Consider the following 55,705-nt stretch of genomic DNA (forward strand, 5'->3'; position numbering starts at 1 on the left):
CCCGGGGGGCCCCCCCCCCCCGGGGGGGGGGGGGGGGGGGGGGGCCCCCCCCCGGGGGGGGGGGGGGTGGGGGGGGCGGGGCGCGGGGGGGGCCCCCGCCACGATCGCATGGCCGATCTCGTGCAGGGCCACGGAGACGACGAGGGAGACGCCGACGGCGAGGGAGAGCACGAGCACGCCGGCCGAGGTCATGCCGGGGATGATGCGGAAGCCCGGGGCGACGAGCAGGGTGATCACCGCGACCATCACCAGGGTCGCGCCGGAGATCCGGATCGGCGGCAGTCCGGGCAGGCGCAGGCTGGGCGCGGGCATCGATCCTCCGGCGTGGTCGCATTCGGGCGGCGGACGGGCCGCGCGGGCGACCGGCATCCGGGTGGCGTCGCAGGTGACGGCCACGTCACCGCACCCTACGCGGGCGACCTGGAGGGTCCTAGACTGCGGGGATGACCCGCATCGCGATCTGTGCCTTCAGCGGCTGGAACGACGCCGGCGAAGCGGCGACCGGGGCCATCGAGCACCTGCTGTCGGCCTGGCCCTCCCGCACCATCGCCCGGATCCCGGCCGAGGAGTACGTCGACTTCCAGGTGCACCGCCCCGAGCTGCGGCTGGACGCCGACGGCCGCAAGGTCATCGACTGGCCGGACACCCGGATCGAGTTGGTGACCCCTCCCCGCGGACCCGAGCTGCTGCTCGTCCACGGCGCCGAGCCGTCCATGCGCTGGGGAGCGTTCTGCCGCCAGGTGCTCGACCGCCTGCTGGGGGCCGACGCCACCCGGCTGATCTCCCTGGGCGCCCTCCTGGCCGACGCCCCGCACACGCGGCCGCTGCCGGTGAGCGACCAGATCGAGCCGGGCACCGCCGAGCAGGCCGACGCCGAGTCCTACGAGGGCCCGATCGGCATCCCCACCGTGCTCGCGCGCGCGGCCGTGAGCCTGGGCGTGCGGACCTCGAGCATCTGGGTGCAGGTCCCCCACTACGTCTCGCAGAACGCCTCGCCCAAGGCCGTGCTCGCCCTGGTGCGGGCGCTCCAGGACCATGTGAGCGCACCCGTACCGATGCAGGAGCTCGAGGAGGACGCCGAGGCCTGGGAGCGCGGGGTCGAGGAGCTCTCGCGCAACGACCCGGACATCTCCGAGTACGTCGCGCGGCTCGAGGAGGCGCAGGACGCCGAGGACCTCCCGGAGGCCTCGGGCGACGCGATCGCCAAGGAGTTCAAGCGCTTCCTTCGTCGCCGCGAGGGCGAGGACTGAGGGCTCCGGGAGATCAGTCCAGGACGATCCCGAACAGCGCGTCGAGCGCCGCGGGGACGTCGGACGGCTGCTCGGGTGCTGGTCCGCCCTGGTCCGCGGAGTGCGCCGGGGCGGCCTCGGCGTCCTCGGCCGGCGCGGTGAGGCGGGATGCGAGCGCGCGGTCCGCGGCCCAGTCGTCGAGCACCGAGAGCGCGGTCGGGGTGTCGAGGTCCTCGCGCAGCGCGCGGCGCAGCGCGGCGACGATCTCCGCACCGGTCGATCCGGCGGACCCGGCCCGGTCGGCGTCGCGGGTCGCGGCGGCGCGATAGGCGGCCAGGCGCTCCTCGGCCGCGGCCAGCTCGGCGTCGGTCCACTCCCAGTCGGAGCGGTAGTGGTGGGCCATGAGGACCAGGCGGATCGCCATCGGGTCCGTGCCCGCCTCGACGAGCTTGGAGACGAAGACGAGGTTGCCCAGCGACTTGCTCATCTTCTCGCCCTCGTAGGCGACCATCCCGGTGTGCGGGTAGACGCTCGCGAAGGGGCGGCCGAGCGCCGTGGCGTGGGCCGCGCACATGTCGTGGTGGGGGAAGACGAGATCGCGTCCGCCGGTCTGCACGTCGAAGGGCAGGCCCAGGGCGTCGCGGGAGATGCACACGCACTCCACGTGCCAGCCGGGCCGGCCGCGGCCCAGCTCGCCGGCGTCCCAGGCGGGCTCGCCCTCGCGCTCGGCGCGCCACAGCAGCGGGTCAAAGACGCCGCGCTTGCCGGGACGCTCGGGGTCTCCCCCGCGGTCGGCGAAGACCTCGAGCATCTGCTCCTCGCTCCAGCCGCTGACGGCGCCGAGGGAGCCGTCCATCGCCAGGTCGAGGTACCAGTCCTCGCCCTCGGCGTCGGGAGTGGGGACCTGGTAGGCGCGGCCGGCGCGCCGGATCTCGTCGACGAGGTCGATGATCCCGTCCATCGACTCGCTCACCGAGCGGTAGGTCTGCGGGGCGAGGATGCGCAGGTGCGCCATGTCCTCGCGGAAGAGGTCGGTCTCGCGCTGGGCGAGGTCGCGCCAGTCGATGCCGTCGCGGTCGGCGCGTTCGAGCAGCGGGTCGTCGACGTCGGTGACGTTCTGGGCGAGCTCGACCTCGAGGCCCTGGTCGAGGAAGGCGCGCCGCATGAGGTCGGCCGCGTGGTAGGTGGCGGCATGGCCCAGGTGGGTCGCGTCGTACGGGGTGATGCCGCAGACGTACAGCCGCGCGCGACCCGGCGTCAGCACGGGCACGGGCCCGACGCGACCAGTGCGGGAGTCGTGCAGCCGCGGCGGGAGCCCGGAGGCGGGAAGCGGGCTGATCAGGGGCGAGTTCCAGGAGCGCACCCGACGATCATACGGACCTGGTCCCCCGGCCCGGCGGGGCGGGAGGGATGGACCACACGGCGCGTCGGGGGCGCGGACGACGGCCGACGGGAGCCGCGGTGAGTCACGCGGTCGATCCCGCGAGCGGGTCGAGCACGCCCGTGGTCAGCAGCACCAGCAGCAGCACGCCAGCGGCGATGCGGTAGGCCACGAACGGCAGGTAGGAGCGGTTCTCGATGAGCTTCATGAACCAGACGATGACCGCGTAGCCGATGCCGAAGGCGACCACGGTGGCGATGATGATCGCGAGCAGCGAGGGCTGTCCCGCGGCGGCCGCTGCGGCGCGGCCGTCGGCGCTCAGCAGCGGCGGCACCTCCTTCGCGGCCTTGTAGAGGCCCGAGGCGAAGACCGCGGGCACCGCGAGCAGGAAGGCGTAGCGCGCGGAGGCCTTGCGGGTGTAGCCCATGGCGAGGCCCGCGGTGATGGTGCCGCCCGATCGGGAGACGCCGGGGATCAGCGCGAGCGCCTGGGCGAGGCCGAAGAGGATGCCGTCCCGCCAGCTGAGCTCGGTGAGCTGCTTGCGCTGGGGGCCGACGCGGTCCGCGGCGGCGAGGAGCACGCCGAACAGGATGAGCATCGCGGCGGTGATGTACAGGTTCCGCAGGCCGCTGTCGATCTGCTCCTCGAAGGCCAGGCCGAGCACGCCGATCGGGATCGAGCCGATGATCACCAGCCAGCCCATGCGCACGTCGGGGTCCGACTGCGGGAGCCGGCCGACCAGGGCGCGGAACCAGCGGCCGATGATCCGCGTGATGTCCTTCCAGAAGTACAGCAGGACGGCGGTCTCGGTGCCGAGCTGCACGATCGCGGTGAAGGCGGCACCGGGATCCTGGCCGGGCATGAGCAGCTCGCCGACCACGCGCAGGTGCGCGCTCGAGGAGACGGGCAGGAACTCGGTGAGCCCCTGGACGATGCCGAGGATGATCGCATCGAGGATGGACACGCGTTCTCCTGCAGTGCTCGGGGACGGAGGCCGGGCGCTCAGCGCCCCGCACACAGTACGCGGCGCCCGCCTCTGGGGCGGGCGCCGCGCGCCGTGGGTGGCGAAGGAGTAGGGAACGTCTCCCCGTCAGCCGGTGGGGGACGTGCTCTCAGCGCTCCAGATCCTGGGCGCCGTCGAACTCGCCCTCGCCGTCGGGACCCTCCTCGCCGTCCTCGTCGTCCTCGAAGCCGTCGTCGTCCAGATCGTCGTCATCGAGGTCGTCGTAGTCGTCGTCGTCCTCGTAGTCGTCGTCCTCGTCGTCCCCGTCGAAGACGATGAGCGGCGTCGCCACGTCGTAGGCGTCGAACAGGGCATCGTCGTACGCGTCGAAGGCCGTGGTCAGGCCCTCCGTTGCCGCCTCGAGGGCGGGGTCGTCGTCGCCGCGCGAGGAGGCGGCGGCCTCGTAGTGTCGTTCCAGAGCGGCGATGAGTGCGGCCAGGGCCGAACGCGGGTCCGTGTTCATGGTTGGACGGTACCCCGTCGCCGGGCAGAATGGACAGTCCCTCGTCGACACCGGACGGCGCTCGGACGCGACCTCGCGCCCCGTCGCTCGGCGCCGCACCGATCCGCATCCCGTGAGGAGAGTGCTCGTGCCCCGTCCGCAGGGTCCCCCGCCGTTCCGCCGCCTGCCCGCGCCCCCGCCGCGCGGCGCCCGCGATCTTCCCGTCGAGAAGGGCCGCTCCCCCGAGGACTACGAGTTCCAGGTGCTCGCCGTCCCGCGCGGGACCTCGATCCGGAGCGTGCGCACGGCGCTCGCGGCCGAGTCGGAGTACGGGCGCTGGGACCTCGTGCGCACGCGCCATTACTACGGCGGCGAGAAGCGGGTGTGGATGCGACGCCGCATCATCCGCGTCTCCTCGACGCTCCCCGCCGCCGCGGGCTGACGCCTCCTTCGGGAGGGGAGGGCGGGTCCTCCCCACGGGCGCTCCGTCCACAACGCGCCGGCGGGCCCGTGCCCGCGCACCGCGCATCTGCTGGAATGAGCGCGTGAGCCCCGTCCCCGAGATCCTCCTGGTCCCGCTGCTCGCGGTGTACCTCCCCCACGCCGTCGTGCTGAGCGCGATCGACGGCGCCCAGCACCGCCTGCCCAACCGCTGGGTCGCCTCGCTCACGCTCCTGCTCGCGCTCGTCCTGGGCGTGCTCGCGCTTCTCGAGCCGGCTCTGCGTCCCCTGCTCGGCGCGGCCGCGGTCCTCGCCCTCGTCGTGGCCGCGGCGGGGATCGGGGTCGCCCTTCTCGCACCGCAGCTGATCGGCATGGGCGACGCGAAGACCGCCCCGGCCGTCGTGCTCATGAGCACGGCGCTCGGACCCGACGTCCTCGTGGCGGGCGCGCTCGGCACCGCCCTGCTGGGCGGGATCATCGGGATCGCGGTGATGATCGCGACCGGTTCGGGCGGATCGCGCTTCGCCTTCGGCCCCGTGCTGCTCGCCGGCCCCTTCCTGGGACTGCTGGGCGCGCCGCTCGTGCGGTCCGCGCTCGGGGTGTGAGCCGCCTGCGACCGTGCGGATCAGGTGCCGCCGGGATACCCCTGCTGACGCCACGCCTCGTAGACCGCGATGGACGCGGCGGCGGCGAGGTTGAGCGAGCGCCGGGCGGGGAGCATGGGGATGCGCACCTGACTGGTGATGCGCGGATGGGCCAGGACCTCCTCGGGCAGGCCCGTCGGCTCCGCACCGAACAGCAGCACGTCCTCGTCCCGGTACTCGACGTCGGCGAAGGAATGCTCGGTATGGGAGGTGAAGGCGAAGACGCGCGACTCGGGGAGCGCGGCGAAAGCCTCCTCGATGTCCGGGTGCACCGTCGTCGTGGCGAGATCGTGATAGTCGAGGCCGGCGCGACGCAGCTTGGAGTCCTCGAGGTCGAAGCCGAGGGGCTCGATGAGATGCAGAGGGGCGCCGGTGACCGCGGAGAGCCGGATCGCGCTGCCCGTGTTGCCCGCGATGCGCGGCTCGTGGAAGAAGACATGGACCATGGGGAGGATCCTTCCACCCCTGCGCACCCGCCGCGGCCACGTGCCCGCCCCTCGTCCCGCACCGTGGCCCACTCATGGACTTCCCAGTAAAGGATGAGTAAAGTTCTGTCCTGGTGGCGATGCCCCGCATCCGCCGCAGCGGCCCGCACAGGGGCCGGCGGACAGCAGGCACACCGAGGACCCACATGGAGGTGGACATGTCCGCGATCGCGACGACCCACGAGGGCTCGTTCCGACCCGTCGCCCCTGCCCCCGCTGAGCACGACGTGCTCGACGACGGCGATCTGCTGCCCGGGGATCCGGGCATCGAGGCCCCTGAGCTCGCCGCGGTGCGCGGGATCTCCGCCACGCAGCCTTCGCCGCCCACCCCCGCCATCGCAGGCGCGGACGGCGCCGCAGGGGTCGAAGCCGCCTCCGTGCACGTCGCCCGGCCCCGCCCCGCGCGGTCCGATGAGCTGCTGCGCCGCTGCGCGTCGCTCGCGGCACGTGCCCGCGTCGACGCGATCACGGATCTCGAGGCGACGAGCCTGCACGAGCTGCGCGAGGTGCTCGCCGAGATCCATGTCGCCGTGGCCTCCGGGGAGACGCCTCCGCGCGCTCCGCTCCCCTGCCTGGCCGCGGCGGCGCTCGAGGACCTCCGGCACCAGCTCGACCAGCAGTCCGAGGACCCGTCGGCCGCGCGGGCGCTCGGCGAGATCGACCGCGCGCTCGGCCTTCTCCATGGCATCGGCACGGCTGCCGAGTGACTCTGTTCACGAACCGGCCGAATGGGCGTATGCGGAGGTGGCACGGCCCTTTCCCCGTGCTAGAGTCTTCATGTCGCCGACACGGTGACCACCTGTCCGGGTGGCGGAATTGGTAGACGCGCTAGCTTGAGGTGCTAGTGGCCGTATTAGGTCGTGGGGGTTCAAGTCCCCCCTCGGACACCCACCGAAGGCCCCTGATCTGCACTGCAGATCGGGGGCCTTCTCCGCGCGCGGGGTCGGATCCTCGAGGGCCGTCGAGCGTCCGCGGCGACCTGCGTCGGATCCGGACTGCTCAGGACTGCGCGGGACCGACCTGCTGTGCGAGCGCGTTCCGCGCGGCCTCGCGCATCGCCTCCAGAGGCGCTCCGGGGATCCCCAGCATCGAGCGCAGCTGCATGTCCGCCTGGTGCACGAGCATCTCGAGCCCGCTGGCGACCTCTCCCCCGTGCTCGGCCACGACCGCGGCGAGCGGAGCCGGCCAGGGATCGTAGAGCGCGTCGAGGAACACCGGCGGCACCGAGTCGACGCCCTGCCTCCGCCAGTCCTCGGCGACGCGCCGGGCGCCGTCGATCGCGAGGGCGCTGATCGCCGCATCGGCTCCGAGCACCTCCCGGCTGCGGGAGAAGGGCACCTCACGGCTGTCCATGCCGAGGTCGCGGGCGAGGGCGCGCAGCGGCGCGAGCTTCTCGGGGCTGCGGGCCGTGAGCAGCACCTCGGAGGCGCCGAGGCGGGAGGCCGCCGCGAGCGCCGAGACCGCCGTCGCCCCGGATCCCAGGACGCCCACCGAGCGGCAGGCGCTCAGGGAATGGTCGCCGAGGGCCGCGACGATCCCGTGGACGTCGTGGTTCTCCGCTCGCCACGCGCCGGCCGGGGTGCGCACGAGCGTGTTCGCGATCCCCAGCATCCGGGCCGTGGTGTCGCGCGAGGACGCGAGATCGTGCGCCTCGACCTTGCCGGGCATGGTCACGCTCAGCCCCTGCAGGCGCGCGCCCTCCTCGGTGCTCAGGAACGCCCGCAGCTGCCCGGAGGGGACCTCGAAGCGGCCGTACTGCGCGTCCTCGATGCCCAGCGCGCGGTAGGCGGCCGTGTGGAGCACCGGAGAGAGCGAGTGAGCGATCGGCGAGCCGATCACGGCGAAGCGTCGGGGCCCGTGCTCGGCCGCGCTCATCCGTCCGCGTCCTTCGTCGCCGCCCGCTTCTTCCACTCGGCCACGTTCTTCTCGTGCTCGGCGTAGGTGTCGGCGAACTTCGTCTCGCCCGTGCTGGTGTCGACGGTCACCCAGTACAGCCACTTGCCCTGGGGAGGATCGGCCGCCGCCTCGAGGGTCGCCTTCCCGGGGTTCGAGATCGGGCCGACCGGCAGCCCCTCGTGCAGGTAGGTGTTGTACGGACTGTCGGTCTCGCGCTGCTTCGGGGTCGTGGAGATCGAATCGCTGCCCGAGAAGTAGGCGACCGTCGAGTCGAGCTGCAGCTTCATGGGCTTGCCATGGGCATCGCCCGCCCCGTCGAGGCGGTTCTCGAGAGTGCGCACCACACGGCCGTAGTCGTCGGGGTCGCGCGCCTCCTTCTCGGCGATCGACGCGAGGGTGAGCACCTTCTCGCGGTCCTCGGGGGCGACGCCGAGGTCGTCGAGCTCGGTCTCCATCCGCTCCCACATCATGGTGAGGACGTCTCCCGCGGAGGCATCCTCGGGGATGTCGTAGCGACCCGGCCACAGGTATCCCTCGGGGCTGTTCGCCCTGTTCTTCGGGATCCCGTAATCGGTGTAGTTCTTGGCGGCCTTCTCGAAGTCCTTCTCCGGGATGCCGGTGGTCTTGGAGATCCGCTCGAAGATGTCCTTCATGCGCATCCCCTCGGGGATGGTGACGCGCAGGCCGGTCTGACTGGACGGGTCCAGGAGCGCCTCGAGCGCCGAGGCCGAGGACATCTTCGTGTTCACCCGGTACGAGCCCGGCTGGATCTTGCTGGCCTCCTGGCTGGTGCCGAACAGGCGCACGAAGGGCGGTGCGGACTTGATGACTCCCTTGTCCACGAGGGTCGAGGCGATGTCGGACCCGGTGTCGCCCTCGGCGATCTCGATGACGACCTCCTCGTCGCTGCCCGTGCCCGTGTAGTCGTCGTCCTGCGCCTGGTCCACGTTCACGTTCCCGCGCAGCCAGGAGTAGCCGTACACCGCGCCGGCTCCCACGGCCAGGACGACCACGAGCACCAGCAGGATCGGCAGGATGTGCAGGGGCGAGCGGCGCTTCTGCTCGTGCTCGAAGCCGGCGAAGGGGTGGGCATCGTCCTCGTCGTCGCGCTCGTCGTCGACGACCTCCTCGTCGTCCTCGCGGATGGCGTCGACGCGCTCGTGGTCGTCGAGGTCGTCGACCTCGTCGGGTCGCGCCCCGTGCACTGCGGGGTGGAAGGACCCGGGGTGGGGCTCGGTCTCGGCCTCGGCCTCGTGCCGGTGGTCGGCGCTCTCGTGCGCGTCCGCGGGCCCCAGCTCCTGCGGCTGCGGCGCGGGCGGCGGCTCGGGCGCGGGCTCGGATCCCGACCGGGGGGCGGCTGCGCGATGGGTGCGCGGGAGGTCTGCGTCGGCCGAGGTCGAGGACCCGGTCTCGGAGGGGGCGGCCGGGAAGGTGTCCTCGCCCCGGCGCACGCGGAGCGCGTGACGGGCCTCCTCGAGCGCGCGCCGCTGTTCGTCCGATCGCGCCGGGACGGCGCCGACACTCGGGGCGCCGGGCTCGGCGGCGGGATCCGCACCCGGCTCGGCGGCGGGATCGATCCGGCGGGCGCGCCGGCCATGAGGGCGCGGCCGACGCACGTGGCGTGAGCCCGAGGGCTGGTCCGGCGCCTCGCGGTCGTCCTCGCTCATCGGCCCTCTCCCTCGGTGTCCGGCGCGGTCTCGAGCAGCTCGCCGGGGGCGCGCCCCGTGCTGCGCTCGACCTCCAGCGCCTGCTGCAGGATCATCACCGCCGCCACCTGGTCCACGACGGACCTGTGCCGGCGGCCCTTCCGTCCGGAGCGATGGAGGGCCTGGTGCGCCGTGACCGTCGTCAGACGCTCGTCGACGAAGCGGATCTCGGCCTCGACGCCCTGCGCCTGCAGTGCATCGGCGAGCTCGTCCGCGAAAGCACGCGCCTTCGCGGCGGCCGGCCCCTCCTGCCCGCTCAGCGAGCGCGGAAGCCCGACCATGATGGCACGGGCCTCGAGCTCGCGGGCCTGCGACACGACGCCCGCGACCGCGCCGTCCCGCGGCAGGGTCTCGACGGGCGTGGCGAGCAGCCCGTCCAGATCGCTCCGGGCGAGGCCCACCCGCACGTCTCCGACGTCGACCCCGAGCCGGACGAACCGCCGGGGGGTCTCCTGCGGATCCTCGGGCATCAGGCGTCGGCGCCCAGCGCGGCGGCGATCGCGTCCAGGGCCTGCGAGGTGCGCTGCGGATCTCCGCCCCCGCCCTGGGCCATGTCGTCCTTGCCGCCGCCGCGGCCGCCCATCGCCTCCGCTCCGGCCTTCAGCAGCGCTCCGGCGCGTCGGCCGGCCTCGCGCGCGGCGGCGTTCGTCGCGACCACGAGCGCGGCCTTCGCCCCGTCGGCCCCGACGACCGCGACCACGGCCGGGGAGTCCTCGCCGAGGCGGTTGCGCAGATCCTGGACCAGGGTGCGCAGGTCGCCCGCGGCGATGCCCTCCCCCGCGTCGTGCAGGAGCACGCGGGTGCCGCCGATGGTGCGGGCGCTCTCCACGAGCCGCCCGGCCTCGGCCTGCAGCTGGGCGCCGCGCATGGCGGCGAGCTGCTTCTCGGTCTCCCGCAGGCGCTGGGTCAGCGAGCGGACGCGCTCGGGCAGATCGTCGGCGCCGACGTTCATGATCTCCGAGAGCTGGGAGACCAGCGCCTTCTCCTTGGCCTGGTGTCGGTAGGCGTTCAGGCCCACGAGCGCGTCCACGCGGCGCACGCCCGAGCCGATCGAGGACTCCCCGACCAGGTTCACGGAGCCCAGGGCACCGGTCGTGGGCACGTGCGTGCCGCCGCAGAGCTCTCGCGACCAGTCGCCGCCGATCGAGACCACGCGCACGATGTCGCCGTACTTCTCGCCGAACAGGGCCTGGGCGCCCAGCGCCTTCGCCTCGTCGATGGGCATCTGGGCGTCGGTGACCTCGAGCTCCTGCTGCAGCAGGGTGTTCACGCGGCCCTCGACCTCCTCGAGGCTGGACTTCGGCACGGCCTGGCCGAAGCGGAAGTCGAAGCGCATGCGCCCGGGCGAGTTCTCGGAGCCGGCCTGGGTCGCGCCCTCGCCGAGCTCCTCGCGCAGCGCCTGGTGGACCATGTGCGTCGCGGTGTGCGCGCGGGCGATCGCCCCGCGGCGCTCGAGGTCGATCGTCGCGATCGCGCTCTCCCCGGGGTGCGCCTCGCCCTCGACGAGCCGGCCGCGGTGCACGGGCAGGCCCTTGACGGGCGCCTGCACGTCGTCGACCTCGATGATGCCGCCGCCGGTGAGGGCGATGCGTCCCTGGTCGGCGAGCTGGCCGCCCATCTCCGCGTAGAACGGCGTGGAGGCGAGCACGACCTCGATGTCGGCCGGGGCCTGGACGGTGTCGACGAGCGCCCCGTCGACCAGGACGGACTCGAGGGTGGTCGCGACCGAGGACTCGGTGTACCCGAGGAAGGGCACGGCCTCGCCGCGCTGGCCGAGGATCCGGTTGTAGAGCGCGGTGTCGGTGTGGCCGGTCTTCTTCGCCGCGGCGTCGGCGCGGGCGCGCTCGCGCTGCTCGGACATGGCCGAGCGGAAGCCCTCCTCGTCCACGCTGAGGCCCACCTCCTGCGCCATCTCGAGCGTCAGGTCGATGGGGAAGCCGAAGGTGTCGTGCAGGCGGAAGGCGTCCTCGCCCGCGATGCTCCGGCCGCCCTGCTCGCGGACCCCGCCCGCCAGCTGATCGAAGATCGTGGTGCCCGAGGCGAGGGTGCGGCGGAACGCCTCCTCCTCCGCGTAGACGACGTCGCTGATGCGCGAGAAGTCGCTCTCCAGCTGCGAGTAGGACTCCTTCATGACGTCCTTGGAGACCGGCAGCAGAGCCGGCATCGAGGGATCGTCGTACCCGAGCAGGCGCATCGAGCGGACCGCGCGGCGGATGAGGCGGCGCAGCACGTAGCCGCGGCCCTCGTTGCCGGGCTTCACGCCGTCGGCCACGAGCATGAGGGCGCTGCGCACGTGGTCGGCGACCACGCGCAGGCGCACGTCGTCCTCGTCGTCGGCGCCGTAGACGCGCCCCGAGAGCTCCTGCGCCTTCTCGATGACGGGGAAGACCTGGTCGATCTCGTACATGTTGTTCCTGCCCTGCAGGATGTACGCGAGGCGCTCGACGCCGAGCCCCGTGTCGATCGACTTCTGGTCGAGCTCGCCCAGCAGCGGGTAGTCCTTGCCCTTGCCCTCGCCGCGCAGGAACTGGTCGAAGACCAGGTTCCAGATCTCGATGTAGCGGTCCTCGGCCTCCGGGGATCCGGGCCACTCGGGCAGGACGCCGTGCGGCGCGTCGGGGCCGAACTCGGGGCCGCGATCGTAGTGCCACTCCCCCGTGGATCCCGCCGGGCCGGGCTGTCCGGTGTCCCAGCAGCTCTCCTCCCACGGCAGGCGCACGATGCGCTCGGCGGGGAACCCGATGACCTCCACCAGGTGGTCGAAGGACTCCTGGTCCTCCTCCCAGAGGGTGATCCACAGGCGCTCGGGATCCAGCCCGTACCCGCCCTCGTCCTGCGCGCCGGTCAGCAGCTCCCAGGAGAAGTCGATCGCGCCCTTCTTGAAGTAGTCGCCGAAGGAGAAGTTCCCGGCCATCTGGAAGAAGGTGCCGTGGCGGGTGGTGCGCCCGACGTTCTCGATGTCATTGGTGCGGATGCACTTCTGCACGCTCACGGCCCGCGCGTACGGGGCCTTCTCGGTCCCGACGATGTACGGGATGAAGGGGACCATGCCGGCGATCGTGAAGAGGATCGACGGGTCGGAGGAGACCAGCGATGCGCTGGGCACGACCTCGTGCTGCTTCTTCGCGAAGAAGTCGAGCCAGCGGCGATGGATCTCGGAGGTGCGCATGGAGGTCGGGGTCCTTCCTGGGCCGCCGCGGGGGCGGGATGGGCGTGGGGCGCGGGATGTCGCGCGGGCAGGATCGTCGGGAGTCTGCCCGAGGACGACGAAGCCCCGGTCAGGGTACGTGAAGCACACCTGCCGGGGCACGTTCCGGGCGGGCCTGGGCCCGCCCGGGACGACGTCGTCGCGAAGGGTCAGCGAGCGTAGTACTCGACGACCATCTGGACCTCGCAGGTCACGGGGACCTCGGAGCGCTTGGGGCGCGCCACGAGCTTCGACTTGAGCTGGTCCAGCTCGACCGACAGGTAGGAGGGCGTGGTGGCGAAGACGTCGCTGTTGCCCCCCTCGGCGGCGATCTGGAAGCCCTCGACGGCCTGCGAGCGCGGCTTGACCTGGATGGTCTGCCCGACCTTCACGCGGTAGGAGGGGCGGTCCACGATCTTGCCGTCCACGAGGATGTGACGGTGGGTGACTGCCTGGCGGGCCTGCAGGATGGTGCGGGCGAAGCCGGAGCGCAGGACGAGCGCGTCCAGGCGCATCTCGAGCAGCTCGACCATGCTCTCACCGGTCAGACCGGCCTCCTTGCGCGCATCGAGGTAGATGCGGTGCAGCTGCTTCTCGCGCAGCGCGTACTGAGCGCGCAGACGCTGCTTCTCCTTCAGGCGCACCGCGTAGTCGGACTCGGTGCGTCGGCGAGCACGGCCGTGCTCGCCCGGGGGGTACGGGCGCTTCTCGAAGTACTTGACGGACTTCGGGGTCAGCGGGAGCCCGAGGGCTCGGGACAGGCGCGCCTGGCGACGCGCGCGGGTGACGTTGGTCACGAGGTATACCTCTGTTCGCGTGGTGTGAATCCAGTAAGGCAGCCGCGGATTCAGCAGACGAGTCTATCCGCGCCCCAACCCGCCCTCAACTCACCTGCGCCGATGTCACGCCCTGAGAGCTGTGGAGTCGGTCACGAGGAGAGCTCCTCGCCGCGCACGATGCGTCGCAGCTCGGGGAGGCTGCGGGCGATCTGGCCCTCCGCCCCGCGCGCTGTCGGCTCGTAGTAATGGGCGTCGGCGAGGTCGTCGGGCAGGTACTGCTGACGCGCCACGCCGTGCGGGGCGTCGTGCGCGTACCGGTAGCCCTCGCCGTGGCCCAGCGACTTCGCTCCCCCGTAGTGGGCGTCGCGCAGGTGCGCGGGGACCGAGGCGCCCTTCCCCGCCCGCACGTCGGCGATCGCGGCGTCGAGCGCCTGGTAGGAGCGGTTGGACTTCGGAGCGGTCGCGATGTGCACGACAGCCTGGGCGAGGGGGATGCGCCCCTCGGGCATGCCGAGCATCTGGACCGCCTGCATCGCCGCGACGGCGACCTGCAGGGCCTGGGGGTCGGCCATGCCGACCTCCTCGCTCGCGGCGATCACGACCCGCCGGGCGATGAAGCGGGGGTCCTCCCCCGCCTCGATCATCCGTGCCAGGTAGTGCAGCGCGGCGTCGGGGTCCGAGCCGCGCATGGACTTGATGAAGGCGCTGGTGACGTCGTAGTGCTGGTCGCCGTCGCGGTCGTAGCGCAGGGCGGCGCGATCGACCGCCTGGGCGAGGGTGTCGGCGTCGACCTCGTGGGCGCCCCTCATGAGGGCCGCCCCGGCGGCCGCCTCCAGGGAGGTGAGGATCTTGCGGGCGTCGCCCCCGCCGAGGCGCAGCAGGGCCGAGCGGGCCTCGTCGGTCAGCGTGATCTCGCCGCCGAGCCCGCGCTCGTCGGTGAGGGCGCGCTCTACGAGCTCCTCGAGGTCCTCCGTCGCGAGCGACTCGAGCGTCAGCACGATCGAGCGCGACAGCAGCGGCGAGATCACGGAGAAGAAGGGATTCTCCGTGGTCGCGGCGATGAGCGTGACCCAGCGGTTCTCGACGCTCGGGAGCAGGGCGTCCTGCTGGGACTTCGAGAACCGGTGCACCTCGTCGACGAACAGGACGGTCTCGCGTCCCGTGGTGCGCAGGCGCGAGCGCGCCCGGTCGATCACCTCACGGAGCTCTTTGACGCCCGCGAGCACGGCGCTGACCTCGACGAACTCGCGGTCGCCGGAGGTCGCGACGACGTAGGCGAGAGTGGTCTTGCCGGTGCCGGGCGGCCCCCAGAGGATCACCGAGGCGGGGGCGGTGCGGGCGTCGTCGGCCGCGACGAGCCGCCGCAGCGGACTGCCGGGATCGAGCACCTTGTGCTGTCCCACGACCTCCTCGAGGCTGCGCGGGCGCATGCGCACGGCGAGCGGCGCGCGATGGTCCCGGTTGCCCTCGGAGAGCGTGCGCGGTGCGGGCGCATCGCCCGAGAGCGTGAAGAGGTCCTCCTCCATCGCTCCGCTCCCTTCTCTCCAGGATGCTGGTCTGCTCCGCGCTGCAGGGCTTCGGCCGTCGGGGGTCGATCGTCGTGCCTCGGCCGTCGAGCGCCGAGGGGTCAGGCGCGGCGGCCCCGGCGCCCGCGTCCGAGCGCGCGGCCGATCCGCCCCGGCCAGGCCGGGCCCTCGTAGATGAGGGACGTATAGCCCTGGACCAGGTCGGCGCCGGCGTCGAGCCGCTCCTGCACGTCCTCGGCGGTGACGACGCCTCCGCAGCTGATGATCGTCATCTCCTCGGGCAGCTGCTCGCGGAGGATCGCGAGGACCTCCCGCGAGCGGTGGGCGAGGACGGGCCCCGAGAGCCCGCCGGCGCCGATGCGCTCGATCCGGTGACGGGCCGTGCGCAGGTCCCGCGGGCGGTCGATGGTCGTGTTGGTCGCGATCACGCCCGCGAGGCCCAGGTCCCGCGCGAGGGCGGCGACCGCGCACACATCCTCGTCGTGCAGATCGGGGGCGATCTTCACGAGCACGGGCACCTCGCGGCCGAGCCGCGAGCCCACAGCGCCGGCCTCCTCGAGCACCGCGGCGAGGATCGGGCGCAGCGCATCGGTCGACTGCAGGTCGCGCAGCCCCGGCGTGTTGGGGCTGGACACGTTGATCGCGAGGTATGAGGCGTAGGGCGCGAGTGTGCGCGCGCTGAAGCGGTAGTCCTCGGCCGCGTCGGCGAGCAGCGTCGCCTTGGTCTTGCCGATGTTCACGCCGATCACGGCGCGCTGCCCGCGCTCCGTGCGGCGCACCAGGGCGAGGCGCTTGGCGGCGGCCGCCGCCCCGTGGTTGTTGAATCCCATGCGGTTGACCAGCGCGCGGTCCGCGAGCAGTCGGAAGGAGCGCGGGCGCGGATTGCCCGGCTGCGGCTTCGCCGTGACGGTGCCGACCTCGACGTGCCCGAAGCCCAGGTCCAGCAGGCCGAGAGGGACCTCGGCGTCCTTGTCGAAGCCCGCGGCGAGCCCGAAGGGCGTCGGGTGCTCGTGGCCCAGCGCGTGCACGGGGGCGTGACCGCGTCCCAGGGGGCGCGGGGTCCCGAACAGGGTGCGCAGCGCGAGATGGCCGCCGGGGACCGCCTGCGCGAGGCGCAGCGCCTGCACGGTGAGGCGGTGCGCCCGCTCGGGGTCCAGACGCGTCAGCACATGGTCGAAGAGCACCGCGTAGGGGCGCACGGCGCGGGGCGGCGCGCCGGTCGGGACGGGGCGGGCCGACGTGCGGAAGCGGGGGTCCGGGATCGAGGAGGTCACGCGCTCACCGTACGTCCTGCGTCGGACGTCCCGCGCGCGGCGGCGCGGCGGTGCACGAGCAGGTAGACGATCGCGACGACCGGCAGCAGCAGCGGCACGAACCCGTAGCCCGAGCCGAAGTGGGACCAGACCGTCGAGACCTCGAAGAGGCCCGGGGCGAAGGTCGTCAGCGAGCCGACCACGAGGATGCCGACCAGCTCGATCCCGCACACCCAGAGCGCGGCGCGGGAGCGCGCGCCCCGTCGGACCAGAAGCACTGTCACCACGACGTACGTGAGGGCCGAGACCAGCGAGAGGGCGTACGGCAGGGGCGCCTCGGTGAACTTCGTGGCGAGCTCGTAGGTCGCGCGGCCGGTCGCCGCGAGGGCGAGGATCCCGTAGACGACGATGAGCAGCGTCGCGAAGCCCCGTTCGCGCCGGCGCACCGACCCCGTGGGGTCGACGGCGTCCCGGCGGGACGGGGCTGGGCTCTCCGGTCCCCCGCCGGTCGCGCTGCCGGCGGGGTCGGGGGCGGCGGACGTGGGTCCGGTGGACGTGGGATCGGGACTCATGCGGGGCCTCCGGGCCAGATCTGGGGCAGACGCATCTGCAGGACGAGCTGGGTGATCGCGGCCAGGGCGATCCCGGCGCTGCCCCAGCGGGTGCGCTCGGTCGCTCCCAGCCAGGCGGCACCCAGCGGCATCACGAGACCGGTCAGCAGGTAGCCGTACAGGGTGATCCGATCCGGCGCGGGGCCGACCGTCATGTCCTGGTAGGCCCACACCAGACCCTCGATCAGCCAGACGAGCATGATCGCGGCGGGGCCGGCGAGCAGCAGGAAGTCCGCGGCGAGCGACTTGGCGACGTACAGCAGGGCCAGCGCGGCGGTGAGGCCGGAGAGCGCGTACACCGCGACGGCGAGCACGCCCACGCCCACTCCTGTTCCGCGATCGCGTGGTGCGCGATCGCCTGCCGCCGACGGATACGAGGTCCGGGCGCCGACCGGTCGAAGGGCCGCGGACCTCCGCATACGATAGAGGAATGGTCTCCATCACCACATCCCCCAGCACAGTTCAGTCCGTCACGGCCGACGTCCTGATCCTCCCCGTCCTCTCGGGAGAGGAGGGCGCGGGCCCTGCCGTCCTCGGTCTCCCCGAGCTCTCCCCCGTGCTCGCCGCCGTCGGCGCCTCCGGCGCGCAGGACGAGCTCACCCGACTTCCCGCCCGCGAGGGCGTCGCCGCCTCCACGGTGCTCCTCGCGGGCCTGGGCCGGCGCAGCCTCGATGACGCCGACGCCGTGGTCCTGCGGCGCGCCCTCGGGGGCGCCACCCGCTCGCTGACCGGCGTGGGCAGCGCGGCCGTGGCCGTGCCGGGCGGGACGGGCGAGCAGCTCGCCGCCGCTGCCGAGGGAGCGGCCCTCGGCGCCTACTCCTTCACCGCGCACAAGTCGGACGCGTCCTCGGCGACCGCGCCCCTGCAGGAGATCGTGCTCGTCGCCGACGAGAGCACGACCGGAGACGGCGCCGTGGCCGCCTCCGAGCGCGCCGGGATCCTCGCCGACGTGGTCGACGTGACCCGCGACCTCGTCAACACTCCCCCGAACCTGCTCTACCCCGAGTCCTTCGCGCAGCGGGTGGGCGAGATCGCCGACGGGCTCCCGCTCGAGGTCACGGTGCTCGACGAGGAGCAGCTCGCCGCCGGCGGCTACGGCGGCATCGTCGGCGTGGGCCAGGGCTCGGCCCGCCCGCCGCGGCTCGTGCGCGTCCGGTACGCACCCGAGGGGGCGACGGGCCACGTGGCGCTCGTGGGCAAGGGCATCACCTTCGACACCGGCGGCATCTCGCTGAAGCCCGGTCCCGGGATGGACGACATGACGTCCGACATGACCGGCGCGGCGACCGTCCTCGCCGCCGCCGTCGGCGCGGCGCGCCTGAACCTGCCCGTGAAGGTCACGGCCTTCCTCGCCATCGCCGAGAACATGCCCGGCGGCGGCGCCCAGCGCCCCGGCGACGTGGTGACCATGCGCAACGGCCGCACCGTCGAGGTCCTCAACACCGACGCCGAGGGCCGCATGGTGATGGCCGACGCCCTCGTCGACGCCGTCGCCGAGCAGCCCGACCTGGTGATGGACGTCGCCACCCTCACGGGCGCGGCCGTGGTCGCGCTCGGCGACCGCACCGCCGCCGTCATGGGCACGGACGAGGCGCGCACGGAGGTGCTCGCCGCCGCCGACGCCGCCGGCGAGCCGTTCTGGCCGCTGCCCTTCCCCGAGGAGCTGCGAGCGGGGATCGACGGCCGCGTCGCCGACCTCCGCAACATCGGTGCCGGCCGCGCCGGCGGCGCGCTCACCGCGGGGATCTTCCTGCGGGAGTTCGTGGGCGGCACGCCGTGGGCCCACCTGGACATCGCCGGCCCCGGCTTCGCCGACTCCCCGCAGGGGTACATGGGCAAGGGCGCGACCGGCATGAGCGTGCGGACCGTGCTCGCGGTGCTCGAGGCGCGCGCCCGCTGATCCCCGGCCCGGCTGACCCCGCCCCGGCGCATCCGGCGCCGGGGCGGCGCCCGGTGCCGGTGAGACGTGCCCGACCCCACCGTGCTCGGCCGCCGATTCCTGCCCACCCCGGGCTGTGGGGTGGCCTAGCATGGTGGGGTATGGGCACGGCCGCCACGGCCTGTGCCGGTTCGGACGACCCGAGGGAGCTCACCGGTGACGGAATCACCCACTGACCAGTTCGACATCGTCATCCTCGGAGGCGGCAGCGGCGGCTACGCGGCCGCGCTGCGCGGCGCGGAGCTCGGAAAGAGCGTCGCGCTCGTCGAGAAGGACAAGCTCGGCGGCACCTGCCTGCACCGCGGCTGCGTGCCCACCAAGGCCCTCCTGCACGTCGGCGAGGTCGCCGACAACGCCAAGGAGGGCGGCACCTTCGGCCTCGACATCGACGTCAAGGGCGTGGACGTCCCGCAGATGCTCGGCTTCAAGGACAAGGTCATCGGCCGCCTGTACAAGGGCCTCCAGGGCCTCGTGAAGAGCCGCAAGGTCGAGTACGTCGAGGGCTTCGGCCGCCTCACCGGCCCGAAGACCATCACGGTCGAGACCGAGAACGGCACCCGCACCCTGACCGGCGAGAACATCGTGCTCGCCTCCGGGTCCTACTCGAAGTCGCTGCCCGGCCTCGAGCTCGGCGGCCGCGTGCTGGACTCCGAGGCGGCGCTGCAGCTGCCCGAGATCCCGAAGAACCCCATCATCCTGGGCGGTGGCGTGATCGGCGTCGAGTTCGCCTCGGTGTGGAAGTCCCTCGGGGCCGAGTCCGTGACGATCGTGGAGGGCCTCCCCCACCTCGCGGCGAACGAGGACGAGTCGCTCTCCAAGGCCCTCGAGCGCGCCTTCAAGAAGCGCGGCATCGCCTTCTCCCTCGGCATCTTCTTCGAGAAGTGCGAGCAGACCGACACCGGCGTGAAGGTGTCCCTGGCGGACGGCACCGTCTACGAGGGCGACTACCTCCTGGTGGCCGTCGGCCGCGGCCCCAGCACCAAGGACCTCGGCTACGAGGAGCAGGGCATCGAGATGGACCGCGGCTTCGTGCTCGCGAACAAGGAGACCCTCGAGACGAACGTCCCCGGCGTCTACGCCGTCGGCGACATCGTGCCTGGCCTCCAGCTCGCCCACCGCGGCTTCCAGCAGGGCATCTTCGTGGCCGAGCGCATCGCCGGCCTGAACCCCGCCCCGATCATCGAGTCCGGCATCCCGCGCGTGACCTACTGCGAGCCGCAGCTGGGGTCCGTCGGCCTCACCGAGAAGCAGGCCAAGGAGCAGTTCGGCGACGAGGGCGTCGAGACCTACGAGTACGGTCTCGGCGGCAACGGCAAGTCCCAGATCCTGGGCACCACGGGCTTCGTCAAGCTCGTCCGGGAGAAGGACGGCCCGGTCGTGGGCGTCCACATGATCGGCACCAACATGTCCGAGCAGATCGGTGAGGCGCAGCTCATCGTCAACTGGGAGGCCTACCCCGAGGACGTCGCCTCCCTCATCCACGCCCACCCGACGCAGAACGAGGCCCTGGGCGAGGCGCATCTCGCGCTCGCCGGCAAGCCTCTGCACGCCCACGCCTGAGCCGCCCCCAGGAGGAGAAGAACATGTCCGAAACCGTGAAGATGCCGGCACTCGGCGAGTCCGTCACCGAGGGCACCGTCACCCGGTGGCTCAAGTCCGTCGGTGACACCGTCGAGGTCGACGAGCCCCTGCTCGAGGTCTCGACCGACAAGGTCGACACCGAGATCCCCTCCCCCGTCGCCGGGACCATCGAGAAGATCCTGGTCGAGGAGGACGAGGACGCCGAGGTCGGCGCCGATCTCGTCCTGATCGGCGACGGCTCGGGCTCCGGGGACTCCGACTCCGGGGACTCGGGTGCGAGCGAGGACGCGTCGCAGGACGGTGGCGAGGACCTCGCCTCCGACGAGACCGCCGCCCCCTCGACCGAGCAGTCCGCCTCTGAGCAGCCCGCCTCCTCCGGCGACTCCGAGTCCACGCAGGACGAGGGGTCGGCGGATCAGGCCCCGGCCGGCGGCTCCGCGAGCGGCACCGAGGTCTCCATGCCCGCGCTCGGCGAGTCCGTCACCGAGGGCACGGTGACCCGCTGGCTCAAGGCGGTCGGCGACAGCGTCGACGAGGACGAGCCGCTGCTCGAGGTCTCGACCGACAAGGTCGACACCGAGATCCCCTCGCCCGTCGGCGGCACGCTGCTCGAGATCCGCGTCCAGGAGGACGAGGACGCCGAGGTCGGCTCCGTGATCGCCGTCATCGGCGACTCCTCCGGCGCCTCCTCCGCCCCGGCCGCCCCGGCAGCCGCTCCCCAGGAGGAGCCGGCTCCGAAGGCCGAGGAGAAGCCGGCGGAGAAGACCGAGCCGAAGCCCGCGGAGACGGCGGAGTCGAAGCCCGCGGAGAAGGCTCCCGAGCCCGCTCCGGCACCCGCCGCCGCGCCCGCCGCGTCCTCGAGCCCGGCCCCGAAGGCCGCTGATGCCGTCTCCGGTGCCGAGGCCTCCGGGTACGTGACGCCCCTCGTGCGGAAGATGGCGGCCGATGCCGGCATCGACCTGTCGACCGTGACCGGTTCCGGTCTGGGCGGCCGCATCCGCAAGCAGGACGTCCAGAAGGCGATCGATGCGCAGAAGGCGGCCTCCGCCCCGGCCGCGGCGCCCGCCGCTGCTCCGGCGTCGGCGGCTCCGTCCGGTCAGGCTCCCAAGGTCGAGGTCTCCCCGCTGCGCGGCACCGAGGAGAAGATGTCGCGCCTGCGCAAGATCGTCGCCTCGCGGATGGTCGAGTCCCTGCAGACGCAGGCGCAGCTGACCACGGCGGTCGAGGTCGACATGACCCGCATCGCGAAGCTGCGCACGCAGGCCAAGGACTCCTTCGCCCAGCGCGAGGGCGCCAAGCTGACCTTCCTGCCCTTCATCATGCAGGCGGCCGTCGAGGCGCTGAAGACGTACCCGAAGCTGAACGCGGAGATCGACGGCGACGTCATCAAGTACCACGGCTCCGAGAACATCGGCATGGCCGCGGACACCGATCGCGGACTCGTGGTCCCGGTCATCAAGAACGCCGGCGACCTGAACCTCGCGGGGCTCGCCCGCCAGATCGGCGAGCTCGGCGCGAAGGCCAAGGGCAACAAGCTCGGACCGGACGATCTGCAGGGCGCGACCTTCACGATCACGAACACCGGCTCCGGCGGCGCCCTGTTCGACACCCCGATCGTGCCGAACCCGCAGGTCGGCATCCTGGGCTGCGGCACCATCGTCAAGCGCCCCGCGGTGATCACCACCGAGGAGGGCGACGAGGTCATCGCCGTCCGCTCGATGATGTACCTGTTCCTCTCCTACGACCACCGCCTGGTCGACGGCGGGGACGCCGCGCGCTTCCTGACCTTCATGAAGCAGCGCCTCGAGGGCGGGGCCTTCGGCTCGGAGCTCGGCCTGTGACGGTCTGATCCGCTGCGGCTGATCCGCTGCGGCTGATCCGCCGCGGCTGATCCGCAGCGGATCCGCACCGCGGGAGCCCGGCACCGTGATCGGTGCCGGGCTCCCGTGCGTCCGGGGCACCCCACCCCTCCCTCGGGGCGGTCCGGGGCTACGCCTCGACGGCGCTCGCGGCGCGCACCCGCCAGCTGCCGTCCTCGCGGATGAGGTCGAGGAGGACCTCCTGCTTCCCCGCCGCGGGGCGGACCACGACCGCGCCGTCGCTCGTGGTGAGTCGAAGCTCGCCCTGGTCGAGCGCGGCGCGGACGCGGGCGGTCCCGCCCTGCTCGTCGAGCTGCTCGATCTGCGCGCTCGTCACCACCGGTCCTTCTCCCTCGACCTCGACGTCCTGGTAGGCGTCGCGGAGGGCATCGTCCTGCGCGGCGGCGGGACTGCCCTGGGCGCACACGGTCGTCTCCGTCCGTCCCGTCACGTAGTGGTGGCGGCCGAGCGCGAGCTCCTGCACGAGGGCCCTGGGGTCCTCGATCACGGCCGACGCCGCGGCGGGTGCGTCCGCGGAGGGGGACGACGCCGTCTCGTAGGGCGCACCGTCGGAGGGCGCCGCATCCGTGGGCGTCAGGGTCTCGGGCGGCGTCCCGGTCGCGACCGGTGTCGGTGCCTCGCGGTGCACCAGGGCGGCTCCGACTGCAGCCGCGCCGCCGCCGAGCACGAGCACTGTGGCCGCGGCCGCCAGCACCATGCCGCGACGAGGGAGTCGAGGGACCGACCAGCGCGGGCCCCGATGCCGGGTGGGCCCGCCCCGCCCGCGTGCGGGACGCCGCCCTCGTGCGGATCTCGCGGAGAGCCTCCGAGACGCATGCTCAAGGGCCTCGGCGCCGAGGATCCCCTCGTCGGACGCGAGCGCCTCCGTCGGGTCCGTGCCGCGCGCGAGGCGCGCCCGCCACCCCTCGGACCACGCAGGGGGCGGGGCGGCGAGCGGGACCGACGGAGAGGAGGGAGCCGGCGCAGCAGAGGCGGCCTCCCCCGGCGTCGGCGCCGACGGGAGTCCCGGAAGCGTGTCGAGCCGCCGGCGCAGCGTGCGCCCCTGGTCCTCGAGCACGGAATCGAGCCAGTGCTGATCCTGCATCCGGGCGCCCACCGATCCGTCCGATCGGAGGGATCGGAGATCCGAGATCACCACCGTGCCGTCGGGCCTCGCCCCCAGTCCTGCGCCGGGCGCGAGGCCGACGACCCAGCCGCGCGCGTGCAGAGCGCTCACGAGGGCCTCGAGATCCTCGCGCGCATCGTGCAGCGCATGGCGCTCGAGCGTGGGCGGTGTCGCCTCCTCCGGCTGGGCCCGGCGCCGTCCTCCGCCGAGCCGCAGCGGAGCGTGCGGCTCCAGGAGCAGCCCGGCCGCGTCCTCGCCGAGCAGACGCGGAGCCGCCCGCACCCCGTCCCCACCGAGAGCGGTCAGAAGGCGTGCGACGTCCCGCAGACGCGTCCTCTCCTCGCGCGTCGTGGCGCGCACCCGGCACATGCGCCGCCCCTCCCGCTCGACCAGCAGCACCTCCTGGTCGCCGTGCGAGGAGACGACGGCCAGCACGGACTCTGCCGGCTCCTCGCCTCCGGTCGCGGGCTCCTCATGCGCAGTCATGGGCACAGTGAACACCTGCGTCCGGTCGTCCCCTCCTCGTCATCCACAATCCGCAGGCAGCGGGCCGGGGACGGGCGCCTCGACGCCCGCGCGGAAGGGCCCTGGACGCGTCGGTCCGCCGGGGCCCGCGGCGGTAGGCTGGAGGGCGTGCTCGACGTCATCCGCCTCGGTTTCAGCGAAGACCTCCCCGGAGGGGACCAGCACGAGGAGTTCGGGCTCCCGCCGGGCCCCGTCGAGTACCACGCCGCCTGGGACGTGCAGAGGCAGGTCCACGCCGACGTCGTCGCCGGCCGTCGGCCGAACTCGCTGATCCTGCTCGAGCACCAGAGCGTCTTCACCGCGGGCAAGCTCACCGCCGAGAACGAGCGCCCCCGCGACGGCGCCCCCGTGGTCGACATCGATCGCGGCGGCAAGATCACCTGGCACGGGCCCCAGCAGCTCGTCGGATACCCGATCGTCACGCTCCCCGCGCCGATCGACGTCGTCGGCTTCGTGAGGGCGCTCGAGCAGGCCCTCATCGGCGTGGCGTCGACCTTCTCGCTCGAGACGGAACCGGTCGAGGGCCGCAGCGGCGTCTGGGTGGTGCGCGAGGGCGAGGAGGACCGCAAGCTCGCGGCGATCGGCATGCGCGTCTCCAAGCGCACCACGATGCACGGCTTCGCCCTGAACTGCGCGAACGACCTCACCTGGGCCGAGAACGTCATCCCCTGCGGGATCGACGACGCGGGGGTGACGAGCCTGAGTGCGGAGCTCGGCCGGAGGGTGCCGGTCGCCGAGGTCATCGACGTCGCCGAGGCCGCCATGACCGATCTCGTGGCGGAGCGCACGTCGCCGCGCTCACGCTGACGCGGCCGCGCGGCGCGTGCGCCACTAGACTGAACCGACACCGCGAACGGAGGAGGAACGCGTGACGATCGCTCCCGAGGGACGCCGAATGCTCCGCGTCGAGGCTCGCAATGCCGAGACCCCCATCGAGCGCAAGCCCGAGTGGATCAAGACCCGCGCCGTGATGGGCCCGGAGTACACCGCCATGAAGAAGCGGGTGCACGGCCGCGGCCTGCACACCGTGTGCGAGGAGGCGGGCTGCCCCAACATCTTCGAGTGCTGGGAGGACCGCGAGGCCTCGTTCCTCATCGGAGGTGATCGCTGCACGAGGCGCTGCGACTTCTGCGACATCGCGACCGGCAAGCCCGATCCGCTGGATCCGATGGAGCCCTTCAAGGTCGCCGAGTCCGTCAAGGAGATGGGCCTGCGCTACTCGACGATCACGGGAGTGGCCCGCGATGACCTGCCCGACGGCGCCGCCGGGCTGTTCGCCGAGACCTGCAAGCAGGTGCACGCGCTGAACCCCGGCTGCGGGGTCGAGCTCCTCATCGACGACATCAAGGGCTCGGACACGGCGCTGCAGCAGGTCTTCGACGCGCGCCCCGAGGTCTTCGCGCACAACCTCGAGACCGTGCCGCGGATCTTCAAGCAGATCCGCCCCGCCTTCCGCTACGAGCGCAGCCTCTCGGTGCTCTCGATGGCGAAGTCGGCCGGCATGATCACGAAGTCGAACCTGATCCTCGGCATGGGCGAGACGCCCGACGAGGTCATCGACTCCCTGCAGAGCCTGCACGACGCCGGCTGCGACATCATCACGATCACGCAGTACCTGCGTCCCTCGAAGCTGCACCACCCCATCGATCGCTGGCTCAAGCCCCAGGAGTTCGTCGAGCTGTCCGAGATCGCCGAGGACATGGGTTTCCTCGGCGTCATGGCGGGACCGATGGTCCGCTCCTCGTACCGCTCGGGCCGACTGTGGGCGCAGGCGATGAAGAAGCTCGGCCGCGAGATCCCCGAGAACCTCCGGCACCTCGACCAGGACACCCCCGCCCGGCAGGAGGCGGCGAGCGTGGTCGCTCGCATGTCCGCCGCGCAGGCGGGCTGACACCTCATTTAGGAAGAACCATGGCACGCACCAAGGACACGGACGCCACCGCGGCGAAGCCCAAGAAGCAGGGCCGCATCAAGCAGATGGTGGAGGTCTTCAAGGTCACCCAGGAGGCCGACCGCTCGACCCTGCCCTGGATGATCGGCGCGCTGGTCGTCTCGATCCTCGTGCTGACGATCCTCAGCAAGCTCATTCTGGGCATGATCTGGTACGGCATCTTCCTGGGCATCGCCGTGGGCCTGCTCGCCGCGATGTTCATCCTCGCGCGCAAGGCGGAGTCCGCCGCGTTCAACAGGATCAAGGGCCAGTCCGGCGCCCCGCTCGCGGCCATGCAGTCCATCCGCCGCGGCTGGAACGTCGAGGAGGAGCCGGTGCAGATGGATCCGCGCTCGCAGAAGATGATCTTCCGCGCCTCGGGCCGCGCGGGCGTCGCGATCGTGGCCGAGGACGGCACCGGCCCCTCGATGAAGATGCTCGACAAGGAGACGCGACGGGTCAAGCGCGTGCTGAACAACGAGCCGATCCCGATCCATCGGATCGTCGTGGGCGACGGCGAGGACCAGACCCCGCTGCACAAGCTCCCCTCCTACATGACGCGCATGAAGAAGACGCTCACCAAGGACGAGTCGGCAGCCGTGGGCAAGCGCCTCGCGGCGCTCACGCCCTCGCTGCGCACCGCGGTCCCCAAGGGCATCGATCCCACGCGCACCCGCGGCGTGAGCAAGAAGGCCATGATGCGCGGAGGCCGCTGAGCCGGTTTCTCGAGGGATCCCCCGGTCCTCCCCCGCGCGCGATGCACCCGGCGCCCCCGCCGTCCTGCCGACCCGATCGGCCCGGACGGCGGGGGCGCTCGCATGTGCGCCCGGGGCCGCTGCCGCCGATTCCGTCCCCGGCTCCCGCCGCGCGCCGACCGCATGCCGCCAGGGACCGAGAGCAAAGCCGTGACCATTCCGTAATATTCGTTATCCAAACGTGACCTCAATGGAGCCGCAGGTCAAAGGGCCCTCATGGGGGCCGAGGAAAGGCTCGGATCCGGGCTGCTCGGGAGGACGAGGTGAGCCCGTCACGGATGGGGACGAGTCCGGGGCGCGGGCGGCGGGGCGCGCCCGGATCGTGCGACCGAGGGCTTCCCCCGCGGGCCTTCTCAGATACGGACGACGGCCTCAGATGCGGACCACGGCGGTCGCCGCGGCGACGTCGTGGAGGGGCTGGCGGTCGCGGTTCCAGATGATCCCCGGGACGACGAGCAGCAGGAGAGCGGTGCGCAGCACGGCGCGCACCAGGATGGGCATCCGCCCGGAGACGGGGGCGACGCGCAGGCGCATCGCGAACTGGCCGATCGTGAGCCCGAAAAGGCTGATGAGCACGATGTTCTCCGCGGCGAAGAGCGCCAGCGTCGCCATCGGATCGCCCTTCGCGGCGAGCTGCGAGACGAGCAGGCACAGCCCCCAGTCGATGAGCAGGGAGAGCACGCGGCGCCCGAACGGGGCCACGGATCCGGACCCCTCGGCGGGCAGGCCGAGACGCGATCCGGGCACGTACTCCTCGTCCACGGGCGGGCCCTCGAGCCAGGCGCCCAGATCCTTGCGGTCGATCACCGCTCCAGGGTACTGAAGGCGCGCCCGCGCGGTCCGCTCGCGGTGGCCCCGGGCGCCGTGAGAGCCGCCACCAGACCGCATCCGAGGACTCCTCCCGAGCCCGCGTCGGCGTCCGGCGGGGACGCCCGGAGGGCTCCGGCGGGGACGCGGGAGGGCGCCGCCCGGCGGCGTCGGTCGTCGGAGGCGTCCATCCGGGCGTCCTAGACTTCCGGGAGCAGGGTCGCGGCGCGCCGCGATCCCCGAGCGGCGGACGGACCCGGGTCCCTGCCGCCGAGTGACCGCCCCCAGGGGTTCAGCAGCGCATGCGGGAGCATGCGGATGGAGGAGACGTGTTCAGCAATCCCAGTGAGGCCATCAAGTTCATCGAGGAGGAGGGCGTCGAGTTCGTCGACATCCGCTTCTGCGACCTCCCCGGTGTGATGCAGCACTTCAATGTGCCGGCGAGCACCTTCGACGAGGACGCCATCGCGACCGGTCAGCTCTTCGACGGCTCGTCGATCCGCGGCTTCCAGGCGATCCACGAGTCGGACATGAAGCTCGTCCCGGACCTCGACACCGCGTACGTGGATCCCTTCCGCGAGCGCAAGACGCTCGTCATCAACTTCTCGATCGTCGATCCGTTCACCGACGAGCCGTACTCGCGCGACCCGCGCACCGTCGCCACCAAGGCCGAGGAGTACATGCGCTCGACGGGCATCGCCGACACCGCGTTCTTCGCGGCCGAGGCGGAGTTCTACATCTTCGACGACATCCGCTTCAAGACGGACATGCAGGGCGCGAGCTACCGCATCGACTCGGACGAGGCGATCTGGAACTCCGACCGCGACGAGTCGGACTTCGGCGGCAACCAGGGCTACAAGACCCGCGTCAAGGGCGGGTACTTCCCGGTCTCCCCCAACGACCAGATGGCGGACCTGCGCGACGAGATGGTCGTGCGCCTGCACGAGGTCGGCCTGAACGTCGAGCGCGCGCACCACGAGGTGGGCACCGCCGGCCAGCAGGAGGTCAACTACACCTTCGACACGCTGCGCAAGGCCGCCGACGATGTCATGAAGTTCAAGTACGTCATCAAGAACTCGGCCTGGGAGAACGGCAAGACCGCCACCTTCATGCCCAAGCCCCTGTTCGGCGACAACGGATCGGGCATGCACACCCACCAGTCGCTCTGGAAGGACGGCGAGCCGCTGTTCTACGACGAGCGCGGCTACGGCGGCCTCTCGGACCTCGCCCGCTGGTACATCGGCGGCCTCATCGAGCACGCCCCCTCGCTCGTGGCCTTCACCAACCCCACGGTGAACTCCTTCAAGCGCCTGGTGCCCGGCTTCGAGGCGCCCGTGAACATGGTCTACTCGGCGCGCAACCGCTCCGCGGCGATCCGCATCCCGGTGACCGGCACGTCCCCGAAGGCCAAGCGCCTGGAGTTCCGCGCTCCCGACCCGTCGGCGAACCCGTACCTGTCCTTCGCCGCGCAGCTGATGGCGGGCCTGGACGGCATCCGCAACCGCATCGAGCCGCCGGAGCCGATCGACAAGGACCTCTACGAGCTGCCCCCGGAGGAGCACGCGCAGATCAAGCAGCTGCCCGAGTCCCTCGGCGCCGCCCTGGACGCGCTCGAGGCGGATCACGAGTACCTCACCGAGGGCGACGTGTTCCCCCAGGACCTCATCGAGACCTGGATCTCCTACAAGCGCGAGAACGAGATCGACCCGTTCCGCTTCCGCCCCCACCCCTTCGAGTTCGAGCTCTACTACGACATCTGAGCCGACTCCCCGGTGATCTGACGAAGATCCGACGAACCGGCCCTCGACCTGCGGTGACGCGTGTCGGGGGCCGGTTCGTCACGTCCGGGCGCGATGAGCCGCGTCCGAGCGCGATGAGCAGGGCGCGATGAGCGGGGCTCGCACTGGATACGATCGCTCCATGCCCGCGCGTGCCCTGCCCTCACGCACCCCGTACGCGCTCGCCCTGCGCTGGCTCGTGCACGTGCTCCTCTACCTGCTCGTGGTGGTCGTCGCCCTGCGCACCCTGGGCGATCTGCCCTCCGCGAGCGCCCTGGCCCTTCTGGCGCTCCTGGTCCTGCTCGTGAGCGTGTACTCGATCGGGGCGCGCCGTGCCGCCGGGCGCGGCGCCGACCATCGCGGGTCGTGGCGCGCGCTCGGCCATCTGCTGCCCGCGGTCCTCGCCTGGGCCGCGTGCCTCGCACTCACCCCGGACGCGACGTGGATCGCCTTCGGTCTCGACTTCGCCGTGCTCTACGCGCTGCCGCTCGCCGGCGGCATCGTTGGCCTCGTCGTGGTCACGGCGATCGCTGTCGGCGGCTTCGCGGCCTGGCAGGGCGCTCTGCCCGTCGCCGGCGTCGTGGGGCCGGTGATCGGTGCGCTCGTGGCGCTCGCGGTGGTGCTCGCGGTGCGCGCTCTCCAGGAGGAGATCGACGAGCGGACCCGCCTCGCGCGCGACCTGCTCGCCGCGCAGGAGGACCTCGCGCGCACCCAGCGCGACGCGGCCCGCGCCGAGGAGCGCACCCGCATCGCCCGCGAGCTGCACGACACCGTCGCGCAGTCGGCCCTGTCCATCCAGATGCTGCTGGACGCCTCGCGCACCTCGCTCGAGGCCGGGGACTCCCCCACAGCCCTCGGGCACCTGGGCGAGGCCCGGAGGACGGCCGCGCTCACGAGCCGGCAGACCCGCTCCTTCGTCGACCAGGACGCGACCGACGAGCGCGAGGGCATGGGACTCGAGGAGCGCCTGAGCGCTGTGATCGCGGAGATGGCGCCGGCGGCGGAGGTCTCCCCCGATGTGTCCCTCCGCTGCGAGCTCGACCCCGGCACGTCGGCCCTCGTGCCGGCGCGGACCGCGAGCGGACTCGAGCGGATCCTGCGCTCGCTGCTGGGCAACGTCCTCCAGCACGCCGACGCCGCGCGGGCCGTCGCGACGCTCTCGGCGCAGGACGGGGACCTGGTCCTCGACGTGGTCGACGACGGCGTGGGGATGGCACCGGAGAGCCCCGAGGGCGCCGCCGAGGGCTTCGGGCTGCGCACGGTGAGGGCGCGCGCCCGGGCGCTCGGAGGCGGCATGGCGATCGAGAGCTCCCCGGGTCGAGGAACGGCGGTGCAGATCCGTGTGCCGATCGGCGCGCCGCCGCCCGCCGGGGACGAGAACGGGACTATGAGCGAGGAGGGAGAGCGGCGATGATCCGGATCCTGGTCGCCGATGACCATGCGATCGTCCGGCGCGGCCTCGTCTGGGTGCTCGACGCCCAGGAGGACCTGCAGGTGGTCGCCGAGGCCGACTCCCCCGAGGCCGCCCGCGACCGTGCCCGGCGCGGAGACGTCGACGTGGTGCTCCTGGACCTCCAGTTCACGACGAGCAGCCTGCGGGGCAGCGCCGTGATCCCCGACCTGCGCGCAGCGGAGGACCCTCCGGCCGTCGTCGTGCTCACCACCTACGACAACGACCAGGACGTGCTCGAGGCGATGGAGGCGGGCGCCTCGGGCTACCTGCTCAAGGACTCCGCTCCCGAGGAGCTGGTGGCCGCCGTGCGGCGCGCCGCGCTCGGATCCCAGGTCGTCGACGCCCGGGTGCGCTCGCGCCTGGACCCCACGGGTCCCGAGGCGCTCAGCGAGAGGGAGCGGGAGGTGCTGCTGATGGTGGCCGCCGGTCGCACGAACGCGCAGATCGCCGCCGAGCTCTTCCTGTCCCAGGCCACGGTCAAGACGCACCTCGTGCACGTCTTCGACAAGCTCGGCGCCGGCAGCCGCACCGACGCGGTCGCCCGGGCGCGGGCGCGCGGGATCCTCAGGCCCGACGCCTGAGCCCTGTGCAGGAGTGCAGGGCCCCGTCGGCCGGAGACCGGGCGGATCAGCCGAGCGCGTCGATCCCGCCGAGCCCACCCTTGGACTTCAGCAGCGAGACCAGCAGCTGCTGGGGCTGGCTACAGGTCTCGAGCACGCAGTCGTCGGCCTCGAAGGCCCAGATGCGGCGCAGCGCGGTGAAGGCCTCGAACTCCTCGGGACCCGTCTTCAGCGGGACCACGGAGTATCCGCCGGCCTCGGGGAGATGGATGATGAAGGCCCCCGTGAGCTCGGGCATCTCGCGCACGGTGCCGTCCTCGTCGAGCAGCGCCTCGGCGTTGACCACCGCGACGCCCTGCAGCGCGTAGTCGCCGCGCACCTTCTTCGAGGTCTTGATGTCACCGCTCAGCAGCGCGCCGCCGATCCGGACGATGCAGTCCGTGGTGCCCGCGTAGCCCACGGTGTGGTTCACGACGGTCTGCTCGACCTCGACGAACTCGGGCTGGAACTCCTCGAGGAACCTCCCGTAGCCGTCCAGGCGCACCGCGGCGCGCGCCAGGAGGTCCTCGGCGCTCGGCTCCCGCGCGAAAGCGCCGTCCTCGCGACGCATGTCCTCGGCGATCGCGGAGACCTGGTCGGGCGTCGGCCGCTCACCGCTGCGGCCCCAGTCCTCGCAGGCGGCATGCACGAGGGTTCCGAACTCGGAGGCGATCCGGGTGTGCTCCTCGGCCGCCGCGGCGATGCGCTTCTGCGTCCCCCAGCGATCGCGCGAGACGCGGGTGATCTCCGAGGCGGCGCGATCGGGATTGCGGTCCAGCCACGCGTACATGTCCAGCGCGCGCTTGGAGGCCATGGTCGCGTACCAGCCCTGCAGGTGGTCCTTCGCGCGCATCCCGGCGACCGTGGTGATCGAGGGATAGACCGGCTTGCCGTCCGGCTCGATGCGGTACATGCGCCCGCGCGCGGTCTGCTCGCTCAGCTTGGGTGTGGTCATGGCTCCTCGGAGGGACGACGGACGGGACGGCCCTGCTCAGGGTACGGCGATCGGTCGCCCCCGGGCGGGACGCTGTGGACGAGCGGGCGACGGATGTGTGCTCGCTCTCCCGTCGGCGTCCTCATCCATCGGGGTTCCGTCCGTCCACGTCCTCATCCGCCCACACCCCGCCGGTCGCTCGCGATGCCCGACGGACCGGGCCCGATCAGTCGCCGTCGCCGAAGATGATCTCCTCGGCGACGGTGCGCGCGTGGCGGGTGGCGCGCAGATAGTTCTCCTCGAGCTCGGAGGCGCTGCCCTCGTCGCCGTCCACGAGCACCGCGACCGCGTAGAGGTCGATGCGGTCCGCGGGGAGCACGTCGCCCTCGCGGCCGCGCCACAGGAAGATCGCGCGGCGCATCTGCCAGGCGAGGGTCCAGGCCCCCGTGAGGTCCTCCTGCTGCCGCGGCGTGAGCAGCTCCGCGCGCCGGGCCTCCTCGAGGATCCGCAGGGTCGTGGGGCTGCGCAGCTCGGGGACCTCGTGACCGTGCTCGAGCACGAGCAGCTGGGCCACCCACTCGACGTCGGTCATGCTGCCGCGGCCGAGCTTCAGATGGCGGGCGGGATCCGTGCCGCGGGGCAGGCGCTCGGACTCCACGCGCGCCTTCATGGTCGCGATCTCCCGTCGGGCCGACGCCCCGAGGCCGCCGCGGGGATAGCGGTGAAGATCCATGGCGGCCTCGATCTGCTCCTGCAGATCCCGCGAGGCGACCACGACGCGTGCGCGCACAAGGGCCTGCTTCTCCCAGGTCAGGGCGTCGCGCCGGTAGTAGTCGCGCCAGGCGTCGAGGCTGCGGGCGAGCAGCCCGTTGCGCCCCTCGGGCCGCAGATCGGCGTTGACCTTCATGTCCGCACCGGCCGAGGGCGCGTTGAGGATCCGCTGCACCTGGGTCGCGATCGCGACGGCGATCGTGCCGGCCTGCTCCCCCGCGCCGCGGTCGGCGAAGACGAACTGGACGTCGGCGTCGGAGGCGTAGCCCATCTCGCGAGCCCCGAAGCTGCCCATGGCCACGAGGGCCATCTCCACGCCGAGCGCCCGCGAGGGGTCCGAGCGCCTCTCGCGCAGGTCGCGGGCGCTGAGCTCGAGGTCGTCGCGCACGGGGGCGACATCCTCGCCGATGGCCCCGCGCTCGCGCGCGACCGCGTGGTAGGCGACCAGGAGGCCCGCCTCGAGGACGGCCTCGGCGAGGTCGGTGAGGCCGCGGGCGGCGGCGCGCGCGTCGAGCAGGCCCAGCAGGTGGGCCATGGAGATCCGCAGCAGCTCGCGCAGGCGGGCGCGTCGCAGCAGGTCCTGTGCGGATTCGATGGAGTCGACGCGGCGGATGACGGCGAGGAACTCCTCGTGCAGCTTCTCGCGGCTCAGCGGCCGCAGGGTGTCGTCACGGCCCAGCCAGCGCACGGCCTCGGGGACCTTCTCGAGCTGCTCGCCGACGAAGCGGGAGCTCGAGAGCACGCGGGTCAGGCGCCGGGCGGCGACGCCGCTGTCGCGCAGCAGGGCGAGGTACCAGTGCGCGGAGCCGATGGTGTCGGACAGACGGCGGAAGGCGAGCAGGCCCAGGTCGGGGTCGATCCCGTCGGCGAACCATTCGAGCAGCGCCGGCAGCAGCTGGCGCTGGATCGCGGCGCGCCGGGAGATGCCCTCGGTGAGCGCCCGGATGTGGTCGACGGCGCGGCGCGGGTCCCGATAGCCGATCGCCGCGAGCCGGGCCCGCGCGGACTCGGCCGAGAGCCGCACCTCGTCGTCGCTGAGCTGCGAGGAGGTCAGCAGCAGCGGCCGGTAGAAGATCTCCTCGTGCAGCTGCCGCACGCGTCGCCGGGTGCGCTCGTAGACGCCCTGGAAGTCCTGCGGCGCGATGCGGACGCTGCGCGCGAGGCGGCGCAGGTCGGCCTCCGCCGTGGGCAGCACCTGGGTGCGGCGCATGCGATGCAGCTGCAGACGGTGCTCGACGGTGCGCAGGAAGCGGTAGGCGCCGTCGAGCTCGACGACGTGGCGACGCGAGATGTAGCCGCCGGTGCCCAGGCGCTCGAGGGCCGGCAAGGTGCCGCGCACGTGCAGGGACTCGTCCGTGCGGCCGTGGACCATCTGCAGCAGCTGCACGGTGAACTCGACGTCGCGCAGGCCACCGGGGCCGAGCTTGATGTTGCGGTCGGCTTCCGCGTGCGGGATGTGGGCGATGACCCGTCGGCGCATGGCGCGGGTGTCCTCGACGAAGCCGTCGCGGGTGGAGGCCTGCCAGATCCAGGGCTCGACCATCTCCTCGAAGGCGTGGCCGAGCTCCGCGTCGCCGGCGACGAAGCGGGCCTTCAGCAGTGCCTGGAACTCCCAGGACTCCGCCCAGCGCCGGTAGTAGCGGCGGTAGGAGTCCAGCGAGCGCACGAGCTCGCCGTCCTTCCCCTCGGGTCGCAGGTTCGCGTCGACCTGCCAGAGGGATCCCTCGCCGGTGCGGTCCGCGCACACCCGGGCGAGCTCGCGGCAGAGGGCGGAGCCGACGGCCGTCATGGTGCGCTCTTCGACGTCCTCGGCGGCGGGCGCGGCGACGTAGACGACGTCCACGTCGGAGATGAAGTTGAGCTCGCGCGCCCCGGTCTTGCCCATCGCGAGCACCGCGAGGCGCACCGTCTCCTGGTCGTCGACGGCGGTGCGGGCGATCGCGAGCGCGGCCTCGAGGGACGCCCCGGCGAGATCCGCGAGGGAGGCGGAGACGTAGGGCTGGATGGCGACGGGATCGGGCGCCGTCACGTCGGCCGCGGCGATCTGCAGGAGCCGCTCGTGGTACGCGATGCGCAGGGCGTCGCATCCCTCGCGGCCGCTGAGCGAGGCGAGCGGGATCTCGGCGCCGGCGACCGCGCCGACCGCGCCGAGCATGCGCGCACGCACGTCCGCCGCGTCGAGCGTCAGGGTGTCCTCATCGCTGTGGAGGGCGACGGCCCGATCGGGGTGGCGGGTGAGGAAGTCGCCGAGGGCGACCGAGGTGCCCAGCACACGGATCAGCCGCTCCCCCGGCCCGCCGGACTCCCCGACGCTGCCGAGCAGCTCGCCGAGCTCGCGCTCGCGGCCCGCCTCGAGGGAGGCCTCTGCGAAGCGGAGCAGGCCGAGGACCGCCTCATCGGGATCGGGGACGCGCCCGATCGCCTCCGCCGCCCGGGGGCCGAGGCCCGCGAGGGCGGGCTCGGCGAGGAAGCGCTGGACGCGGTCGGTGCGGGTGAAGCCGAGGCGCGCGAGGGCGCCCGTCGTGCTCGGCGGCTCGGCCGACGAGGACGCGGCCGACGAGGACGCAGCAGAGGAGGACCGTGGCTGCGGGGTCATCCTGCGAAGAAGGAGGTCTCGAGCTCCCGCGAGGTGACCTGCTCGCGGTAGCGCCGCCACTCGTCGTGCTTGTTGCGCAGGAAGAACTCGAAGACCTGCTCACCGAGGGTCTCGGCCATCAGCTCGCTGCTCTCGAACACCTCGAGCGCACGGTAGAGGTCGGTGGGCAGCGGCTCGATGCCCATCGTGCGGCGCTCGCGGTCGGTGAGCTCCCAGACGGTGTCCTCCGCGCCCTCGGGCAGCTCGTACTCCTCCTCGACGCCCTTCAGCCCGGCCGCGAAGAGCACCGCGAAGGCCAAATAGGGATTGCACGAGGAGTCGGTGCCGCGGAACTCGACGCGCGAGCTGGTGCCCTTGGTGGGCTTGTGGAACGGCACGCGGACCAGCGCCGAACGGTTGTTGTGCCCCCAGGTGATGAAGCTCGGCGCCTCCTGCGCACCCCAGAGGCGCTTGTAGGAGTTCACGAACTGGTTGGTGACGGCGCAGTACTCGGAGGCGTGGCGCAGCAGGCCGGCGATGAACTGGCGGCCGGTGCGCGAGAGGCCGTACTCGGCGCCGGGCTCGTGGAAGGCGTTGCGGCCGCCCTGGAACATCGACAGATGCGTGTGCATGCCCGAGCCGGGGTGCTCGATCATCGGCTTCGGCATGAAGGTCGCGACCTGGTCCATGCCCAGGGCGACCTCCTTGACCACGGTGCGGAAGCTGAGGATGTTGTCCGCCGTGGTGAGCGCGTCCGCGTAGCGCAGGTCGATCTCGTTCTGCCCGGGCCCGTTCTCGTGGTGGGAGAACTCGACCTGGATGTTCATCTGCTCGAGGTACTTGATGACCGTGCGGCGGAAGTCCTGGCCCTGCCCCTTGTGGACGTGGTCGAAGTAGCCGGCGTTGTCGACGGGCTGCAGCGGGCGCCCCGGCGCCCACGGCTCCTTGAACAGGTAGAACTCGATCTCGGGGTGCGCGTAGAGGTCGAGGCCCTGGGCGGCCGCCCGGTCGGCGACCTGCCGCAGCACGCGCCGCGGGTCCGACGCCGCGGGCTCGCCGTCGGGCGTGAGGACGTCGCACATCATCCTGCCCGTGCCCTCGACCTCGCCGCGCCACGGCAGCATCTGGAAGGTCGCGGGGTCCGGTCGCAGCAGCATGTCGGACTCGTACGCCCGGGTGAAGCCCTCGATCGTGGAGCCGTCGATGCCGATGCCCTCGTCGAAGGCGGTCTCGAGGTCCTCCGGAGAGATCGCGATGGACTTCAGCGTCCCCACCACGTCGCAGAACCAGAGGCGGATGAACCGCACGTCCTTCTCGGCGACCGTGCGCAGGACAGCATCGTGGTGGCGTTCCATGGCACCAGTGTGCCGCATGGCGATGACCCCAGACGCGCGGACGCCGCCCCAGCACGATGCGCTGGAGCGGCGTCTCGGAACGGGTGCTCACATCTTGAAGTACCACTTGCCGTCGGTGGCCTTCTCCATCGGGGTCTCGTTCGAGCCCTCGATGCTCAGCGTGATGGTGCCGTCGTCCTCGGCCTTCGCGTCGAGCATGGACTCGTCCACCGCATCGACGAGCTCGGGAGTGAAGGTGTCCATCATTCCGGAGTCCTCGATCTGTTTGGCGCAGACCTTGAGCGCGGCCCCGTCGATCGGCTTCTTCGTGCTCGGGTCCATGGCGAAGCCGCAGGCCTTCTTCGCGTCCTTGTCCGCGAGAGCATTCATGAAATCGATGTACCGGGACTTGGCCGCCTTGAGGTCCGCGTCCGTGACGTCGTCCTTCGAGCCCGAGTTATCGGACTTCTCGTCCGAGGAGCTGTCGTCCGACGTGCTGTCGTCCGCCGCCGACGAGTCGTCGGAGGCGGCGTCATCGCTCGAGGAGTCGTCGGTGGCCTCGTCCGAGCTCGTGTCCTCGCTCGAGGACGAGTCGTCGCTGCTGCTGTCGGAGTCCGTGGACTCCCCGGCCTTCACCTTGCCGCCGTCGTCACCGGACGCGTCGTCGGAGCTGCTGCCGCCGCACGCGGCGAGCGAGAGCGCCAGCGCGAGCGAGCCGGTCCCCACGGCGAGGCCCTTGGCGATTCCGCGGATCCTGGTCTTCATCGTTCTACCCCTCGTGATTCGGTGAGTGCCGGCCACGGTCGTGACCGCCGAGTGCCTGAATACTTGCATGGACCCTGGGAGCCCGCCATGGGGAGAACTGCCCATGGGACGGGACAGGGCACGCGTCGATGCCGCACACCCATACCTCCGCCGCCCGCCGAGGAGCCCCGCGGCGGCTAGGCTGGGACGGCCCTGCCGCCGACGGCAGGCCCCGCATCCGTCGCCGCCCCGTGGAGGATCCCCGTGAACACGTCTGCCGTCCCGATGCCCTCCGAGCGGTCCCACCGCCCCGCGAAGGTGCGCCTGCGCCATCTGCAGGAGGCGAAGGAGGCAGGACGCACGTTCTCGATGCTCACCTCGTACGACGCGCTCAGCGCGCAGGTCTTCGAGGAGGCGGGGATCGACGTGCTGCTGGTGGGCGACTCCGCGGGCACCACCGTGCTGGGCTACGACTCGACGGTGCACACCACCCACCAGGACATGCTGACCTTCACCGGCGCCGTCTCCCGTGCGGTGCGTCGCCCCCTGGTGGTCGCGGACCTCGCCTTCGGCACCTACCAGGTCGACGCCGCCGAGGCCGTGCGCCACGGCGTCGAGCTCCTGCGCGCGGGCGCCGAGGCCGTGAAGCTCGAGGGCGGCGCCGCGCGGGCCGACACCGTGCGGGCGCTCGTCGACGCCGGGATCCCAGTCATGGGCCACCTTGGCTTCACGCCCCAGTCGGTCAACGCGCTCTCCGGGCACCGCGTGCAGGGTCGCGATCATGCCGCCGCCGACAGCCTCGCCGAGGACGCCCAGGCCCTGCAGGAGGCGGGCGCCTTCGCGGTCGTCCTCGAGCTCGTCCCGAGCGAGGTCGCCGGACGCATCACCGAGTTCCTCGAGATCCCCACGATCGGGATCGGCGCGGGACCGGACTGCGACGGGCAGGTGCTCGTGTGGCAGGACATGGCGGGTCTGTCCGGCTTTGAGGGTCGCTTCGTGCGGCGCTTCGCCGATCTGCGGGGCGAGCTGCTGCGCGCGGCGAGCGACTACCGCACCGCCGTGGAGAGCCGGGAGTACCCCACGGCCGAGCACTCCTTCGAGTGATGTCCTCGTTCGAGTGACGGCCGCGGGGAGGTCTCACTCCTCGTCCCAGTCCTCGTCCTCGCCCTCCCAGGCCTCGTTCCGCTGGGCGGCGGTCCTCAGCGCGGACGCCGCCTTCTCGCGGGTCGGGTAGGGGCCCATGAGCTCGCTGCCCGAGGACTGCTTGCCCTCCTCGACCTCGCCGGTGTCCATGTTGTAGTAGAACTCGCTCTGGCTCATCGACTGCTCCTGACTGTGCGGTGAGAGACTGCCCCCATGACTGTAGAGCAGCGATGGATCCGTCCGGAGGGCCGCGAGGCCCTGGTCCCCGGGAGGGTCGGCCCTTCGCGGGCGGTGCCGGCCTCGATCGAGCGACCGGAGTACGTGGGCAAGGACGAGGCGGCCTCCGATTCCGGCCCCCACGTGCAGAGCCAGGACATCATCGAGCGCATGCGCGAGCCCTCCCGGATCGCCGCTCTCGCGCTGCAGGCCGCGGGCGAGGCGGCCGTCCCCGGCGCCACGACCGACGACATCGACGCCGTCGTCCATGACGTCATGGTCTCCCACGGCGCCTATCCGTCGACGCTCGGCTACCTGGGCTTCCCGAAGTCCTGCTGCACGAGCCTGAACGAGGTCGTCTGCCATGGCATCCCCGACTCGACCGTCATGCAGTCCGGCGACATCCTCAACGTCGACGTCACCGCCTTCAAGAACGGCGTGCACGGCGACACCAATGCCACCTTCCTCGTCGGCGAGGTCGACCCGCGCGTCGCCGAGCTCGTCGAGCGCAGCGAGGAGGCGATGATGCGCGGGATCCGCGCCGGCCGCGCCGGGAGGCAGGTCAACGTGATCGGCCGCGTCATCGAGAAGTACGTGGGCCGCTTCGGCTACGAGTCCGTGCACGACTTCACGGGCCACGGCGTCGCCGAGGGCTTCCACAACGGCCTGGTGATCCCCCACTACGACTCCGCGCCGATGTTCGACGACGTGATCGAGCAGCGCATGACCTTCACGGTCGAGCCGATGGTCACTCTCGGCTCCCAGGACTGGGAGCAGTGGGACGACGGCTGGACGGTGGTCACGAAGGACCGCTCCTTCACCGCCCAGTTCGAGCACACGCTCGTGATCACGGACGACGGCTTCGAACTGCTGACCGTCGTCTGACCATCCCGGGGCGCGGCACACCGTCGACCGCGGACATGTCCTGCACGCGGGCGATGTCCGGTTGATCCCGTCCGCTCTGTCACACTGTCACCAGCTCGCGGGCACCGGCCCGGACGGAGCGCCATCGGAGGGCCCGCGCTGCTCGGTTCGCGGCCCGTGCGAGGAGAGACCATGAGCAAGGAAGCATTCGGCATCGACATCGGCGGCAGCGGCATCAAGGGCGCCCCGGTGAACCTCAAGAAGGGCAGGCTCGCCGACGACCGGCTGCGCATCCCCACCCCGCAGCCCTCGGTGCCCGACGCGGTCGCCGACACCGTCGCCCAGCTCATCGGCTCCTTCGACATCGACGAGGACATGCCGGTGGGCGTCACCTTCCCCGCGGTCATCCAGCACGGCGTCGCCAAGACCGCGGCGAACGTCGACGACTCCTGGATCGGGACCGACGTGGACGCGCTGCTGACCGAGCGCACCGGCCACGATGTGTTCGTGGTCAACGACGCGGACGCCGCCGGGATCGCCGAGATGGAGTTCGGGGCGGGCGCCGGGCAGAAGGGCGTCGTGCTGATGACCACGCTCGGCACGGGCGTGGGCAGCGCGCTGTTCAACGACGGCGAGCTCGTGCCGAACACCGAGCTGGGCCACATCCTGTACAAGGGCGAGAGCTACGAGAAGTACATGGCCGACTCGGCGCGCGAGCGCAGCCACCTGAGCTGGGCGGAGTGGGCCGAGCGTCTGCAGGGCTACTACGAGCTGCTCGAGTTCCTGTTCACGCCCGATCTGATCATCGTCGGCGGCGGGGTCTCGAAGAAGCACGAGAAGTTCCTGCCGCTCCTGGACCTGAAGGCCCCGATCGTCCCCGCGGGGCTGCGCAACGAGGCCGGCATCATCGGCGCGGCCGTGCTCGCCCGCAAGGAGCGCAAGAAGCTCAAGAAGGACACGAAGGACAAGAAGGACAAGAAGAAGGGCTGACCTGCATGACCGAGGGAAGCAGCCGCACGGGACATCCGTGCGGTGGGGCGCCTTGGCGGACCAGCCGGCCTGTAAGCCGGGTTCTGTGATCGGCAGTCATCCCTCTCGGATCGCCGTTGCCGACGACCTCCAGCGGCCTACCCGGGGACTCGGTCCGGCGACCTGCGAGCGTCCCCTGTCTGGCCTTGCTCCCGGTGGGGTTTACCGTGCCGGCCCTGTCACCAGGACCGCGGTGGTCTCTTGCACCACCCTTTCACCCTTACCGGCCCGCAGCACGAGGCTGCGGGCAGGCGGTCTGCTCTCTGTGGCACTGTCCCGCGGATCGCTCCGGGTGGGTGTTGCCCACCACCGTGCCGGAAGGAGCCCGGACTTTCCTCGGCTCCGCGGCGCATCCCGGAGGATGCGCACGAAGACGCGACTGCCCGGCCGACTGGTCCGCCCACGATCCTAATGCCCCGCGGGCACTGCCCCGCACCACGGGATCCGCCTCACCCCATCATCACCATCACCACATCAACCCTCGGAAGGACCGCCCGGTGCTCATCCTGCTGCCGCCGTCGGAGACCAAGACCCGACCGGAAGCATCCGCCCCTCCCCTGGCGCTCGACGAACTGGCCCATCCCCCGCTGCAGGTCCCCCGCGAGCGCATGCTGCGCGCCGCGCGCGCGACCGCACGGGGCCGCACGGCCGCGGAGGACCTCGGCGTCCCCGCGAGCGCCCCGGATCTCGTCGAGCGCATGGCCTCGATCGACGAGGAGCCCGCGGCCGCCCCGCTCTCCGTCTACTCCGGGGTGCTCTTCGACCAGCTCGGTGATGCCCGTCCCGGCCCTGACCGCCGTGTGCTCGTGCAGAGCGCTCTGCTGGGACTCGTCGACGCCGGCATCGATCGGATCCCGGCCTACCGGCTCTCCGCCGGCTCGCGCGTGCACCGGCTCGGGAAGGCGGCCTCCTGGTGGCGCGCCCACCTCTCGCCGCTCGTGCCAGGGATCCTCGAGGAGGTCGCGGCCTCGCCCTCGCCCTTCGTGCTGGACTGCCGGTCCGGCTCCTATCGCACGATGATGCCGGTGAAGGCCCGTACCGGGGTGCACGTCCTCGAGGTCGCGCCCGTCAAGGAGTCGGGCGGGAAGCGCACCGTGATCTCGCACGATGCCAAGCGCTTCCGCGGCCTGCTGACCCGTACCCTGCTCGAGGATCCGCGTCCCCTGCCCGACGAGGCGACGCTCATCGCCTTCCTCGAGGAGGTCTTCGCCGGACAGCTCGGGATCGAGATCGAGGGCAGTCGTCTGGTGCTCGTGGACCGCCCGGAGTAGCGGCAGGGACGGCGCAGCGCCTCGGGCCCTGCGCGCGATCCGGTCGGCCCGGCCGGGATGGGTCCGAGGGGCCCGTCAGCGCCGCTCGGTGTGCCCTTCGAGGAGTGCGCGCACGGCATCGGCGGTCTCCTCGAGGCCGCCGCGCGCGTCGACGCTCTGCATGTCCGGTCGGGCGGCGCGCATCGCGTCGAGGGACGCGAGCAGACGCTCGGCATCGTCCGGGCCGACGAGACGGGCGTTGACCGCCTGCTCGGGCGTCTCGGGCTCGGCGACGCGGGCGGCCAGGCGCGCGGCGAGGGTCCGCTCGTCGACCGCCAGGAGGAACTCCCGGAACTCGGCGCCCGCGCGGGCGGCCACCGCGTCGAGCTGCTCGGGGAACGCGGTGCGGGCGAGGTACTGGCCGAGGACCACGTCCTTCCCCGCCTCGAGCTGGACGTCGATGAGGGCGAGTGCGAGCTCCCGGGCGCGCTGCCCGGAGACCGCAGCGTCCTCCTCCCAGCCGCCGAGCGAGTGCTTGAGCTGGTCGACATCCAGGGCGAGGGTCAGCGGACGGTCCTCGGCGAGGAGCCTCGCGAGCGTCGACTTGCCGACGCCGGGCGCACCGTTCAGCAGGATGAGGCGGGGCGGGCGACCGGGCGCGGTGGGAGGCATGGTCTCAGTGTGCGCGGCCGCTGGGTGCGCCGGGGCCCGCGGGGTCGACGCGGCCTGCCCAGGGATCGGTGGACAGATCGGAGATGCCCACGGCGATCCCCGGCAGTGCGGCGGTCAGCAGGTCGCGGGCGAGCGGCAGCCAGAGCGCTTCGCTCGCCGCGTGTGCGACATCGATGAGGGCGGGCACCGCCCGCTCGTCGGCGGCGGACTCGAGGTGCTCGAGCGCCGGGTGATGGCGCAGGTCCGAGGTGATGAAGACGTCCGCGCCGCTCGCGACCGCCGCCTTCAGCAGGGAGTCGCCGGCGCCCGGGCAGACGGCCACGCGGCGGACGGGGCGCTCCGGGTCGCCGGTGAAGCGCACCCCCTGTGCGGTCGCGGGGACCAGAGCGGCGATGCGCTCGGCGAGGGATCCGACGGTGAGCGCGCCCTCGGTGACCTCGTCCGCCGGCGAGCCGACGACGCCGAGGCCGATGAGCTCCGAGCCGTGCGCTGCCTGCGCGGTCTCGACGTCCGTCGGGCCCGCCGCGAGGGGCCGCACGTCCTCGAGACCGAGCGCGCGGATCCAGGCGCCGACGGTGCCGAGGCTCGAGCGGTCCACGTTCGTGTGCCCGCACCACAGGGACATCCCGGCGCGGACGAGCTGGGTGACGACCGCCCCCTTGCCGGTGTCGGCCGGCAGGAACGACGCACCGCGCAGCAGCAGCGGGTGATGGGTCACCAGCAGCTGCGCTCCCGCTGCGTGCGCCTCGCGCACGACGGCAAGGGTCGGGTCGACGCCCAGGTGCACGCGGTCCACGGAGGGGCCGGACTCCCGACGGTCCCCGACCACGAGCCCGGGTCGGTCCCAGTCCTCCGCCCAGCGCAGCGGGTAGGCGCCCTCGAGGACCTCGAGCACCTCGGCGAGGGGGCGGCCGGAGGCACCGCCGTTCATGCGGCGGCCCCGTCGACGGGTCCGCCCGCCTCGATGACCGCGGCGTGCAGCGCCTTCCAGGACATGAGCACGCACTTCACGCGGTTGGGGAACTTGGAGGCCCCCACCAGGGCGACCGCATCGCCCAGCAGGGCCTCGTCCCCCTCCTCGCGGCCGCGGGCGTGCATCACGGCGTCCATGTGCGCGGAGACCGGCTCGATCTCCCGCAGGGTCCGGCCGATCACGAGGTCACTCATCGTCGAGGCCGAGGCGCGGCTCATCGCGCACCCGGTCGCGTCGTACGAGACGTCCTCGATGCGCGGGTCCTCGGGGTCGCCCGCGAGGTGCACCCGCAGGGTGATCTCGTCCCCGCAGGTCGGGTTCACGTGGTGCACCTCGGCCTCGTACGGCTCGCGCAGGCCCGCGTGCAGGGGGCGCTTGTCGTGCTCGAAGACGATGTCGGTGTACAGGGAGGTGAGATCCATGGGAGCTCCTCTCACTCGAAACGGGCGAAGAAGTCGATGACGGCGCCCATGCCCTCGACGAGCGCATCGACCTCCGCGGGCGTCGTGTACACGGAGAAGGTCGCGCGGGTGGTCCCGGCGAGCCCGTACCTGCGGTGCAGGGGCCAGGCGCAGTGGTGGCCGACGCGCACCTCGACGCCGCGGGCGTCGAGCACTTGTCCGACGTCGTGCGGGTGGCGGCCCGCGAGGTCGAAGGAGACGGCTCCGGCGCGCTCGGCGTCGAGCGCCGGTCCGATGATGCGCACGCCGGGCAGCTGCTCGAGTCCCTCGATCGCGCGGCGGGTGAGTTCCAGCTCGTGCGCGGCGACGTTCTCCATGCCGAGCGCTTCGAGGTAGTCGCATGCTGCGGCGAGTCCGACGGCCTGGCTGATCGGCGGGGTGCCGGCCTCGAAGCGGGCGGGCGGCTCGGCGAAGGTGGTGCGCTCCATCGTGACGGTCTCGATCATCGAGCCGCCCGTGAGGACCGGGGGCAGCTGCTCGAGCAGCTCGCCGGCGCCCCAGAGCACGCCGATCCCCGTGGGGCCCAGCATCTTGTGCCCCGAGAACGCCGCCGCATCCACGCCCAGTGCGGGGAGGTCGATCGGCATGTGCGGCACGGACTGGCAGGCGTCGAGCACCACGACCGCGCCGACGGCGTGGGCCTTCGCCGCGAGCTCGGCGACCGGGTTCACCGTTCCCAGCACGTTCGACTGGTGGGTCAGTGCCAGCACCTTCGTGCGCTCGGTGAGGAGCGATTCGAGCCCGGAGAGGTCCAGGCGGAAGTCCTCGCCCAGGGGGATCCAGCGCAGGGTGGCGCCGGTGCGGCGGGCGAGCTCCTGCCAGGGGACGAGATTCGCGTGGTGCTCCATCTCGGTCACGAGGATCTCGTCGCCCTCGCGCACGCGCAGATGCTCGGGGGCGGTGGGGTCGCCGAGCGCGAGGGCGAGCACGTTCAGCGCCTCGGTCGCGTTCTTCGTGAAGGCGATCTGCTCGGGACGGGCCACGCCGACGAACGCGGCGATCCGGTCGCGGGCGCCCTCGTAGGCGTCGGTCGCGGCCTCGGCGAGGCGGTGCGCGCCACGTTTGACGGCGGCGTTGTCGCGGGTGAGGAAGTCGACCTCGGCGTCGATGACCTGCCGGGGGCGCTGGGAGGTCGCTCCCGAGTCGAGGTAGACGAGCGGGGTCGTCCCGTCGAGCATCCGGTCGAGGATCGGGAAGTCCCCGCGGATCGCGGCGACGTCGAGCGGTGCAACAGCGGTGGGCGCCTGGGGCGCGGGCATACGGAGCCTTCCGACGCGAAAGGAGCAGCGGGAGGACGACCCCTCGGAAGGAGCACGCGCGCGGCCCGCTGCCTGGTCCTTCAGTATAGGAACGCGGGGTGCGTCGCGGCAGGGGCGAGCCGTGAGAGGGTGTGGCCGTGCCCACGTTCATGTACCTGGTCTTCGGCGTCGTCATCCTCGGCGCGCTCGTCGCCGCGATCATCCGCATGGTCCAGCGCCTGCGGTCCGACGCCGCCGCGCCGCAGCGGCCCCGCACCCCGGCCGAGAAGCAGCACGACGCCCGCACGGCCGTGATCTGGGTCGTGGTCCTCGTGGTGCTGATCGCCGTGCTGCTCGCGGCCTACGCCCTCACGCGCCTGCCCAGCTGACCCGTCGATGGACGAGCTGCCCGACGGCGACGAGCTCGTGGCGCGGCTGCGCGCGGCCGGGAGCGTCTTCGCCGAGGAGGAGGCCTCGCTCCTGCGTGCGCATGCACGGGACGCCCACCACCTCGAGGAGTCCGCGTCCCGGCGCATCGCCGGTGAGATGCTCGAGCACGTGCTCGGAGAGGTCGACTTCTGCGGGCTGCGGCTGCGGGTGGCCCCGGGATGCTTCGTCACGCGCCGACGCACCCGCCTGCTCGCGCGCCTGGCCGTGGCCGCGGCCTGCTCGTCCGCACGCCGGTCGGGTCACTCCGCCGTACTGCTCGAGCTGTGCGCGGGGATCGCGCCGATCGCGAGCCTGAGCGCCGCGCGCGTGCCCGGGATCCAGGTGCATGCCGCCGACGTCGACCCTCTCCCGCTCGAGTGCGCCCGGGCGAACCTCCCTCCGAGCGCACAGCTCCACCTCGGGGACCTCTTCGCGGCGCTGCCCGACGCCCTGCGCGGCTCGATCGATGTGATCGCGGCCGTCCCTCCCTACGTCCCGGACGATGCGCTCGCGCTGCTCCCCCGCGAGGCGCGCGAGCACGAGCCCTCCCGGGCGCTGCGCGGCGGGGCCGATGGACTGGACGTGGCCCGCAGGATCCTCGCGCAGGGACCGGACTGGCTCGCACCGGGAGGCCGGATCCTGCTCGAGATGCACGTGGACCAGGCGCGGACGCTGGTGCGGGAGCACGCGGCGACCGGGACGTCCGAGAGGGCGTGGACGGCGGAGACCGGCAGGGCGGCCGCGTCGGTCCTGCGGCTGCATCCCGGGGCCGACGGCCGCACCGCGGTGTGCGAGGTCACCCCGTCACCTGCGTGAACACGCCCTCAGAGGGAATAGGCGTGCATTCCGGGGCGTTGTAGGGGATCGTGGTGGCGCAGTGCCGCCCGATGGACCGTTCCCACGGGGCCGTCACGCAGCGAGCCGTCCGCGGCGCGCGAGCGGGACCGGCATGAGGCGCTGCGGCAACGGGCAGATGTGCGAGCTCCGCCTCTCGCGGAGGAGACCACGGAGCACACGCACCGCCCAGATGTGCAGCTGACGCGCAGATCGCGTCGCGCACCCGCCACCCGCCGCCGGGCACCCCCGGCGGCTCACCGAACCTCGCGTCGGCCCAGCCGACGCCGTCATGCGTCGGCCCTGCCGGCGCCGAAGGAGAACACATGCACACCACGACCACCATGCGCCGCATGCCCCGCAGCGCCCAGCGACCCGTCGTCCTGCGGGACCAGAGCGCGGGCCTGCGTTACCTGAGCCTGTCGGACCGGCACACCGACCTCTCCACCACGTGGAAGGACGGCAAGGTCTACCCCGTCATCGAGGTGGACCTCTCCTCCGAGCACCGCCCGGAGCCGCAGCCCGAGCTGGTCTGAGCGATCACGCACTCAGCGTTCATGCACTGAGCGTCCACGCACGAAGGCCCCCGAGCCGCGCATCAGCGCGGCTCGGGGGCCTTCTCTCTGTGGGTCAAGAGGGACTCGAACCCCCGACATCCACGGTGTAAACGTGGCGCTCTGACCAGCTGAGCTATTGACCCGGGAACGGACCCGTGGGCCCGTCGGTGCGGACACGGGAACCGTCGGCGCGGACGCGGAAGCCGTCGGAACGGCCCCGGACGCCCCTCGGCCGTTCAGGCCTGGCGGCTCGCGAGCCGCGTGCCCGACCACTCGGGGGCGAGGTTCTGATTGCCCATGGTGCGCAGGCCCGAGGTGCTCGCCGCTTCGTCGATCTCCGCGGGCAGCACGTGGCCGTCGCGGCCGGCCTTCGGGGTGATCACCCAGATCGGTCCGCCCGGGGACAGCATCCCGAGGCAGTCCACGAGGGCATCGGTGAGATCGCCGTCGCCCTCGCGCCACCACAGCACGACCGCGTCGACCATCTCCTGGCTGTCCTCGTCCTCGAGGTCCGCGTCGATGAGGTCCTCGATCGCATCACGCAGCTCGAGGTCGACGTCGTCGTCGTAGCCGAACTCCTGGACCACCTGGCCCTTGCTCAGCCCGAGGCCCTCTGCGGTGGGACCGGACGCGGTGGCGTCTGCCGACGGTGACAACGAAATGCTCCTTCTCAGCTGGGGACAACGATGGGAGGAGGACATGGGCCCCCTCCTGCTCGCGCCGAGTCTATGCCAGGACATCGCGCCGGTCACATCGTCGGCGCCGATCGGGGCCGATCGGAGGTCATCTGCACTCATGTCGGAGGATCTGGACCGCTCCCCGACCGCCGCCCCGACCATGTCCCCGCCGCGCGCCCGACGTGAGCGAGTCATCACCCACACCCGTCCCGCCGGGGCCTTCCGGTCCGCACCCCGCGGGTACGCTGTCGGAAGACGAGGTCCGGGGTCTGGTCCCCGATTCGCGAATCGCATCGGCGCGACCCCCGGATCCACGCCCTGCTTCGGAAGAGAGAAGGACAGCGTGACCACGAACGACACCCCGCGTCCCATCGGCATCAACCTCCCCGCGCACGCGGAGGACCCGGATCCCGAGGAGACCAGGGAGTGGCTCGACTCGGTCGACGAGCTCATCGAGCATCGCGGCGACGACCGGGCGACCGACGTCCTCCAGCACGTGATCCAGCACGCGCGCCAGGCCGATCTCCACCTCCCCGACTCGCTGATGACGGACTACGTCAACACGATCGAGGTCGAGGACCAGCCGGAGTACCCCGGTGATCTCGCGCTCGAGAAGGAGATCCGCAACATCATCCGCTGGAACGCGGCGATGATCGTGCACCGCGCGCAGCGTCCGGGCGTGGGCGTCGGCGGGCACCTCTCCTCCTACGCGTCGATCGCCTCGATGTACGAGGTCGGCTTCAACCACTTCTTCCGCGGCCGCAAGCACGAGGGCGGCGGCGACCACGTCTTCTTCCAGGGCCACGCCTCCCCCGGCATCTACGCCCGCGCCTACCTCGAGGGCCGCCTGACCGAGGAGCAGCTCGACGGCTTCCGCCAGGAGAAGTCCAGCTCCACGGGCATGCCCTCCTACCCGCACCCGCGCGCGATGCCGGACTTCTGGGAGTTCCCCACCGTGTCCATGGGCATCGGCCCGGTCAACGCGATCGAGCAGGCCTCCTTCGACAGGTACCTCCAGAACCGCGGCCTCAAGGACACCTCCCAGCAGCACACCTGGGCATTCCTCGGCGACGGCGAGATGGACGAGGTCGAGTCGCGGGGCGCGCTCCACATCGCCGCCAAGGAGCACCTGGACAACCTCACCTTCGTGGTCAACTGCAACCTGCAGCGCCTGGACGGGCCGGTGCGCGGCAACGGTAAGATCATCCAGGAGCTCGAGGCCCAGTTCCGCGGCGCCGGCTGGAACGTCATCAAGGTCGTGTGGGGCTCGGGCTGGGACCCGCTGTTCTCCGCCGACGACGACGGCGCGCTCGTGGACCTCATGAACGCGACGCCCGATGGCGACTTCCAGACCTACCGCGCCGAGAACGGCGGGTTCATCCGCGACAACTTCTTCGGCCGCGATCCGCGCACGAAGGCGCTCGTCGAGTCCATGAGCGACGACGACATCTGGTGGAAGCTCAACCGCGGCGGCCACGACCCGGAGAAGATCTTCGCCGCCTTCCAGGAGGCGCTGGAGCACAAGGGCCAGCCCACCGTGATCCTCGCGCAGACCATCAAGGGCTACCGCCTGGGCAAGAGCTTCGCGGGCCGCAACGCGACCCACCAGATGAAGAAGTTCACCCTCGAGGACCTCAAGGCGCTCCGCGACACCCTGCAGATCCCGATCGACGACGAGCAGCTCGAGTCGGGCAGCGTCTACGACGCCCCCTTCTACATGCCGCCGGCGGACTCCCCCGCCATGCGCTACCTCGAGAAGCGCCGCGACATCCTGGGCGGCGGCGTCCCCGAGCGCAAGAACGTCCACAAGGCCATGGATCTCCCGGGAGACAAGGCCTACGAAGTCGTCAAGCGCGGCTCGGGCAAGCAGGAGATCGCCACCACGATGGCGCTCGTCCGGCTGCTCAAGGACCTCATGCGGGACAAGGAGACCGGCAAGCGCTGGGTCCCGATCATCCCCGACGAGGCCCGCACCTTCGGCATGGACTCGCTGTTCCCCACGGCGAAGATCTACAACCCCGACGGCCAGAACTACATCTCCGTGGACCGCGACCTGCTGCTCGCGTACAAGGAGTCGGCCCAGGGCCAGATCAAGCACATGGGCATCAACGAGATCAGCTCGACCTCGGCCTTCACGGCCGCGGGCACCTCGTACTCCACGCACGACCTGCCCATGATCCCGTTCTACATCTTCTACTCGATGTTCGGGTTCCAGCGCACCGGCGACTTCTTCTGGGCCGCGGGCGACCAGATGGCCAAGGGCTTCGTAATCGGCGCGACCGCCGGCAAGACGACGCTCGCCGGTGAGGGCCTGCAGCACATGGACGGCCACTCGCCGATCCTCGCCTACACGAACCCCGGCACCGTCATCTACGACCCGGCCTACGGGTACGAGATCGGGCACATCATCCGCGACGGCCTGAAGCGCATGTACGGGGACGACGACCGCCTGCAGGAGGTCTTCTACTACATCACCGTCTACAACGAGCCGATCGTGCAGCCGGCGGAGCCCGAGGGGCTCGACGTCGACGGCCTGCTGAAGGGCATGTACGAGCTCGAGCCGGTGGCCGAGGGCGACGGCCCGACGGTCCAGCTGCTCGCCTCCGGCGTCGGCGTGCCGTGGGCCCGTCACGCCCGCGAGATCCTCGCCGAGGACTGGGGCGTGCGCGCCGCCGTCTGGTCGGTGACCTCGTGGACGGAGATGCGCAAGGACGCGATCGGGGCGGAGGACCACAACTTCCTCCACCCCGAGGAGGAGCCGCAGGTCCCGTGGATCTCGCAGCGCCTGCAGGACACGGAGGGTCCCTTCGTCGCCACGAGCGACTACGACTACCTCGTGCCCGACATGATCCGCGAGTGGGTCCCGGGCCGCTACGGCGTGCTCGGCGCCGACGGCTTCGGCTTCTCCGACACCCGCCCGGCCGCCCGCCGCTTCCTGAAGATCGACGCGCACTCGATGGTCGTCAAGGCCCTCCAGCTGCTCGCCAAGGATGGCAAGGTCGACCCGGCGGTCGTGTCCCAGGCCATCGCCAAGTACGACCTGCTGAACACCAACGCGGGCGAGTCCGGCTCGTTCGGGGGCGAGTCCTGATCTCCGCCGCCGACACCGTGTCCGACACCCTGTCCGACGCCGTCGCAGCGACCCGGGCGGAGGATGCCGCCCCGGTCGGCGACGATGCCGGGTCCGCGTCGACGCGGACGGTCCTCACCGGGATCGTCCGCGTCGACCGGACCTCGCTCGACTCCCCCGCCCAGCAGATCTACCAGTGCATCGCGCGCGCCATCCAGGACGGCAGGCTCGTCCCCGGCACGCGCCTGCCCACCGTGCGGGCCCTCGCGGCCGACGTCGAGGTCGCGGTCAACACGGTCGCCAAGGCCTTCCGCCGCCTCGGCGAGGCGGGGCTCGTGATCACCCGTGGTCGTGCCGGCACCGTCGTCGCGCCGCTGGACACCGCCGGCTCCCGCGCCGAGCGGGCCGCCCGCGAGTACGCGGCGGCGGTCTCCGAGCTCGGCTACGACGCCGAGGCCGCCGCGAAGCTCCTCGCCGCCGTCTTCGCCGAGACCGCGTCGGCCGTCGGCCGCGAATAGTCGCCCCGGGCGCTGCTCGCCCGCACCGTCCGCCGCATCCTGCGCATCCTGCGCATCCACCGTCCCCCATCCGCACCCTGGAGGTCCTCCCGTGCTCGCCATCGTCTGCCCCGGTCAGGGCGCCCAGAAACCCGGATTCCTCAGCCCGTGGCTCGAGCTGCCCGGCGCCCGCGAGGCGCTCGGCGCCCTCAGCGAGGCCGGCGAGGTCGACCTGGAGACCCACGGCACCGTCTCCGACGCCGACACCATCCGGGACACCGCGATCGCCCAGCCGCTGCTGGTCGCCGCCGGGATCCTCGCCGCGGACGCCCTCGCGGCGCAGCCCACAGACGAGTCCGCCGCGGGCGCCGTCGCACCGGGAGCCTTCGCTGCGGCGACGCCCGCTGACCTTCTGGCCGGCCACAGCGTCGGCGAGGTGACCGCGAGCGCCCTGGCGGGCGTGCTCTCCGCGGCCGATGCCATGCGCCTGGTCGCCGTGCGCTCGCGCGCCATGGCGACCGCGGCCGCCGCGGAGGAGACGTCGATGGCGGCCGTCGTCGGCGGCGTGCGCGAGGAGGTCCTGGCCGCGATCGAGGCCGCGGGCCTCACCCCCGCCAACATCAACTCGGCAGCCCAGGTCGTCGCCGCGGGCAGCGCCGCGGGCGTGGCCGCGCTCGGCGAGAACCCGCCGGCCCGCGCTCGGGTGATCCCGCTGCAGGTCGCAGGTGCCTTCCACACCCCGTACATGGCGGGCGCGCGCGAGGAGCTCGCCGCCTTCGCCCCGCAGTTCTCCCCTGCGGACCCGTCGCGGCCGCTCGTGAGCAACGCCGGCGGCGAGAGCATCACCGACGGCGCCCGCTACCTCGAGCTCATCGTCCAGCAGGTCGCCTCCCCCGTGGACTGGCAGGCCTGCATGGCCACCTTCGCCGCCCGCGGCGTCACCGGCATCCTCGAGGTCAACCCCGCCGGCACCCTCACAGGACTCGCCAAGCGCGAGCTCAAGGGCGTGGGCCTGCAGAACCTCAACTCCCCCGAGGACCTCGAGGCCGCGCGCGCGTTCGTCGCCGAGCACGCGGGCGCCGCGACCGACGGATCCGCGTCCGACGGCGCGGAGCGCTGACGTGACGATCTCCCTGCGCCCGCATCCCATCGTCGCGGGCTCGAAGGTGCTCGCCTACGGCGCCGCCCGCGGCGACCGCACGGTGCCCAACGAGGAGCTCGTCGGCCCCATCGACTCCTCCGACGAGTGGATCCGCCAGCGCACGGGCATCGTCACCCGTCGCCGCGCGAGCGCCGAGGTCGGCGTCGCAGATCTCGCCGAGCAGGCCGGTCGCGAGGCGATCGAGGCCAGCGGGGTCGACGCCTCGCAGATCGACGCGATCATCGTCTCGACCATCAGCTTCCCCTACGCGACGCCATCGCTCGCGACGCTGCTCGGGGCGAAGCTCGGCGCCCCGCACGCGATCGCCTACGACATCTCCGCCGCCTGCGCCGGCTTCTGCTACGGCATCGGTCAGGCGGATGCGCTCATCCGCTCCGGCAGCGCCCGCCACGTGCTCGTGATCGGCGCCGAGAAGCTCTCCGACTTCGTGGATCCCGCCGACCGCTCGATCTCGTTCCTGCTCGGGGACGGGGCCGGCGCGGCCGTGCTCGGCGCCTCGGACGTCCCCCTCGTCGGCCCCACCGTGTGGGGCAGCGACGGCGAGAACTGGAGCACGATCCGGATGACCGGCTCGCTCACGGACTTCCGCGACGGGAAGACCCCGTGGCCGACGATGGAGCAGGACGGCCGGACCGTCTTCCGCTGGGCCGTGTGGCACACCGCCGAGCGGATCCGCCAGATGCTCTCCGAGGCGGGACTCACCGTCGACGACGTCGACGTGTTCGTCCCCCATCAGGCGAACATGCGGATCATCGACGAGCTCGCCAAGCAGCTCAAGCTGCCCGAGAGCGTCGTCGTCGGACGCGACATCGCCGAGACCGGCAACACCTCGGCCGCCTCCATCCCCCTGGCGACGCACCGGCTGATCCAGGAGGGCGCGGCACGCAGCGGCGACGTCCTCGTACAGTTCGGCTTCGGCGCCGGCCTCGCCTTCGCCGGCCAGGTGCTCGTCCTGCCCTGACCCCGACGCTCCGGGTCCGCGCACGCAGGTGATCAAGGCCCTGCGCGTCGCGTCACGCAGGTGCGCATGCGCCGACGCCGTCCCGGGTAGTCTTTCCCTGCCAGCAGTACCCAGACCGAAGGAGAACCCCATGGCTCACACCGAAGACGAGATCCTCGCGGGCCTCGCTGAGATCGTCAACGAGGAGACCGGTGTCGAGACCTCGGACGTCCAGCCCGAGAAGTCGTTCACGGACGACCTCGACATCGACTCGATCTCGATGATGACCATCGTGGTGAACGCCGAGGAGAAGTTCGAGGTGCGCATCCCCGACGAGGAGGTCAAGAACCTCGTCACCGTCGGCGACGCCGTGAAGTACATCGCCGGCGCCCAGGCCTGACCCACCTCGGACGCCCGGAGCGGATGCTCCGGGCGTCCCTCGTCATCCCCACCTTCCCGGAGGACATCCCGCATGTCAGCTGATCGCACCCGCGTCGCCATCACCGGTCTGGGCACCGTCAACCCGCTGGGCGGGGACGTCGCCTCGACCTGGGAGGCCGCACTCGCGGGCACCTCGACGGCGCACACCCTCGACAACGACTGGAAAGAGCGCTTCGGCCTCTCCGTCGACTTCGCCAGCACGGTCGCGATCGACCCCCTCTCGATCCTCTCGCGCCCCGAGGCCAAGAAGCTCGACCCCTCCGGGCAGTACGCCATGATCGCGGCCCGCGAGGCATGGGCCGACGCGGGCACGCCCGACGTCGACCCCTACCGCCTCGGCGTGGTCGTCGGCACGGGCATCGGGGGCGTCTGGACGATCCTCGACCAGTGGGACGTCGTCAAGGAGCGCGGCGCGCGCCGCGTGAACCCCTTCACCGTCCCGATGCTCATGGCGAACTCCTCGAGCGCGCACATCGAGATGGACCTGGGCGCCCGCGCCGGCGCCCACACGCCCGTCTCCGCGTGCGCCTCGGGCTCCGAGGCCGTCGCCCAGGCCTTCGACATGATCCGCTCCGGCCGTGCCGACGTGGTCGTCTGCGGCGGCACCGAGGCGTGCGTGCATCCGCTGCCCCTCGCCGGCTTCGCGAACATCCGCGCGCTGTCCACGCGGACCGACGACCCCGAGCACGCCTCGCGGCCCTACGACGTGGACCGCGACGGCTTCGTCCTCGGCGAGGGCGCCGCGATCCTGGTCCTCGAGTCCGAGGAGCACGCGAAGGCGCGCGGCGCGAAGGTCCACGCGTACGTGGCAGGCCGCGGCATGGCCTCGGACGCGCACCACATCTCCGCTCCCCTGCAGGATGGACAGGCGCACGCGATCAGCGAGGCCGTGGAGGACGCGGGGATCGCCGCCGCGGACATCCGCCACGTGAACTCCCACGGCACCTCGACCCCGCTCGGCGACATCGGCGAGCTGCAGGCCGTGCGCCAGGCCCTCGAGGACGAGACCGACCAGATCGTCGTGAGCTCCACGAAGTCGATGACCGGTCACCTGCTGGGCGGTGCCGGCGCGCTCGAGTCGCTGTTCAGCGTGCTCGCGCTGCGCGAGCGCCTCGCTCCGCCGACGATCAACATCGAGAACCTCGACCCCGAGACGCCGATGGAGATCGCCCAGAACGCCCCCGTGGCCCTCCCCGAGGGGGACATCGCCGTGCTGAACAACGCCTTCGGCTTCGGCGGCCACGACGTCGCCGTGGTGTTCACGAACTCCTGAGCCGACGGCCCGCAACGGTCCCGGGCTCCCCGGAGCGCAGAGGAAGGGCCCCGCACCACCGTCGAGGTGGTGCGGGGCCCTTCCTGCATCGGGGAGCGTCGCTGTGCGCCGCGGTCAGCGCTGTGCGCCGCGGTCAGCTCACGCGGTGGAGCCAGCGCATCGGCACACCCTCGCCGCCGTAGCGGTAGATCTCGAGATCCTCGTCCCAGGGCTCGCCGAGGGCGACCCCGATCTCGTGGCGCATGCGCTGCGGGTCCATGCCCGCGCGCTCCATGCATCCGCGCAGATGGTCCTCGGTGAGCACGGTGTTGCCCGCACGGTCGGTGACGGCGTGATGGGCGCCGAGGTCCGGGGTGAAGCTCCAGCGAGCCCCGTCGGCCTGCGTGGTCGCCTCCTGGGTCACCTCGAAGCGCACGTCGCCCATGCTGCGCAGAGCGCTCACGAGGCGCGCGCCTGTGTCCTCACGGCCGCGCCAGCCGAGCTCGGCGCGCACGAGGCCGCGATGTGCGGGCTGATCCTCCCAGCGCAGGCGTGCGGGCACGCCGAGCACCCCCTGCGCGGCCCATTCGATATGCGGTGCGAGGGCTCGCGGAGCGGAGTGTATGAAGAGCACACCCTGGGTCATGACGCCCCTTCCGATGTCCGATGCGTCTTCCCCAACGAATCGGCGCTCAGCAGAAGGTGTG

The 55,705-nt window shown here is 72.2% G+C and carries 52 protein-coding genes, 2 tRNA genes and 1 other RNA gene; 27 read left to right on the forward strand and 28 right to left on the reverse strand.

From position 1 onward, the window contains the following. The first annotated feature begins 443 nt into the window (after positions 1 to 443). Positions 444 to 1,250: a PAC2 family protein gene (locus I8D64_RS01405; RefSeq protein ID WP_200500723.1), complete on the forward strand. Its 807-nt coding sequence runs from the start codon at positions 444 to 446 to the stop codon at positions 1,248 to 1,250. A 13-nt stretch (positions 1,251 to 1,263) separates the two neighbouring features. On the opposite strand, the gene mshC is transcribed toward I8D64_RS01405, so the two are convergent. From mshC to I8D64_RS01420, 3 genes are all read right to left on the reverse strand, one after another. Continuing rightward, positions 1,264 to 2,592 (reverse strand): cysteine--1-D-myo-inosityl 2-amino-2-deoxy-alpha-D-glucopyranoside ligase, encoded by a 1,329-nt coding sequence (mshC, locus tag I8D64_RS01410; protein ID WP_200500724.1) that lies wholly within the window; start codon positions 2,590 to 2,592, stop codon positions 1,264 to 1,266. A 103-nt stretch (positions 2,593 to 2,695) separates the two neighbouring features. Next, positions 2,696 to 3,574: an undecaprenyl-diphosphate phosphatase gene (locus I8D64_RS01415; RefSeq protein WP_200500725.1), complete on the reverse strand. Its 879-nt coding sequence runs from the start codon at positions 3,572 to 3,574 to the stop codon at positions 2,696 to 2,698. A 148-nt stretch (positions 3,575 to 3,722) separates the two neighbouring features. After that, a complete protein-coding gene (locus I8D64_RS01420; RefSeq protein ID WP_200500726.1) occupies positions 3,723 to 4,076 on the reverse strand; it encodes a DNA primase in 354 nt (117 codons plus the stop codon). A gap of 127 nt (positions 4,077 to 4,203) precedes the next feature. Between I8D64_RS01420 and I8D64_RS01425 the strand changes: the two genes are divergently transcribed. Beyond that, positions 4,204 to 4,497: a DUF5703 family protein gene (locus I8D64_RS01425; RefSeq protein ID WP_200500727.1), complete on the forward strand. Its 294-nt coding sequence runs from the start codon at positions 4,204 to 4,206 to the stop codon at positions 4,495 to 4,497. A gap of 103 nt (positions 4,498 to 4,600) precedes the next feature. Further along, on the forward strand, positions 4,601 to 5,101 hold the full coding sequence (locus I8D64_RS01430) for a prepilin peptidase (RefSeq protein WP_200500728.1): 501 nt from the start codon (positions 4,601 to 4,603) through the stop codon (positions 5,099 to 5,101). Between the two features lie 20 nt (positions 5,102 to 5,121). On the opposite strand, the gene I8D64_RS01435 is transcribed toward I8D64_RS01430, so the two are convergent. Continuing rightward, positions 5,122 to 5,586, reverse strand: a complete 465-nt coding sequence (locus I8D64_RS01435; protein ID WP_200500729.1) for a tRNA (cytidine(34)-2'-O)-methyltransferase — start codon at positions 5,584 to 5,586, stop codon at positions 5,122 to 5,124. A gap of 197 nt (positions 5,587 to 5,783) precedes the next feature. On the opposite strand from I8D64_RS01435, the gene I8D64_RS01440 reads away from it, so the two are divergent. Together I8D64_RS01440 and I8D64_RS01445 are read left to right on the forward strand one after the other, a co-directional pair. Beyond that, positions 5,784 to 6,332 (forward strand): hypothetical protein, encoded by a 549-nt coding sequence (locus I8D64_RS01440; RefSeq protein ID WP_200500730.1) that lies wholly within the window; start codon positions 5,784 to 5,786, stop codon positions 6,330 to 6,332. A 94-nt stretch (positions 6,333 to 6,426) separates the two neighbouring features. After that, positions 6,427 to 6,512 (forward strand) — tRNA-Leu (locus I8D64_RS01445). A gap of 112 nt (positions 6,513 to 6,624) precedes the next feature. Here the strand turns inward: I8D64_RS01445 and I8D64_RS01450 are convergent. The 9 genes from I8D64_RS01450 to I8D64_RS01490 form a co-directional block, all read right to left on the reverse strand. After that, entirely contained in the window at positions 6,625 to 7,500 is an 876-nt protein-coding gene (locus I8D64_RS01450) for a shikimate dehydrogenase (RefSeq protein WP_200500731.1), read from the reverse strand. After that, positions 7,497 to 9,188 carry an endolytic transglycosylase MltG gene (gene mltG, locus I8D64_RS01455; RefSeq protein WP_200500732.1) on the reverse strand — a complete coding sequence of 564 codons (1,692 nt, stop codon included), beginning with the start codon at positions 9,186 to 9,188 and terminating at the stop codon, positions 7,497 to 7,499. The genes I8D64_RS01450 and mltG overlap by 4 nt, the downstream gene beginning before the upstream one ends. Continuing rightward, complete coding sequence (ruvX, locus tag I8D64_RS01460; protein WP_200500733.1) at positions 9,185 to 9,697, reverse strand: Holliday junction resolvase RuvX; 513 nt, start codon at positions 9,695 to 9,697, stop codon at positions 9,185 to 9,187. Before ruvX ends, mltG begins: the two co-directional genes overlap by 4 nt. Next, entirely contained in the window at positions 9,697 to 12,396 is a 2,700-nt protein-coding gene (gene alaS / locus I8D64_RS01465) for an alanine--tRNA ligase (RefSeq protein ID WP_200500734.1), read from the reverse strand. The genes ruvX and alaS overlap by 1 nt, the downstream gene beginning before the upstream one ends. Positions 12,397 to 12,584: 188 nt before the next feature. Beyond that, positions 12,585 to 13,211 carry a 30S ribosomal protein S4 gene (gene rpsD / locus I8D64_RS01470; RefSeq protein ID WP_200500735.1) on the reverse strand — a complete coding sequence of 209 codons (627 nt, stop codon included), beginning with the start codon at positions 13,209 to 13,211 and terminating at the stop codon, positions 12,585 to 12,587. A gap of 131 nt (positions 13,212 to 13,342) precedes the next feature. Further along, entirely contained in the window at positions 13,343 to 14,719 is a 1,377-nt protein-coding gene (locus tag I8D64_RS01475) for a replication-associated recombination protein A (RefSeq protein WP_200500736.1), read from the reverse strand. A 101-nt stretch (positions 14,720 to 14,820) separates the two neighbouring features. Further along, entirely contained in the window at positions 14,821 to 15,918 is a 1,098-nt protein-coding gene (locus tag I8D64_RS01480; RefSeq protein ID WP_200501231.1) for a quinone-dependent dihydroorotate dehydrogenase, read from the reverse strand. Positions 15,919 to 15,989: 71 nt separating this feature from the next. After that, positions 15,990 to 16,544 carry a hypothetical protein gene (locus I8D64_RS01485; RefSeq protein WP_246482630.1) on the reverse strand — a complete coding sequence of 185 codons (555 nt, stop codon included), beginning with the start codon at positions 16,542 to 16,544 and terminating at the stop codon, positions 15,990 to 15,992. After that, entirely contained in the window at positions 16,541 to 16,903 is a 363-nt protein-coding gene (locus I8D64_RS01490) for a hypothetical protein (protein ID WP_200500737.1), read from the reverse strand. The genes I8D64_RS01485 and I8D64_RS01490 overlap by 4 nt, the downstream gene beginning before the upstream one ends. A 110-nt stretch (positions 16,904 to 17,013) precedes the next feature. Between I8D64_RS01490 and I8D64_RS01495 the strand changes: the two genes are divergently transcribed. From I8D64_RS01495 to sucB, 3 genes are all read left to right on the forward strand, one after another. Further along, complete coding sequence (locus I8D64_RS01495; protein ID WP_200500738.1) at positions 17,014 to 18,483, forward strand: leucyl aminopeptidase; 1,470 nt, start codon at positions 17,014 to 17,016, stop codon at positions 18,481 to 18,483. Between the two features lie 195 nt (positions 18,484 to 18,678). Then, positions 18,679 to 20,082, forward strand: a complete 1,404-nt coding sequence (gene lpdA, locus I8D64_RS01500) for a dihydrolipoyl dehydrogenase (RefSeq protein ID WP_200500739.1) — start codon at positions 18,679 to 18,681, stop codon at positions 20,080 to 20,082. Positions 20,083 to 20,105: 23 nt separating this feature from the next. Next, positions 20,106 to 21,944, forward strand: a complete 1,839-nt coding sequence (sucB, locus tag I8D64_RS01505) for a 2-oxoglutarate dehydrogenase, E2 component, dihydrolipoamide succinyltransferase (RefSeq protein WP_200500740.1) — start codon at positions 20,106 to 20,108, stop codon at positions 21,942 to 21,944. Positions 21,945 to 22,092: 148 nt separating this feature from the next. Here the strand turns inward: sucB and I8D64_RS01510 are convergent, their stop codons facing one another. Beyond that, positions 22,093 to 23,574 carry a hypothetical protein gene (locus I8D64_RS01510; RefSeq protein WP_200500741.1) on the reverse strand — a complete coding sequence of 494 codons (1,482 nt, stop codon included), beginning with the start codon at positions 23,572 to 23,574 and terminating at the stop codon, positions 22,093 to 22,095. 147 nt (positions 23,575 to 23,721) lie between these two features. Here I8D64_RS01510 and lipB point away from each other — a divergent pair, with 147 nt between their 5' ends. The 3 genes from lipB (at position 23,722) to I8D64_RS01525 (ending at position 26,259) form a co-directional block, all read left to right on the forward strand. Further along, complete coding sequence (gene lipB / locus I8D64_RS01515; RefSeq protein ID WP_343068386.1) at positions 23,722 to 24,420, forward strand: lipoyl(octanoyl) transferase LipB; 699 nt, start codon at positions 23,722 to 23,724, stop codon at positions 24,418 to 24,420. 61 nt (positions 24,421 to 24,481) lie between these two features. Further along, positions 24,482 to 25,504, forward strand: coding sequence for a lipoyl synthase (lipA, locus tag I8D64_RS01520; RefSeq protein ID WP_200500743.1), 1,023 nt, complete (start codon positions 24,482 to 24,484; stop codon positions 25,502 to 25,504). Between the two features lie 20 nt (positions 25,505 to 25,524). Further along, entirely contained in the window at positions 25,525 to 26,259 is a 735-nt protein-coding gene (locus tag I8D64_RS01525) for a DUF4191 domain-containing protein (protein WP_200500744.1), read from the forward strand. A gap of 411 nt (positions 26,260 to 26,670) precedes the next feature. Here I8D64_RS01525 and I8D64_RS01530 read toward each other — a convergent pair whose 3' ends face one another. Next, on the reverse strand, positions 26,671 to 27,105 hold the full coding sequence (locus I8D64_RS01530; RefSeq protein ID WP_200500745.1) for an RDD family protein: 435 nt from the start codon (positions 27,103 to 27,105) through the stop codon (positions 26,671 to 26,673). Positions 27,106 to 27,434: 329 nt separating this feature from the next. Here I8D64_RS01530 and glnA point away from each other — a divergent pair, with 329 nt between their 5' ends. From glnA to I8D64_RS01545, 3 genes are all read left to right on the forward strand, one after another. Next, on the forward strand, positions 27,435 to 28,865 hold the full coding sequence (gene glnA, locus I8D64_RS01535; protein WP_200500746.1) for a type I glutamate--ammonia ligase: 1,431 nt from the start codon (positions 27,435 to 27,437) through the stop codon (positions 28,863 to 28,865). A gap of 160 nt (positions 28,866 to 29,025) precedes the next feature. Beyond that, positions 29,026 to 30,297 (forward strand): sensor histidine kinase, encoded by a 1,272-nt coding sequence (locus I8D64_RS01540; RefSeq protein ID WP_200500747.1) that lies wholly within the window; start codon positions 29,026 to 29,028, stop codon positions 30,295 to 30,297. Next, positions 30,294 to 30,917 (forward strand): response regulator, encoded by a 624-nt coding sequence (locus I8D64_RS01545; RefSeq protein WP_200500748.1) that lies wholly within the window; start codon positions 30,294 to 30,296, stop codon positions 30,915 to 30,917. Before I8D64_RS01540 ends, I8D64_RS01545 begins: the two co-directional genes overlap by 4 nt. 46 nt (positions 30,918 to 30,963) lie before the next feature. Here I8D64_RS01545 and I8D64_RS01550 read toward each other — a convergent pair whose 3' ends face one another. The 4 genes from I8D64_RS01550 to I8D64_RS01565 form a co-directional block, all read right to left on the reverse strand. Next, a complete protein-coding gene (locus I8D64_RS01550; RefSeq protein WP_200500749.1) occupies positions 30,964 to 31,890 on the reverse strand; it encodes a PD-(D/E)XK nuclease family protein in 927 nt (308 codons plus the stop codon). Positions 31,891 to 32,095: 205 nt separating this feature from the next. Continuing rightward, a complete protein-coding gene (locus I8D64_RS01555; protein WP_200500750.1) occupies positions 32,096 to 35,236 on the reverse strand; it encodes a bifunctional [glutamine synthetase] adenylyltransferase/[glutamine synthetase]-adenylyl-L-tyrosine phosphorylase in 3,141 nt (1,046 codons plus the stop codon). Further along, positions 35,233 to 36,570 carry a glutamine synthetase family protein gene (locus I8D64_RS01560; RefSeq protein ID WP_200500751.1) on the reverse strand — a complete coding sequence of 446 codons (1,338 nt, stop codon included), beginning with the start codon at positions 36,568 to 36,570 and terminating at the stop codon, positions 35,233 to 35,235. The genes I8D64_RS01555 and I8D64_RS01560 overlap by 4 nt, the downstream gene beginning before the upstream one ends. Positions 36,571 to 36,657: 87 nt before the next feature. Then, positions 36,658 to 37,314: a hypothetical protein gene (locus I8D64_RS01565; RefSeq protein WP_200500752.1), complete on the reverse strand. Its 657-nt coding sequence runs from the start codon at positions 37,312 to 37,314 to the stop codon at positions 36,658 to 36,660. Positions 37,315 to 37,578: 264 nt separating this feature from the next. Between I8D64_RS01565 and panB the strand changes: the two genes are divergently transcribed. Further along, on the forward strand, positions 37,579 to 38,397 hold the full coding sequence (panB, locus tag I8D64_RS01570) for a 3-methyl-2-oxobutanoate hydroxymethyltransferase (protein WP_200501233.1): 819 nt from the start codon (positions 37,579 to 37,581) through the stop codon (positions 38,395 to 38,397). Positions 38,398 to 38,430: 33 nt separating this feature from the next. Here panB and I8D64_RS01575 read toward each other — a convergent pair whose 3' ends face one another. Beyond that, positions 38,431 to 38,613: an SPOR domain-containing protein gene (locus tag I8D64_RS01575; protein ID WP_200500753.1), complete on the reverse strand. Its 183-nt coding sequence runs from the start codon at positions 38,611 to 38,613 to the stop codon at positions 38,431 to 38,433. 36 nt (positions 38,614 to 38,649) lie between these two features. Between I8D64_RS01575 and map the strand changes: the two genes are divergently transcribed. Beyond that, positions 38,650 to 39,537, forward strand: a complete 888-nt coding sequence (map, locus tag I8D64_RS01580; RefSeq protein WP_200500754.1) for a type I methionyl aminopeptidase — start codon at positions 38,650 to 38,652, stop codon at positions 39,535 to 39,537. A 171-nt stretch (positions 39,538 to 39,708) separates the two neighbouring features. Next, positions 39,709 to 40,506: a polyphosphate--glucose phosphotransferase gene (gene ppgK, locus I8D64_RS01585; protein ID WP_200500755.1), complete on the forward strand. Its 798-nt coding sequence runs from the start codon at positions 39,709 to 39,711 to the stop codon at positions 40,504 to 40,506. Between the two features lie 56 nt (positions 40,507 to 40,562). Here ppgK and rnpB read toward each other — a convergent pair. After that, an RNA gene (gene rnpB / locus I8D64_RS01590) (RNase P RNA component class A) lies at positions 40,563 to 40,940 on the reverse strand. A 102-nt stretch (positions 40,941 to 41,042) separates the two neighbouring features. Between rnpB and yaaA the strand changes: the two genes are divergently transcribed. Further along, complete coding sequence (yaaA, locus tag I8D64_RS01595) at positions 41,043 to 41,816, forward strand: peroxide stress protein YaaA (RefSeq protein ID WP_200500756.1); 774 nt, start codon at positions 41,043 to 41,045, stop codon at positions 41,814 to 41,816. Between the two features lie 75 nt (positions 41,817 to 41,891). On the opposite strand, the gene I8D64_RS01600 is transcribed toward yaaA, so the two are convergent. The 4 genes from I8D64_RS01600 to I8D64_RS01615 are packed head-to-tail and all read right to left on the reverse strand — an operon-like array spanning position 41,892 to position 45,160. Beyond that, positions 41,892 to 42,467 carry an AAA family ATPase gene (locus I8D64_RS01600; RefSeq protein ID WP_200500757.1) on the reverse strand — a complete coding sequence of 192 codons (576 nt, stop codon included), beginning with the start codon at positions 42,465 to 42,467 and terminating at the stop codon, positions 41,892 to 41,894. A gap of 4 nt (positions 42,468 to 42,471) precedes the next feature. Continuing rightward, positions 42,472 to 43,398, reverse strand: coding sequence for a Nif3-like dinuclear metal center hexameric protein (locus tag I8D64_RS01605; RefSeq protein WP_200500758.1), 927 nt, complete (start codon positions 43,396 to 43,398; stop codon positions 42,472 to 42,474). Continuing rightward, positions 43,395 to 43,862, reverse strand: coding sequence for a Fe-S cluster assembly sulfur transfer protein SufU (sufU, locus tag I8D64_RS01610; protein WP_200500759.1), 468 nt, complete (start codon positions 43,860 to 43,862; stop codon positions 43,395 to 43,397). Before sufU ends, I8D64_RS01605 begins: the two co-directional genes overlap by 4 nt. 11 nt (positions 43,863 to 43,873) lie before the next feature. After that, complete coding sequence (locus I8D64_RS01615; RefSeq protein WP_200500760.1) at positions 43,874 to 45,160, reverse strand: aminotransferase class V-fold PLP-dependent enzyme; 1,287 nt, start codon at positions 45,158 to 45,160, stop codon at positions 43,874 to 43,876. Positions 45,161 to 45,297: 137 nt separating this feature from the next. Here I8D64_RS01615 and I8D64_RS01620 point away from each other — a divergent pair, with 137 nt between their 5' ends. The 3 genes from I8D64_RS01620 (at position 45,298) to I8D64_RS01630 (ending at position 46,938) form a co-directional block, all read left to right on the forward strand. Beyond that, positions 45,298 to 45,528 carry a hypothetical protein gene (locus I8D64_RS01620; RefSeq protein WP_200500761.1) on the forward strand — a complete coding sequence of 77 codons (231 nt, stop codon included), beginning with the start codon at positions 45,298 to 45,300 and terminating at the stop codon, positions 45,526 to 45,528. 7 nt (positions 45,529 to 45,535) lie between these two features. Beyond that, positions 45,536 to 46,384, forward strand: a complete 849-nt coding sequence (locus I8D64_RS01625; RefSeq protein WP_200500762.1) for a putative protein N(5)-glutamine methyltransferase — start codon at positions 45,536 to 45,538, stop codon at positions 46,382 to 46,384. Positions 46,385 to 46,728: 344 nt separating this feature from the next. After that, a complete protein-coding gene (locus I8D64_RS01630; protein ID WP_228358390.1) occupies positions 46,729 to 46,938 on the forward strand; it encodes a hypothetical protein in 210 nt (69 codons plus the stop codon). Positions 46,939 to 47,028: 90 nt separating this feature from the next. Here I8D64_RS01630 and I8D64_RS01635 read toward each other — a convergent pair. Both I8D64_RS01635 and I8D64_RS01640 read right to left on the reverse strand, forming a co-directional pair. Next, positions 47,029 to 47,102: transfer RNA gene (locus I8D64_RS01635), tRNA-Val, on the reverse strand. Positions 47,103 to 47,195: 93 nt separating this feature from the next. Further along, positions 47,196 to 47,615: a DUF3052 domain-containing protein gene (locus I8D64_RS01640; RefSeq protein WP_227488135.1), complete on the reverse strand. Its 420-nt coding sequence runs from the start codon at positions 47,613 to 47,615 to the stop codon at positions 47,196 to 47,198. A gap of 364 nt (positions 47,616 to 47,979) precedes the next feature. Here I8D64_RS01640 and aceE point away from each other — a divergent pair, with 364 nt between their 5' ends. The 6 genes from aceE to I8D64_RS01670 all read left to right on the forward strand — a co-directional run bounded on the left by aceE (position 47,980) and on the right by I8D64_RS01670 (position 55,019). Beyond that, positions 47,980 to 50,727, forward strand: coding sequence for a pyruvate dehydrogenase (acetyl-transferring), homodimeric type (aceE, locus tag I8D64_RS01645; RefSeq protein ID WP_200500764.1), 2,748 nt, complete (start codon positions 47,980 to 47,982; stop codon positions 50,725 to 50,727). 17 nt (positions 50,728 to 50,744) lie between these two features. Further along, entirely contained in the window at positions 50,745 to 51,224 is a 480-nt protein-coding gene (locus tag I8D64_RS01650) for a GntR family transcriptional regulator (protein ID WP_200500765.1), read from the forward strand. Positions 51,225 to 51,315: 91 nt separating this feature from the next. Next, a complete protein-coding gene (locus I8D64_RS01655) occupies positions 51,316 to 52,323 on the forward strand; it encodes an acyltransferase domain-containing protein (protein ID WP_200500766.1) in 1,008 nt (335 codons plus the stop codon). A gap of 1 nt (position 52,324) precedes the next feature. Continuing rightward, positions 52,325 to 53,326, forward strand: a complete 1,002-nt coding sequence (locus tag I8D64_RS01660) for a beta-ketoacyl-ACP synthase 3 (protein ID WP_200500767.1) — start codon at positions 52,325 to 52,327, stop codon at positions 53,324 to 53,326. Between the two features lie 130 nt (positions 53,327 to 53,456). Continuing rightward, on the forward strand, positions 53,457 to 53,705 hold the full coding sequence (locus I8D64_RS01665; RefSeq protein WP_152352887.1) for an acyl carrier protein: 249 nt from the start codon (positions 53,457 to 53,459) through the stop codon (positions 53,703 to 53,705). A 72-nt stretch (positions 53,706 to 53,777) separates the two neighbouring features. Beyond that, complete coding sequence (locus I8D64_RS01670; RefSeq protein ID WP_200500768.1) at positions 53,778 to 55,019, forward strand: beta-ketoacyl-[acyl-carrier-protein] synthase family protein; 1,242 nt, start codon at positions 53,778 to 53,780, stop codon at positions 55,017 to 55,019. A 133-nt stretch (positions 55,020 to 55,152) separates the two neighbouring features. Here the strand turns inward: I8D64_RS01670 and I8D64_RS01675 are convergent, their stop codons facing one another. Then, positions 55,153 to 55,644 (reverse strand): DUF3145 domain-containing protein, encoded by a 492-nt coding sequence (locus I8D64_RS01675; RefSeq protein ID WP_200500769.1) that lies wholly within the window; start codon positions 55,642 to 55,644, stop codon positions 55,153 to 55,155. Positions 55,645 to 55,705 lie beyond the last annotated feature (61 nt).

The organism is Brachybacterium halotolerans (assembly GCF_016623465.1).
GTDB classification, from domain to species: Bacteria; Actinomycetota; Actinomycetes; order Actinomycetales; family Dermabacteraceae; genus Brachybacterium; species Brachybacterium halotolerans.

What these genes read in the sequence shown, in the direction of transcription:
- I8D64_RS01605 (WP_200500758.1), bottom strand. Translation starts at nt 43,398, where the DNA reads ATGAACGGCGGTGCCTCCGGCCGCCCCCTCGCCGAGGTGCTCGAGGTC.
- ruvX (WP_200500733.1), bottom strand. Translation starts at nt 9,697, where the DNA reads ATGCCCGAGGATCCGCAGGAGACCCCCCGGCGGTTCGTCCGGCTCGGG.
- I8D64_RS01600 (WP_200500757.1), bottom strand. Translation starts at nt 42,467, where the DNA reads ATGCCTCCCACCGCGCCCGGTCGCCCGCCCCGCCTCATCCTGCTGAAC.
- sufU (WP_200500759.1), bottom strand. Translation starts at nt 43,862, where the DNA reads ATGGATCTCACCTCCCTGTACACCGACATCGTCTTCGAGCACGACAAG.
- I8D64_RS01405 (WP_200500723.1), top strand. Translation starts at nt 444, where the DNA reads ATGACCCGCATCGCGATCTGTGCCTTCAGCGGCTGGAACGACGCCGGC.
- I8D64_RS01675 (WP_200500769.1), bottom strand. Translation starts at nt 55,644, where the DNA reads ATGACCCAGGGTGTGCTCTTCATACACTCCGCTCCGCGAGCCCTCGCA.
- I8D64_RS01450 (WP_200500731.1), bottom strand. Translation starts at nt 7,500, where the DNA reads ATGAGCGCGGCCGAGCACGGGCCCCGACGCTTCGCCGTGATCGGCTCG.
- panB (WP_200501233.1), top strand. Translation starts at nt 37,579, where the DNA reads ATGCCCTCCGAGCGGTCCCACCGCCCCGCGAAGGTGCGCCTGCGCCAT.
- I8D64_RS01435 (WP_200500729.1), bottom strand. Translation starts at nt 5,586, where the DNA reads ATGGTCCATGTCTTCTTCCACGAGCCGCGCATCGCGGGCAACACGGGC.
- I8D64_RS01510 (WP_200500741.1), bottom strand. Translation starts at nt 23,574, where the DNA reads ATGACTGCGCATGAGGAGCCCGCGACCGGAGGCGAGGAGCCGGCAGAG.
- I8D64_RS01440 (WP_200500730.1), top strand. Translation starts at nt 5,784, where the DNA reads ATGTCCGCGATCGCGACGACCCACGAGGGCTCGTTCCGACCCGTCGCC.
- mltG (WP_200500732.1), bottom strand. Translation starts at nt 9,188, where the DNA reads ATGAGCGAGGACGACCGCGAGGCGCCGGACCAGCCCTCGGGCTCACGC.
- I8D64_RS01540 (WP_200500747.1), top strand. Translation starts at nt 29,026, where the DNA reads ATGCCCGCGCGTGCCCTGCCCTCACGCACCCCGTACGCGCTCGCCCTG.
- I8D64_RS01615 (WP_200500760.1), bottom strand. Translation starts at nt 45,160, where the DNA reads ATGCCCGCGCCCCAGGCGCCCACCGCTGTTGCACCGCTCGACGTCGCC.
- I8D64_RS01630 (WP_228358390.1), top strand. Translation starts at nt 46,729, where the DNA reads ATGCACACCACGACCACCATGCGCCGCATGCCCCGCAGCGCCCAGCGA.
- sucB (WP_200500740.1), top strand. Translation starts at nt 20,106, where the DNA reads ATGTCCGAAACCGTGAAGATGCCGGCACTCGGCGAGTCCGTCACCGAG.
- I8D64_RS01625 (WP_200500762.1), top strand. Translation starts at nt 45,536, where the DNA reads ATGGACGAGCTGCCCGACGGCGACGAGCTCGTGGCGCGGCTGCGCGCG.
- I8D64_RS01670 (WP_200500768.1), top strand. Translation starts at nt 53,778, where the DNA reads ATGTCAGCTGATCGCACCCGCGTCGCCATCACCGGTCTGGGCACCGTC.
- I8D64_RS01485 (WP_246482630.1), bottom strand. Translation starts at nt 16,544, where the DNA reads ATGAGTCCCGATCCCACGTCCACCGGACCCACGTCCGCCGCCCCCGAC.
- ppgK (WP_200500755.1), top strand. Translation starts at nt 39,709, where the DNA reads ATGAGCAAGGAAGCATTCGGCATCGACATCGGCGGCAGCGGCATCAAG.
- I8D64_RS01665 (WP_152352887.1), top strand. Translation starts at nt 53,457, where the DNA reads ATGGCTCACACCGAAGACGAGATCCTCGCGGGCCTCGCTGAGATCGTC.
- alaS (WP_200500734.1), bottom strand. Translation starts at nt 12,396, where the DNA reads ATGCGCACCTCCGAGATCCATCGCCGCTGGCTCGACTTCTTCGCGAAG.
- I8D64_RS01575 (WP_200500753.1), bottom strand. Translation starts at nt 38,613, where the DNA reads ATGAGCCAGAGCGAGTTCTACTACAACATGGACACCGGCGAGGTCGAG.
- I8D64_RS01420 (WP_200500726.1), bottom strand. Translation starts at nt 4,076, where the DNA reads ATGAACACGGACCCGCGTTCGGCCCTGGCCGCACTCATCGCCGCTCTG.
- I8D64_RS01550 (WP_200500749.1), bottom strand. Translation starts at nt 31,890, where the DNA reads ATGACCACACCCAAGCTGAGCGAGCAGACCGCGCGCGGGCGCATGTAC.
- I8D64_RS01495 (WP_200500738.1), top strand. Translation starts at nt 17,014, where the DNA reads ATGGTCTCCATCACCACATCCCCCAGCACAGTTCAGTCCGTCACGGCC.
- I8D64_RS01560 (WP_200500751.1), bottom strand. Translation starts at nt 36,570, where the DNA reads ATGGAACGCCACCACGATGCTGTCCTGCGCACGGTCGCCGAGAAGGAC.
- map (WP_200500754.1), top strand. Translation starts at nt 38,650, where the DNA reads ATGACTGTAGAGCAGCGATGGATCCGTCCGGAGGGCCGCGAGGCCCTG.
- I8D64_RS01525 (WP_200500744.1), top strand. Translation starts at nt 25,525, where the DNA reads ATGGCACGCACCAAGGACACGGACGCCACCGCGGCGAAGCCCAAGAAG.
- I8D64_RS01555 (WP_200500750.1), bottom strand. Translation starts at nt 35,236, where the DNA reads ATGACCCCGCAGCCACGGTCCTCCTCTGCTGCGTCCTCGTCGGCCGCG.
- I8D64_RS01475 (WP_200500736.1), bottom strand. Translation starts at nt 14,719, where the DNA reads ATGGAGGAGGACCTCTTCACGCTCTCGGGCGATGCGCCCGCACCGCGC.
- I8D64_RS01545 (WP_200500748.1), top strand. Translation starts at nt 30,294, where the DNA reads ATGATCCGGATCCTGGTCGCCGATGACCATGCGATCGTCCGGCGCGGC.
- I8D64_RS01565 (WP_200500752.1), bottom strand. Translation starts at nt 37,314, where the DNA reads ATGAAGACCAGGATCCGCGGAATCGCCAAGGGCCTCGCCGTGGGGACC.